The sequence below is a fragment of the Streptomyces sp. NPDC102451 genome (assembly GCF_044765485.1).
In the GTDB taxonomy this organism is placed as follows: Bacteria; Actinomycetota; Actinomycetes; order Streptomycetales; family Streptomycetaceae; genus Streptomyces.
In genome coordinates, this window is record NZ_JBIWKD010000013.1 from 1 (window position 1) to 55,443 (window position 55,443).

Here is a 55,443-nt window from a genome sequence, read left to right on the forward strand (position 1 = left end):
ACCCTCGCCTCCCCGATGCAGGGCACCATCGTCAAGATCGCCGTGGAAGAGGGCCAGGAGGTCAAGGAAGGCGACCTCATCGTCGTCCTCGAAGCCATGAAGATGGAACAGCCCCTCAACGCCCACCGCTCCGGCACCGTCAAGGGCCTGGCCGCGGAGGTCGGCACCTCGGTGTCGTCCGGCGCCGCGATCTGCGAGATCAAGGACTGACGACTGCCCGCCCGAAGACGATCGGGCGGGCATGCTCGCCTCGGAGTCGCGTTTACTTGTTGCCCATATCACGCACATCTCTGGCTGATTCAGCTAGACGTGATAATCGACGCGAGATTTACTTAACCACTGTCCACGGATGTGCTCCCACCCCCGGGCACCACCCCTCATGTGCTGCTGACGCGTCATCCACCCGAGGAGAGTTCCCTCATGCAGACCACCGGCATCTCCGCCGTCGTCACCGGCGGCGCCTCCGGGCTCGGCCTGGCCACCGCCAAGCGTCTGGTCGACGGCGGCGCCGAGGTCGTCCTGCTCGATCTGCCCACCTCCGACGGAGAGGCCGTGGCCAGGGAGATCGGCGCGGCCTTCTGTCCCGGTGATGTCACCGACGAGACCGACGCCGCCGCAGCGGTCACCACCGCCGCCCGGCTCGCCCCGCTGCGCGTCGCCGTCAACTGTGCGGGAATCGCGCCCGCCGCTCGCACGGTCGGCAGGCAAGGCCCGTTCGACCTGGGCCTGTTCGAGCGTGTCGTCCGGATCAATCTGGTCGGCACGTTCAACGTACTGCGCCTGGCCGCGGCCGAGATGGCCGGGAACGACGAGATCGACGGAGAGAGGGGTGTCATCGTCAACACCGCTTCCGTCGCCGCGTTCGACGGGCAGATCGGCCAGGCCGCGTACAGCGCGTCCAAGGCAGGCGTAGCGGGCATGACCCTTCCCGTCGCCCGGGACCTCGCGGGGCTCAAGATCCGCGTGATGGCCATCGCCCCGGGTACGTTCCGTACCCCGATGATCGCCGGTCTGCCCCAGGAGACCCAGGACTCCCTCGGCGCCCAGGTCCCCCACCCGTCCCGCCTCGGCGAGCCCGACGAGTACGCCGCCCTGGCCGAGCACATCGTCCACAACTCCATGCTCAACGGCGAGGTCATCCGCCTGGACGGCGCCATCCGCATGGCTCCGAAGTAGACGTGCCCGCGCCCCGATCCCCGGTGCCGGGGCAGTCCTTGGCAGTTCCGCCCGGCGCCCGTGCACCTCATCCGACCACCGCAGACCTAGGATGTCCGACGTGAGCACGACGAGCAGCGGTCCGACCCGGCGCCCGAGGAACCGCAAGGTACTGATCCTCGCGGCCGCCATGGACTGCTTCCACGAGTCCGGCTACGAGGCGACCGGCATGGAGGACATCGCGTCGGCCGTAGGGATCACGGCCGGCGGGCTCTACCGTCACTTCCGCGGCAAGCAGGAACTGCTCGGCGCCGCACTGCTCGACAGCACCGATCAGCTCCTGGGCGTGATGGCAGAGCCGGGCGATCTCCCTTCCCTGACAGACGCCGTCGCCTCCTTCTCTCTCGACCACCGGTCGTACCCGGTGGTCTGGGACCGTGAGACCCGCCACCTCTCGGAGCTGCACCAGGACGAGGTACGAGAGCGCCACGCGCGGATCGCCGATTCGCTGGGCGTGGCACTCCGCGCGGCCCGGCCCGAACTCGCCCCGCAGGACGTTCCTCTGGTGAGCTGGGCCGCGCTCGCCGTGCTCGCGAGCCCCTCCTACCACCGCACCGAACTCCCCCGCCGACGCTTCGAGGACCTGCTCCAGAAGCTGGCGGAGGGGGCCTGCCGGACGACGCTCCCCCCTGCCCCGCCCCGAGCCACGCCGCCGGCGGCCAGGAAGCAGGGCCTGACGCCGGCCTCCCGGCGGGAGGCCCTGCTCGCCGCAGCCGGACCGCTGTTCGCACAGCACGGCTACCAGTCGGTCAGCATGGAGGACATCGGAGCGGCGATCGGCATCTCACGCCTGGCCGTCTACCACCACTTCCCCGGCAAGGCGGATCTGCTCGCCGCCGTACTCCACCGGGCCTCGGAGGTGAAGTGGGCCACGCTGGTGCACGACCTGGCGCAGAGCTCCACAGCGCGGCAGGCCCTGGAACGGCTGCTGCGCAGTTACGCGCGGTCCACGACGTCCGACCACGGCTCCGGTGTCCTGCTGACGGTCAGCGAACGGGCACACGTTCCCGCTGCCGACCAGGAAACACTGCACCGGTCCCAGGTGGACTACGTGGCCGAATGGGTCGCCCTGCTGCTCGACTGCCGGCCGGACCTCGACCAGATCGAGGCGCGGGTCACCGTCCAGGCCGCGCTGACCGTGCTCAACCTCCTGCCCAGACTCCCCGTGGTCAAGGACCGCGTCGAGGCCGCTTCAGCCTTGGTTCACCTGGGCATCGCGATCCTGGGGATCGACGGCCCGGCCGCCGCCTGATCCCCGAGCGGACGGCCGTCGGCCGAACCCCTGCCCGGCACGCCCGGGCCGCACCGGGATCCCGCGTGCCCGCATACAGCCGGCGCGCCCATGCCCGCCTCGTCCCCTCCCGTCACCAGTCCAGGAGAAACCATGTATTTCCGGACCAGCAACGAATCCGCACAGGAGGGCGCGGAAGCCCTCGCACCTCTCCGTTTCCAGCGATGCGCCTGGTGCGCCAGCGCCTTGTTCGGCGGCCGGTGCATCTGCCCTCACTGCGGCGGCGAGGACCTCACCTGGGAGGACAGCCAGGGCACGGGCCGGATCGACGACTACCAGTACAGGCCTCGCAAGGGTCATGAGCCCCGCCTCGTGTGCCTGGTCGGGCTGGACGACGGATTCAGCATCGAGGCACGTCTCAGCGGATGCACCATGCCCGCACCCACCGTCGGCACCCGCGTACGCTTCCAGCGCTTCGTGGACGGCAGAGTGCCCGTCTTCGCGGTCCAGGCTCCCGCCGACGCGGATCAGCGCCGCTGAAATCCGCCCCCCTCTAGCGCGCTCGCGCGCACTCCAGCAGCGCCCTGACGTACGGGTTCGCTTCGTCCCTGCGGGCGGCGAACCCGATGGTGAGATCGGCGAGGCCCGTCACCGGCCGGTAGGTGATGCCCGGCACCGCGAGGAAGGCCCGCGCTCCCGATCCGGTGACGCCGAAGCCGCGGCCGGTGGCGACGGCCGCCATCCACTCGTGCACGGTGCGGGTCCTGACGGCCGTCTCACCGACGTTCCACCGCTGCAGGAACGACGTGGTGGGGACGTCGTACCAGACCGACGGAAGACCCTTGAGGTCCTCAGCCACCAGTGCCTCCCGCTCCGCCAGGACGTGGCCACGAGGCAGGGCGACGAGGGCGGACACCACGTCGACCGGCACGGTGTCGAGTGTGTTCTGTCCGTGGGGCAGATACAGCACGGCCGCGTGGCACGCCTCCTCCCCGAGACCGGCGTCAGGGTCGTTCCACGAGGTTTCCTCGAGGCGGACCTCGACGTGCGGGTGTTCCGCTTCGAAGGCGGCAAGAACCCGTCTGGTCGCCGGACAGACGCCACCCGGTACGAACCCGAGCCGCAGGACCGCCGACTTGCCGGCGGCGGTCCGCCGTACGCGGTCGACGGTCTCGTCGGCCTGCGCCACGAGCAGCCGGGCATCGGCGAGCAGCGCCTCACCGGCCTGGGTCAACGCGACCCGGCGGGTGGTCCGTTCGAAGAGCTGGACCCCCAGTTCCTCCTCCAGCTGCCGGATCTGACGGCTGAGGGCCTGTTGCGCGACGAAGAGCCGGGCGCCCGCCCGGGTGAAGTTCAACTCCTCGGCGACCACGATGAACTGACGGAGCCGCCTGGCGACGAGATCGACAACCACACGTTGTGAATACCACGAAAATTCGGTTCTTCACACCCCTGACCAGGGTCTCTACAGTCACAGGAAGGCCAGAGAACCGCAGGACCCCTACCCCCCGAGGACGTGACATCCCCATGGCACTTCGACTGATGCAGGGCGGAATCCGGACGCTGGAGAGGACCGCGGCCGACGAGCCGTACAAGCGATTCGCTGTCCGTCCCGTGACCTCGCTCATCGGAGCGGAGATCTCCGACGTGGACCTCACGGCACCGCTGGACGAGGAGTTGCGGGAGGAACTGCGCCGGGCCCTGCTGGAGTGGAAGGTCATCTTCTTCCGTGACCAGTCCCTCAGCCCCGAGCAGCACATACAGCTCGCCTGCGTGTGGGGCGAGCCCGAGGCCAACCCGTTCTTCCCCACGGGCGACGAAGCCCGTATCTCACGGCTCGCCAAGGGCACCGACATGTACGGCAAGGAGAACCTGTGGCACTCGGACCACTCCTTCCTCGCCGAGCCGGCCCGGGGCTCCGTACTGCGCGCCATCGAGGTCCCCGACCACGCAGGCGACACCATGTGGGCGGACATGGCGGCCGCGTACGACAACCTTCCCGAGGAGGTGAAGGAGCGGATCGACGGGCTGGAGGCAGAGCACGACTGGATCGACACATGGGGTCGCGCCATCCCCGAGGAGCAGCGGGACGCGGTGCGGGAGAAGCTGCCCACCGTCGTCCATCCCGTCGTCAAGGTGCACCCCTTGAGCGGCCGCAGGACGCTCTATGTCAACGAGCCGTTCACCATGCGTCTCGTCGGTGTGCCCGAGGACGAGAGCCACACACTCCTTGAATACCTGCGGGCCCAGGCCCGGGTGCCGGAGTACCAGGTGCGTTTCCGCTGGGAGCCCGGCTCGGTGGCGGTCTGGGACAACTGGGCGGTCCAGCACTACGCGATCAACGACTACTACCCGCGGCGCCGCGTGATGGAGCGGATCGCCATCGCGGGCACCGGCTGGAACGGCACGGTCTGACACCCGGCCGGGACCGCGGCGACGGTCCCGGTCACCGTGCGCCCGGCAGGTCCTGCCGGGCAGGGCGTCCCTCCGGTCGGTCCGCCGCACTCGGGAACCAACGCACGGGGTGACCGTCGGCGCTGTGCACCGTGCCACGGTTGCGCAGCAGGACGAGATGGGCGATCGTCTCGGCCAGGGCGAAACGGCGGCTGGTCGTGTCGAAGGTGTCCCAGGGGCGGGACCACACCAGCTGCGAGGACAGCTCCCAGGCGGTGGACCCGGGCTTCTTCCCGACACATGCGTCCAGCTCGGCGAGACGCTCCGTGTGGTGACGCGCCATGTACGCCGTCCGCTCGTCGAGCCCCTTGAAGCGGTACTCGTGCGCCGGGAGCACCTCGTCCACGGCGAACCGGTCCAGCCGCTCCAGCGAGCGGAGGAAGTCCGCGAGCGGGTCGCCCTGGGTCTGCGCGTAGACGGCGATCTGCGGCGTGATCCGGGGAAGTACGTGGTCGCCGGAGAAAAGCAGCCGACGGTCGGGCTCGTAGAAGCAGGAGTGGCCGGGGCTGTGTCCCGGTGTCCAGATCACCCTCAGATCCAGACCGGGCACGCGGATCGCCTCACCGTCCTCCAGCAGCACGTCCGCCGGCGGGGCGTCCAGGGAACGGCCGACGTCCAGGGCGCCGACGGTCCGGCGCGCCTCTCCGGCGGGGACCCCGTGGAGCTCCAGGTGCCCGCGGATGTCTTCGGCCAGGCCTCCGGCGGAACTCGGCGTCGTACGTGCGGCCGCCGCGTCCAGCGCGTGCAGCGCGACCCATGCGCCGGATGCCTCACGGACCCGGCCGGCCAGACCCAGATGGTCGGCGTGGTGGTGGGTCACCAGCACGGCACGGACGTCCTTGATGTCGTGGCCGGTGGCGCGGACACCTTCGGTGAGGGCCAGCCACGAGACGTCGTCGTCCCAGCCTGCGTCGATCAGCACCAGACCGTCACGGCACTCCAGTGCGTAGACCAGGACGTAGCGCAGCGGATTGCGCGGGATGGGTACCGGGATGGACCACAGGCCGTCCGAGACCCTCTCCACGGGCGGCATCACCTTGTCCTGCCAGGCCTGCCACTGCACACTGCCGGTGATCTCCATGGTCATGGGGTTCCTTCGTCCGATTCCGGGCGGACCGCATCGTGGGCACGGCCCTCTCGCACGTCAGCGCGGGTTCAGTCCTGCAGCACCATGATCGTGCAGGTCGCGAAGGCGAGCAGGCGGCCGGCCTGATCGGTCATCCTCGCCTCCAGCAGTACGTTCCGGCGGCCCCGGTTGACGACCTCGGCCGTGCACTCCAGTACGCCGCTGTCCGGGGCCGCCGAGCGCAGGAACTTCACCGACAGATCGGTCGAGACGATGCGCGTCCCGTCCGGGACCGTCGTGTAACAGGCGGCAGCGCAGGCGCTGTCCAACACCGTGGCGTACATGCCGCCATGCAGGATGCCCTGTCCGTTGAGGTGGTCCGCGGTGGGGGCCATCTCGACGACGGCCCGCCCGTGCACGACGCTGCGCACCTCCATGCGCAGCAGCCTCTCCACCGGCTGCCTGGGGCCGCCCCCGGCAGTCAAGTGCTCCTGGAGCACGTCGAGTCCGCTGCGTACCGTCTGCTGACCGGCCGAGCCCTGGGCAAGGCCCCGGGCCGGTGACGTGGGTGCGTCGGGTGAGGGGTGAACGGTCATCAGGCGCTCCTTCTGTCGGCGAGGGGGTTCACCGGAGGGCCGACGGCCGCCTGATGAGTCCCTCCTGTACGACCGAGGCGACCAAGCGGCCGTCCCGGGTGAAGAACTGGCCGCGCGCGAGTCCGCGCGAGGAGGCGAAGTTGGGGCTCTCCATCGCGAAGAGCAGCCACTCATCGGCATGGAACGGCCGGTGGAACCACACGGCGTGGTCGAGCGAGGCGATCATCCGCTCGCGGGTGTCGTCCATGTACGGCAGGTCGGAGGTCTCCACCAGCCGGATGTCGGAGAAGTAGGTCAACGCGCAGGCGTGGAGCAGCGGCGTGTCCGGCAGGGCGTCGCGCGTACGCACCCACAGGTGTCTTCGCGGGCCCTGCCCCGTACTCGGAAGACTCCCCTGGCCGTGGGGATCGCCCACGCCGCGCGACTCCAGCACCGCTTCGAAGATCGGCCACCCGCCGTCGCGCGGCCCGGTCTCCCAGAGCTCGGGCAAGCCCTCCGGGCCCGGCGCGTCAGGCATGGCCGCCTGGTGTTCGGGGCTCTGCTCGGGTCGCTGGAAGGACGCCGACAGACTGAAGATCGTCTTGCCGTCCTGGACGGCCACGACCCGGCGGGTGGCGAAGGAGCGGCCGTCACGTGTCCGGTCCACCTGGTAGACGATCGGCCGGTCCGTACGGCCGGCCCTGATGAAGTACCCGTGCAGGGAGTGCACCCGCAGAGCGTCCGACAGCGTGCTGCCGGCCGCGATCAGCGCCTGCCCGGCGACCTGCCCGCCGAACGCGTGGAGTGGCGCGCCCTGGTGGCAGACGCCCCGGTACAGGTCCTCCTCCAGTCGTTCCAGGGTCAGCAGGTCCGAGAACGGCGTGGCGGGTTCCACGAACGTCCGTGCGGGGCCAGGGGGATGAGGGAGGAGGGCATCGTGCTGCATGGAGATCACCAACCGGGCGACGGTAGGGGGCCAGGAGAGCGGCCTCTTCCCGCACACCGGGCAGGGGCACTCACATACGATCAGTCGATCTTAACTACTCATTCACTTGATAGGCCAGAGACGTTACGAGGACCACATTTTCGGCACCCAGAGGCGTATCCGTGATTTACTCCAGGTGTGACGGAGACAGCCCGTCCGACCGACCGCGCCTCAGTCCCGAATCAGGCCGGGGCGCGGTCCGGCGGGGCCCTCAGTTGACGGAGCGCTCCACGCCGTCCCAGTAGGGCTTACGCAGCTCACGCTTGAGGATCTTGCCGGCCGGGGACAGCGGCAAGGCGTCGACGAACTCGCAGCTCCGGGGCGCCTTGTAACCGGCGATCAGCTTCCGGCAGTGGTCGCGGATCTCCTCCTCGCGAGCGGTGGCACCGGGCTTGAGGATGATGACGGCGTGGACACGCTCGCCCCACTGGCGGTCCGGTACCCCGATGACGGCGCAGGCGGCTACGGAGGGGTGCTTGGCGAGGGCGTTCTCGACCTCGGCGGAGTAGACGTTCTCACCGCCGGAGACGATCATGTCCTTCATCCGGTCGACGAGGAACACGTAGCCGTCCTCGTCCATGTATCCGGCGTCACCGGTGTGCATCCAGCCGCCACGCAGCGCCGCCGCGGTCTCCTCGGGCTTGTTCCAGTACCCCAGCATCACGTTGGGCCCGCTGACCACGATCTCGCCGACACGGCCGCGCGGAACCTCGTGGCCCTCCGGGTCCACCACCTGGACCTCGACGCAGGTGATGGCGCGCCCGGCCGAGCGCAGCAGGCCGCGCTCGTGGTGGTCCTGGGCGGTGAGTACACACGCTCCGGGCGCGAGCTCCGTCATGCCGTAGCCCTGGCTGAAGACGGCGGAGGGGAACACGGCCATGGCGCGGTCGAGCAGCGGCTCGGAGATGGGCGAGGCACCGTACCCGACCCGGTCGACGCTGGAGAGATCGTAGTCAGCGATCTTCTCGCGGTCGACCACCATCTGGATCATGGCCGGAACCAGCAGAAGGGCGTTCAGCCGGTGCTCCTGAATCGCTTCCAGGACCGCGACCGGGTCGAAGACGGGGAGGAACACATGGCAGCCGCCGACCAGATTCTGGTTGTTCCAGGCACCGAGGGCGGCGAGGTGGAAGAGGGGCGCGCAGTGCAGCAGCCGCTGGCCCCGCTTGGTGTCCTGGCCGGCGGCGACGAGGCCGTGACTCGAGGAGAGGATGTTCCGGTGGCTGAGCATCACCCCCTTGGGGAAGCCCGTCGTGCCACCGGTGTAGAACAGCCCCGCCAGCGTGTCGCCGTCGGCCCGCAGGTCCGCGACCGGTTCGGCGCCCGCGATCAGTTCCTCGTAACCGAGCATGCCGTCCGGGACCGGGCCGTCCCCGCAGTACAGCACCACGGCGATGCCGTCCCACAGTTCCCGCAGCCGCGGTACCAGGGGGGCGAAGGCGTCGTCGACGATCAGGACCCGGGTGCCGGACTCCTCCAGGGAGTAGACGATCTCCTGAGGGCTCCAGCGGGTGTTGACCGGGTTGACCACCCCGCCCATCCACCACACGCCGTAGTAGTACTCGTGGAACACGTCGGAGTTGAGCGCGAGCAGCCCCACCCTGTCACCCCGGGACACACCCAGCCCTCCCAGACCGCCGGCCAGACGGGCCACGCGGTCCGCCACCTCCCGGTGGGATCGCACCCGGTCGCCGCATATGGTCGCGGGAAGGTCCGGGGACTGCTGCACCGCTCTGTGCAGGCTCTGCGTCAGATACACCGCGATTACTTCCTTCGTATGGAGGGTGCATTGTTCTTACTCTGCGTTCACGTCGTGATCTCGTTCTTCGCCCACGCGCCGAGCAGCCGGGCGTCACGGTCCTGGTTGATCAGACAGCCGGCGCTCAAGGAACCGATGACCAGCACCGCCCCGATGAGAAGGAACCCGGTGGAATAGCCGTCGAGGGGGGTCGCCGCGGAATCGATGAGATTGCCGAGGACGAGCGGGGCGACCATGCCGCCGACACTGAACGCGGCGACGACGCACGACATCACCAGCCCGCGCTGCCCGGCGGGGGCGACGTCGGAGACCGTGGCGTAGGCCAGGCCCATGCCGCCGGTGGTCAGCGAAGCGCCGCAGACGATCAGGACGATCAGCAGAGGGCCCCGGCCGGCCATGCCCAGGCCCAGGGTGCACAGACCGCCGGCGCCCATCAGGGCACAGGGGATCAGTCCCCGGGTGATCCGGTTGGGGACGCCGCGCTCGGTCAGGGCTCGCGACACGAAGCCGGACAGGATGATGAAGAGCGCAGTCGCCGCGTAGGGCAGTGTCACCAGTTGCCCGGCCGTCCGCGCGTCATAGCCGAGACCTTCGCGCAGGTAGAGCGGCATCCAGCTGATCTTGACCGAAGCGCTGCAGTAGGCCGCGAAGAACAGGATGTGCACACCGATCACCGTGCGCGTACCGAACAGCCTCCGCAGCGGCACCCGGTCGGGCAGCGGGACGGTGGTGGGGTGGGTGGCAGCGGCCCCGGACTCGGGCCCTTCCCTGCCCACGAACAGCCAGACGGCCGTCCAGAGGACGCCGGCCACCGCGAGCACGGCGAACGCCGCGTGCCAGCTGTGCGAAATGATCACTTCCGTCAGCAGCGGGGCGGAGAGAAGCGGACCGACGGAGGCACCCGCGGTGACGAACGAGGTGGGCAGGGCCCGTTTCTCCGGGCGGAACCAGCTGTGGGTGACCGACATGGCCATCGCGGACGCCGGGCCCTCGGCGAAGCCGAGCAGCATCCGGCAGGCGACGATCACGGCGAAACTGGAGCTCCAGACCGCCGGGAGCATGCTCAGCACCCAGAGCCCGGCCGTGCCGGCCAGCAACCAGCGTGCCTTGATCCGGCCTATGAGCAGGCCGCCCGCGAGGGAGCCCACCGCGAAGAACCAGAAGAAGCTGCTCTGGACGACTCCGTACCGGGTCGAGTCGATCCCGAGGTCGCGGATCATGTCCACGCCCGCGATCCCCACGACCACTTTGTCGGCGTAATTGACGACGATGAACAGGACGAGCATCGCCACCACCCACCAGGCGCGTCGAGTGGTATCCGTCGGTGTACGGGGCGCTGTCGCCCGGGCCTGGGCTTCCGACCCCTGGTCCAACGTCATGGGTGACTACCTTCCGCTCGGGCTGAGGGCAGCGTCCTCGCACGCCCGCCACCGCGCGTCGAGGAGACGGGCAGGGCAGCGCGGGACGTACTGCTGCGGTGCGTCGAAGGGGATGGGCGAAGGCCCGGAGGCTTGTGGAGCCGGTCGACTCGGCGACCGTTCTCTGCCTCGACGATGCGGTGGGCTCCGGACCGGGTGGCCGGAAGCCCTCTGCCACACGGCGAGAGGGTGCGGTACGGGCCCGCCGCTTGTGGCGTTTCCCTCATCCGCTAGACTTCTTGGCGTTTACTTTCAGCCCTCCGCCGCTTCAAGTCAACACCCTTCGACAGCCTCATTTGAGACCGAGATGTGGTGTCGCAGCGGTCAGCTCCTTGCGAATGCCCATTCACCTAGGCTGATCGTCACCGCGGCCCGTGCGGCGCCCCGCGCGCCCTGGCACCACTCTCCGGCCGCCCGGCCCGGTCCGGACGGAAGACCCTAGGATGGCCAGGGTGAGCACGAGAACCGGGCGCCCGACCCGCCGACCCGCCGACCGTAAGTCGCAGATTCTCACCGCCGCCGCGGAGTGCTTCCATCAGGCCGGCTATCACGCGACGAGCATGGAGGACATCGCCGCCGCCGTCGGGATCACGGCCGGCGGGCTGTACCGGCACTTCCGCGGCAAGCAGGAACTCCTGAGCCGCGTCCTGCTCGACGGCCTGGAGCTGTTCTCCGGAGCCATGGCCGAATCCGATGACCTGGACACCATGATCAGGTCCATCGCGCGTTTCAGCCTCGACCACCGCATGCTTCCGATGCTGCTGGAGCGCGAGTCGGGCAACCTGTCAGAGCAGGACCTCGCCAAGGTGAACGAACGGCACTCGGCTCACGCGGCCACACTCCAGCGGGCCGTCCTCGTGAGCCGCCCCGACCTCGAACCGTGGGAGGCGTGGCTGCTCGCCTGGGGCGTCATCGCGGTGCTCTCCTCCCCGTCGTACCACCGCAGGAATCTGCCGAGGCCGCACTTCGAAGATCTGCTGTGTGCGCAGGCGACCGCCCTGTGCGGGACCCGTGCGCTGCCCGCGGTGGGCGGGAGGCCCGCCGCACGGTCCGGGACCGGGCTGTCCCACGTCTCGCGCCGGGAGGCCCTGCTCGCGGCGGCGATCCCCCTCTTCAGGGCGCGCGGATTCCAGATGGTCAGCATGGAGAGCATCGGGGCCGCGGCCGGAATCGCCGGACCCAGCATCTACAACCACTTCGCCAGCAAGGCGGAGATCCTGGCGACCGCGCTGCACCGAGAGGCCGAGGTCCTGCACTTCTCCCTCGCGAAGGCGCTGACGGAGAGCAGTACGGCCGATGAGGCGCTCGGACGCGTGCTCCGCTCGTACGCCGTCCTGTGCGGTTCCACGGGCAGCGCCATTCCGCTCCTGGTCGGCCGGCTCGGCGTCCTGTCCCCCGATGAGCAGCAGAGGTCCCACAGCGCGCAGGTCGGTTTCGTCACGGAGTGCTACGCCCTCCTGCGCACCTGCCGCCCCGGACTGAGCGAGGACGAGGCCGGCGTCCTGATGCCCTCGGCGCTCACGGTGATCCTGATCCTGTCCCGGCTCCTCGCCGCCCGGGACACCACGTGTCCGGAGGTCCTGGCGGGTATCGCGATGGACTCCCTCGGCGTCACCGCTCCGCCGCCCCCCGGCTCCTGACCCAGCGCGTCTGCCCGGGCCCTCCTGCCACGTTCGCGGCGGGGGCCCGGGCAGGCAGGTGGCCGGACGGTCAGAGGCCGAGCGACTTGGCGATGACGGTCTTCTGCACCTCGTTGGTGCCTCCGTAGATCCGGGAGACCCGGGTGGAAGCGTAGAGGCGGGCGATCGGGTACTCGAGCATGTACCCGTAACCCCCGTGCAGCTGAAGGCACTTGTCGATGACACGGCCCGCCGCCTCGGTGCCGAACAGCTTGAGCTTGGCGGCGTCGGCAGCGGTCAGCTCGCCGGCGTCGTACAGTTCGACCGCCTTGTCCACCATGGTCTGCAGGGCCTCGGTCTCGGCGGCGCACTCCGCGAGCACGAACTTGGTGTTCTGGAACGAGGCCACCGGCTTGCCGAAGACCTGGCGCTCCTTGGTGTAGTCGATCGCGAATCCGATCGCGGCGGTCGCGGTGGCAGCCGCGCTGATGCCGATGACCAGGCGTTCCTTGACCAGGTTCTCGGAGAGGTACAGGAAGGCCCTGCCCTCCTCGCCGAGCACCTCCTCGACCGGGACCTTGACGTCGGTGAACGACAGTTCGGCCGTGTCGGATGCCTTCATCCCGATCTTCTCGAGCTTGCGGCCGACCGCGAAGCCTTCGGCGTGCGCGTCGACGTTCAGGATGGTCAGGCCCAGTCGGCGGTTCTCCTCCGGGGCCGGGGAGGTGCGGCAGACCACCAGGACCCGGTCGGCCTGGACGCCGCCGGTGATGAAGGTCTTGGCGCCGTTGAGGACGTAGTGGGTGCCGTCCTCCGACAGCTCGGCACGGGTGGACATGCCCGCCAGGTCGGACCCGGTGCCCGGCTCCGTCATGGCGATCGCGTACATGGACTCGCCGCTCATGAAGGGGGGCAGCCAGCGGTGCTTCTGCTCCTCGGTGGCGTAGCGCATCACGTAGCCCAGGCACAGGCCGGTGTGGACGCCGGAGGCACCGAAGGTGACAGCGGCGCGGGCCGTCTCCTCGATGATCACGGTCTCGTACTTGATGCTGGTCTCGCCCGCCCCGCCGTACTCCTGCGGCACCTCGATCCCGAAGACGCCCAGTTCGCCGAGCTTGTTGTAGAACTCGCGCGGGGCGTGCCCGGCCCGCTCCCAGTCCGGGTAGAAGGGGGTGACCTCCTTGGCGATGAAGTCCCGGACGGTCTTCCGGAAGGCCTCGTGATCCTCGTTGAACACACTGCGCTGCATGGTGGGACCTCTCATGGTCGGTCGTCGCCCTGCCGGGCGGATGTGCGCCCCGGGGCCGGTGAGGTGCGGCGGGAATCCGCGCACCGCTGAGGCCTTCCGCCGACGCGGACGACAGCTCGCGCGGCTCAGCACTACGGAGCGGGCCTTAGCCGTAGCGCTTCCCCGTCAGGGACTCGCTCGACCGCGAGCATACCTCCGAGTAAACGACGTGTAACCCTCTTGCCGACCGCGAATTGCTACTGCGGACGAGACCGTGCGAAGTCCTTGATCCCAGCATAGACAGGGCATGCAGGACGTCTGGATCCTCGGTGCGAGGCCGCGTTGCGTAAATCACACGTCTTGAATGATGACCGTGTCGCCCCCTGGATGCCAAGCTCTCGGCGACCACGTTGTAAACGCCCACTAGCCACGCGAGGTTTTCCGTTGAGCAACAATGTGCAGGTGGTCGGGGTCGGGATGATCCCGTTCAAGAAGCCGGGTGCGAGTGACACCTACGACGTGATGGGTGAGCGCGCCGTGCGTGCTGCGCTCACGGACGCGGGGATCGGTTACGAGCTGGTCCAGCAGGCCTACGCGGGCTATGTGTTCGGTGACTCGACGTCGGGTCAGGCCTCGTTGTACGGGGTGGGCCTGTCGGGCATCCCGGTGCTGAACGTGAACAACAACTGCGCGAGTGGTTCGTCGGCGCTGTGGATGGCACGGCAGGCCGTGGCCTCGGGCGCGGCGGAGTGTGTGCTCGCCTTCGGCTTCGAGCAGATGCAGCGTGGTGCGCTGGGCGGCGGCAAGCCCGCGGACCGGCCGCCGGCCATGAAGCGCGGTATCGACGCGACGGTGGCGGCGCAGGGTTGGCAGGAGGGCGCGCCGATGGCGGCCCAGCTGTTCGGCGGGGCCGGCCAGGCCTACATGGACACGTACGGAATCAGCAACGAGGCGTTCGCCCGGGTCGCGGTGAAGTCGCGCAAGCACGCGGCGAACAATCCGTACGCGGTGTTCCGCGACCCGATCACGGTCGAGGACGTACTGGCCTCCCCGCACCAGTACGGTCCGCTGACGCGTCTGATGTGCTGCCCGCCCACCTGCGGCGCCGCCGCGGCGGTCATCTGCAGTGAGGACTTCGCCCGCCGTCACGGACTGCGGACCGATGTGCGGATCGCGGCCCAGGAGATGACCACGGACTTCCCCGGTGCGTTCGACTCCGGCGACATGATCAGGACCGTCGGCTACGACATGGCGAAGAACGCCGCCACCCGTGTGTACGAGACGGCGGGCGTGGGCCCGGAGGACATCCGGGTCGTCGAGCTGCACGACTGCTTCACCAGCAACGAGTTCATCACCTATGAGGCACTCGGCCTGACCCCTGAGGGCACGGCCGAGAAGTTCGTGATGGACGACGACAACACCTACGGCGGCCGGGTGGTCGTCAACCCGTCCGGCGGCCTGATGTCCAAGGGCCACCCGCTGGGCGCGACCGGTCTCGCCCAGTGCACCGAGTTGGTGTGGCAGCTGCGCGGCCAGGCCGACGCCCGCCAGGTCGACGGCGGACTCACCCACGCCCTCCAGCACAACCTCGGGCTCGGCGGCGCCTGCGTCGTCACCCTCTACGAGAAGGCGAACTGACCATGGCCCTGAACAAGGAGCTGATCGGGACCCGTATCCCGACGAACACCGTCGACATCGAGCGCGGCCAGCTGCGCTTCTTCGCCAAGGCGATCGGTGACACGGACCCCGTCCACTCCGACCTGGAGGCCGCGAAGGCTGCCGGGCACCGCGATCTGCTGGTCCCGCCGACCTTTCTGTTCTGTGCGGACAGCGCGCGGTCGGACGACTTCAACTTCGTGGAGTTCGCGGGGATCGACATCCGCCGGGTCCTCCACGGCGAGCAGGGCTTCACGTACCACCAGCCGGTCTACGCGGGCGACACGTTGACCTTCGAGACCACCGTCTCGGACATCTACAGCAAGAAGGGTGGCGCGCTGGAGTTCCTCGTCCAGGCCACCACGGTCACCCGCGACGGCGAGCTCGTCGCGGAGATCCACAAGTCCCTCGTCGTGCGCAACCCGGAGGCGGGCAAGTGAAGCTCGAACTGCCGAAGATCACCCGTACCACCCTGGCCCTCTACGCGGGTGCGTCGGGCGACCACAACCCGATGCACATCGACATCGACGTGGCGAAGTCCGCGGGCATGGACGACGTGTTCTCCCACGGCATGCTCAACATGGCTTACCTGGGGCGGCTGTTGACCGAGAACTTCGCCCAGGAGCGGATCAGGTCGTACAGCGTGCGGTTCACCTCCATCACCCCGCTGTACGCCGAGCCCACCGCCACGGCCACCGTGGCGAAGGTCGAGGACGGCCTGACCCACCTCGACCTGACCATGACCCTGAGGGACGGCACCGTCACCCTCGCGGGCACCGCAGTCATCGAAGGAGAAATCGCAGCATGAACAGCACCAAGCTCGCGGGCAAGACCGCCATCGTCTCCGGCTCCGGCCGTGGCATCGGCCGTGAGATCGCCCTGAAGTTCGCCGCCGAGGGCGCGAACGTCGTCGTCAACGACCTCGACCCGGCCCCCGCCGAGGAGACCGTCGCCGACATCAAGGCCGCCGGCGGCAACGCCGTCGCGTGCGTCGGCTCCGTCACCGAGGCTGGATTCGCCGAGCGGTTCGTGAACACCGCCATCGAGACCTTCGGCGGGCTCGACATCATCGTCAACAACGCCGGCTACACCTGGGACTCGGTCATCCAGAAGCACACCGACGAGCAGTGGGACGCCATGCTCGACGTGCACCTGAAGGCCCCGTTCCAGATCCTGCGTGCCGCCCAGCCGCACATCTCCCGCCTCGCCAAGGCGGAGGCCGCCCGCGGCGAGCGCGTCCACCGCAAGGTCGTCAACATCTCCTCCGGCGCCGGAGTCCACGGCAACGTCGGCCAGGCCTCCTACTCCTCCGCCAAGGCGGGCGTCATCGGTCTGACCAAGACCCTGTCCAAGGAGTGGGGCCGCTACAACGTCAACGTCAACGCGGTCGCCTACGGCCTGATCCGTACCCGCCTGACCGACGCCCCGGCCGGCGGCGGCTCCACCATCGACGTCGCGGGCCGCGAACTGCCCGTCGGTGTCAACCCGGAGCTTCTCGCCCGTCTGGAGAAGACCATTCCGCTGGGCCGCGGCGGCACCCCGCAGGAGGCGGCGGGCGCCGTCTACACCCTGTGCATCCCCGAGGCCGACTACATCAGCGGCCAGGTCATCTACTGCGCGGGCGGCAACTGACCCGCACGACGACATGTGGTCAGGGCCGGCGGAATCCGCCGGCCCTGACCGCACTGCCACTCGGGTCGGTCCGCCGACCCGCTCACAGGGAGAGAGACCCGTGTATCTGACGCAGAGTCTGCACCGAGCGCTGCAACAGAAACCCGACGAGGCCGCCACGATCTTCGGCGACCGGATACGGACCTGGCGCCAGAGCGGGGACCGTGTCGCGCGGCTGTCCGGAGCGCTGCGGGGGATGGGTGTGGCCGAAGGCGACCGGGTGGGCATCCTGTCGCTCAACTCCGACATCTTCCACGAGTACATGTACGCGGTGTGGTGGTCCGGCGCCGTGCTCAATCCGGTGAACACCCGGTGGAGCCCGCGGGAGATGGTGTACTCCCTGAAGGAGTCCGACACCAGGATCCTCTTCGTCGACGACACCTTCGCCCCCGTCGTGCCGGAGCTGCGCGCGTTGTGGGAGCACCTCGACATCGTCATCCACTGCGGTGACGGCCCGACCCCCGAGGGAATGCTGGCGTACGAGGACCTCCTCGCCTGCCATGAGCCGGTGGAGGACCTGCGCCTGGGCGGTGACCGGCTGGCCGGCCTCTTCTACACCGGCGGCACCACGGGCTTCCCCAAGGGCGTGATGCTCAGCCACGACAACCTCGTCGCCTCGGCGTGCAATTCGTCGGTCAGCGTCCAGGGCGCGGTCCGCGGCGGCCGGACGATGTACGGCGCGCCACTGTTCCATCTCGCCGCGCTGGCGAACTGGACGGGCCAGAACCTGGTGGGAGGCTCCCACCTGATCCTTTCGCGGTTCGAGGCCGGGGAGGTGCTGGAGACGATCGTCAAGCACCGCCCCACGTCGACGCTGCTGGTCCCGACGATGATCCAGATGCTGGTGAACCACCCGGACATCGGCGCGTACGACCTTTCCAGCATCCAGCGGTTCAGCTACGGCGCCTCGCCGATCTCCGAGACCCTGCTCAAGCAGACGCTCGACGCCTTCCCCCGGGCGGGCTTCGCGCAGGGTTACGGCATGACGGAGATGGCCCCCGGCATCGCCACCCTGCCGCCGGAGGACCACGCCGATCCGAGGCTGCTGCGCGCCGCCGGCCGTGCCATGGCCAACGTCGACGTACGGATCGTCGACCCGCTGGACGACGAGGTCCCGCGCGGCACCGTCGGCGAGATCGTCGCCAGGGGCGACAACATGATGCTGGGCTACTGGAACAGGCCGGAGGAGACCGCGGCGGCCCTGCGCGGTGGCTGGATGCACACCGGCGACGCCGGTTACATGGACGAGAACGGCTACATCTTCCTCGTCGACCGGATCAAGGACATGATCGTCTCCGGCGGTGAGAACGTCTACTCCGCCGAGGTCGAGAACGCCCTCGCCAAGCACCCGGCCGTCGAGTCCTGTGCTGTCATCGGCGTGCCGGACGAGGACTGGGGTGAGCGTGTGCACGCCGTCATCGTCCTCAGGCCGGGTGCCTCCGCCACCGCCGACGAGATGCGCGTCCACTGCAAGACCCTCATCGCCGGCTACAAGTCGCCGCGGAGCTGCGAGTTCGTCGAGAACCTGCCGCTCTCCCCCGCCGGCAAGATCCTCAAGCGCGATCTGCGCAAGCCCTACTGGGACGGCGCGGACCGATCCGTGGGATGAGCGGGCTTGCGGAACAGCCCTTCCTGCACGACCGACGCGACCAGACTGCCGTCCCTGCTGAAGAACTGACCACGCGTCAGACCGCGGGCCGACGCGTGGCTGGGACTCTCCATGGCGAACAGGAGCCACTCGTCGGCGCGGAAGGGGCGGTGGAACCACAGCGCGTGGTCGAGGGAGACCACCGGAGGGAACTCGGGGCCGTCCAGGTGCGGCAGGGTCGCGGTGAGGGCGAGCCGGATGTCGGAGATGTAGGTCAGCACGCAGGCGTGCAGCAACGGGCTGTCGGCGAGGGTGCCCCGGGCCCGCACCCACAGCTCCTGCCTCGGCCCCTGGCCGATATCGGGAAGGCCTGTGTACGCGCTGGTGGCGCAGCGGCTCTCCAGCACCGTCCCGAAGACGGCCGGGGCCTCCCTGCCCCCGTCCGCCTCCCAGGTCTCCGGCAGCCCTTCGGGGCCTGGCGTCCGAGGCATGGCCGCCTGGTGCTCAGGGCTCTCCTCCGGGCGGTGGAAGGACGCCGAGAGGCTGAAGATGGCGACGCCGTCCTGGATCGCGACCACCCGCCGCGTGGTGAACGAGCCGCCGTCACGGGTGCGGTCCACCTCGTAGACGATCGGCCGATCGGTCCGGCCTGCCCTGATGAAGTAGCCGTGCAGGGAGTGCACGAGCCGGTCCGGGGCGACCGTGGTCCCCGCCGCGACGAGGGCCTGCGCCGCGACCTGGCCGCCGAAAGCGCGAAGGGGCGCACCCGGGTGGCAGGCGCCCCGGTAGAGGTTCTCCTCCACCCTCTCCAGGTGGATCAGGTCAGTGATGGACGCAGCCGCGTCGTCGGTTCGCATCGGGGCTTCTTCCTCAGGTTCCGGAGCAGGGGCAGAGTGGAGACTTCCACTATTGATGATTTACCAGACGAAGATGTTTCCTTGCTAACGCATCCATTCGCTGGACATCAATGCTAATCGACATTAACTTGAACGCGGCTGGGGAGTGCGGCGGGGTCCGGATGCGGCCCCGTACGCACAGGACCGGCCCAGACCTCCGAGGCCCGCCGTCAGGGCCCGGGCCGCCGCCCCGGCAGGGCCTGGCGAAGCCCTCGACACGCGGACCGATCCGCCCCGGCCACCCCCGGACCTTCCAGAAGCACAGGAGTGCCGCAGCATGACCATCGAATCGCCGACCCTGAACACCGAGGCACCCCGAGGCCCGCTGGCGGGCATCAGGGTGATCGAGCTCGGAGGCATCGGCCCCGCCCCGTTCTGCGCGATGGTGCTGGGTGATCTCGGCGCCGAGATCATCCGCATCGACCGCCCCGCGGAGGCCGGCAGGGGCCCGGCCCGCCCGATCCTGCACCGTAACCGGCGCTCCATGACGGTCGACCTCAAGCAGCCCGCGGGCACCGAGATCATCAAGCACCTCGTCCGGGGCGCCGACGTGATCCTCGAGGGATACCGCCCCGGCGTCACCGAGCGCCTCGGTCTCGGCCCCGACGACCTGCTCGCCGTCAACCCCCGGCTCGTCTACGGGCGGATGACCGGCTGGGGCCAGGACGGCCCGATGGCCCAGGAGCCCGGCCACGACATCAACTACATCTCGCTCACCGGTGCCCTGCACGCCATCGGGCCCGCGGACGGTGACCCCGTCGTCCCGCTCAACCTGATCGGCGACTTCGGCGGCGGCGGCATGCTGCTGGCCGTCGGCGTCCTCAGCGCCGCGCTCAGCGCGCGCGCCACCGGCCGCGGCCAGGTCGTCGACGCCGCGATGACCGACGGTTCCGCCCTGCTGCTCAGCATGATGTACGGCTTCCTCGCGGGCGGCACCTGGCAGGACCAGCGCGAGTCCAACATGCTCGACGGCGCCGCCCCGTACTACCGCGCGTACCGCTGCTCCGACGGCCGGCACCTCTCCGTGGGCCCGGTGGAACCGCAGTTCTACGCCTCACTGCTGCGGGTGCTCGGCCTCACCGACGACCCGGACTTCGCGGGACAGAACGACCGGTCCAGGTGGCCGGCCATGAAGGAGAAGCTGGCCGCGGTCTTCGCCACCCGCACCCGCGACGCGTGGGCGAAGGAATTCGAGGGCCAGGAGGCCTGCGTCGCCCCGGTCCTCTCCCTCCTGGAGGCCGCACAGCACCCGCACAACGCGGTCCGCAACACCTATCTGACCCATGACGACGGCCTGGTCGAACCCGCGCCCGCGCCTCGGTTCTCCGACACCCCGACCGCCGTCCCCTCGCCCTCGCCGGTCGTCGGGCAGCACACCGACGAGATCCTCGCCGAGTCCGGTTTCGACAGCGAGCGCATCGCCGCCCTGCGCGCGGGCAGCACCGTCGCCTGACCCGCAGACACGTTCCGTCCCTTTCCTCGTCACCAGGAGAACTTGTGACCGGCATACAGACCAAGGACACGCTGTTCATCGGCGGCGCGTTCGTCGCCCCGGCGACCGACCACACCATCGAGGTCGTCGCCCCCGCCACCGAGCAGGTCATCGGCCGTACGCCGGAGGCTCGCCCCCAGGACATCGACCGGGCCGTCGCCGCCGCACGCAGCGCGTTCGACGAGGGGGCATGGCCCCGGATGGCCCTCGCTGAGCGCATCGAGGTGCTGCGCCGCTTCCTGGGCCTGTACGCCGCCCGGCTGCAGGAGACCGGGACGCTGATCGCGACCGAGGTGGGCTCGCCGATCCAGTGGTCGCTGCGTGCCCAGGCCGGCGCCCCCGCCGCGATCCTGGACTACTACCTCACCATGGCGCCGGACTTCACCTGGGAGCGCGAGGTGCCCGGTGCGGGCCGTCCCGTGGTCGTCCGGCAGGAGCCGGTGGGTGTGGTCGCGGCGATCGTCGCCTGGAACGCACCACACTTCATCAGCTTCAGCAAGCTGGCCCCGGCGCTCGTCGCGGGCTGCACGGTCGTGCTCAAGGTCTCGCCGGAGAACGCGCTCTCCTCGTACGTCATCGCCGAGGCAGCCGCCGAGGCCGGGCTGCCCGAGGGCGTGCTGTCGGTGCTGCCCGCCGACCGTGAGCCCTCCGCCTACCTTTCACGCCACCCCGGCGTCGACAAGGTGGCCTTCACCGGCTCGGTGGCCGCGGGCAAGGCCGTCATGGCATCCGCCGCGGCCAACCTCGCCCGCGTCACGCTGGAGCTCGGCGGCAAGTCCGCCGCGATCATCCTCGACGACGCGGATCTCGACCGGGCCGTCCCCGCGCTGATGCCGCACCTGATCCCGAACAACGGCCAGGTCTGCGTCTCGATGACCAGAGTGCTCGCACCCCGGTCCCGTTACCAGGAGATCGTGGACCGCCTCGCCGAGCAGTTCCGCGCGATGGTCGTGGGCGACCCGCTGGACGCGTCCACCACCGTCGGCCCGCTCGTCTCCGAGCGTCAGCGCGAGCGCGTGGAGGGCTACATCGCCCAGGGCATCGCCGAGGGTGCCCGCCTGGTCGTCGGCGGCGGCCGTCCGGCCCACCTCGCCAAGGGCTGGTACGTCGAGCCGACGCTCTTCGCCGACGTCGACAACACCATGACCATCGCACGGGAGGAGATCTTCGGACCGGTCGTCGTGGTCATCCCCTTCGAGGACGACGACGACGCCGTACGGATCTCCAACGACTCCGACTACGGCCTCCACGGCAGCGTCTTCTCCGCCGACGAACAGCGCGCCCTGGCGATCGCCGGCCGGCTGCGCACGGGCAACGTCGGCGTCAACGGCGGCGGGATCTCCTTCTCCGCCCCGTTCGGCGGCTACAAGAAGTCCGGGATGGGGCGGGAGTTCGGCCCCGAGGGGCTCCAGGCGTACCTGGAGAGCAAGAGCATCTACGCCGCCGCCCGGCCCTGAACCGCCGTAGTACCCACCCGATCCGTCCATTCCAGCCCAGCCCAGCCCAGCCCAGCCCAGGAGCATTGACCCATGCGTGCTGCAGTCCTGCGGGAGTACAACTCCGCACTCGAAGTCGTCGACACCATGGAGACCGTCGCGACCGGTCCCGGCCAGGTGCGGGTCCGTATCCGTGCCACCGGCGCCTGCCACTCGGACCTCTCCGGAATGACCGGGAAGCTCAGCACCCCGGCCCCGTTCGTGCCCGGACACGAGGGCGCGGGAGAGATCCTCGAGATCGGCGAGGGTGTCACCTCCGTGTCCCCCGGTGACCACGTCATCGTCAACTTCATGCCGCCCTGCGGTTCCTGCGCCCACTGCGCGCGGGACGAGGGACATCTGTGCATGGCGCTGATGGCGACCGCCTCCCGGACGCCGAGCTTCCGGCTGGACGGCAAGCCGGTCTTCGGTCTCGTCGGCTGCGGCACCTTCGCCGAGGAGGTCGTGCTCCCCCACCAGAGCGTCGTCCCGGTCGGCGAGGACGTGCCCTTCGACATCGCGGCCCTGATCGGCTGCGGTGTCACCACCGGCACCGGGGCGGTGTTCAACACCGCGCAGGTGGAGAAGGGTTCGACCGTGGCCATCGTGGGCTGCGGCGGCGTCGGCATCGCGGCGATGATGGCCGCCCGGCTGTCCGGTGCCTCGCAGATCCTCGCGGTGGACCCGAGCGCGGCCAAGCGCGAGCTGGTCACCGGCTTCGGCGCGACCGCCACCGCGTCCCCCGAGGAGGCCGCTGCGGTGGCCGACGAGCTCACCGGCGGCCAGGGCTTCGACCACACCTTCGAGTTCGTGGGCCGCTCCAGCACCGTCGAGGCCGCCTACAAGCTGGCCCGCCGCGGCGGCACCGTCACGGTCGTCGGTGTCGGTGCCCTCTCCGACACCTTCCAGGTCTCCATGGGCGCCCTGGCCATGCAGAGCAAGAACGTGAAGGGCTCCGTCTACGGCGGCGCCGACGTGCCCCGCCAGATGGACCATCTGGTCTCCCTCTGGCGCGACGGCAGTCTGGACCTCGCCTCCCTGATCACCAACCGCATCGGGCTGGACGACATCAACCAGGCGTTCGACCTCATGAAGACCGGCGACGGCATCCGTACCGTCATCGAGCTCTGATCCGGCATCCCTCCGGCCCAACGGCAGGGCCGGCCCGCCGCCTCGGGTGACGGGGCGGCCCTGCTCCTGTCCCACCGGCGAAAGTGACAGCTCATGGCAACTCATGGATTCTGGAGGGCGGCCGCCGCCCGGCCCGAGCACCCCGCGGTCATCGAGGCGTCCGGGACGGTCACCACCTACGGGGCACTGCGCGAGCGGGTCGACCGCCTCTCGCACGTCCTGCGCGACCGGGGCACCGGCACGAACAGCACGGTCTCCGTCCTCCTGCCCAACGGTGTGGAGCTGCTGGCGCTCCAGCTCGCCGCTCTTCAGATCGGCGCGAACTTCACACCGGTCAACCGGCATCTGACCGCCGGCGAGACCGCCTACATCCTCCAGGACAGCAACGCCACGGTCTTCGTCTCGCACGAGCGCTACGCCAAGGTCGCACGGCACTCCGCCGACGAGGCGGGGATTCCCGAGCGGGGCCGGCTGAGTGTGGGCACGGTCGACGGCTTCGCCGGTCTCTCCGGCCTCGGGAAGCAGTTCTCCGGTCCGGTGACCGACCGGACCGCGGGCGCCCTCCTGTACTACAGCTCGGGCACCACCGGCCGCCCGAAGGGCATCCGCCGGCAGCTGACGGGACTGTCCCCGGAGGAGGACGCCCGCAACCAACTGGACGCGATGTTCGGCGTCTTCGGTCTGGGGCCGGACGACGTGAACCTGTCCCTCGCCCCGCTCTACCACGCGGCGCCCAACTCGATGGCGCTCCTGTCACTGCACGCGGGCAACACCGTCGTCCTCGCCGAGCGGTTCGACCCCGAGCAGTCCTTGGCACTCGCCGAGAAGCACCGGGTGACCTGGGGCTTCCTGGTGCCGACGATGTTCCATCGCTGGCTCGCCCTGCCGGAGTCCGTACGGCGGTCGTACGACCTGTCCGCCTTCCGGACGATGCTGCACTCCGGGGCTCCCTGCCCGGTGGAGACCAAGCGGGCGCTCATCGACTGGCTGGGCCCGGTACCGATCGAGTTCTACGGCTCCACCGAGAGCGGCATGGTGGCCATGATCCGTGCCGAGGAGTGGGCCGAGCACCCGCGCAGCGTCGGGCAGGCGCTGCCCGGCAAGGAGTTCAAGATCTTCGACGAGGAGGGCAACGAGCTCCCCGCGGGGGAGCCGGGGCTCATCCACGTCCGGGGCAGCCGTCCGTTCGACTACCTCGGCGACGCCGCCAGGACCGCCTCGTGCCGACGGGGCGACTTCTACGCACCCGGCGACATCGGCTATCTGGACGCGGACGGCCGGCTGTTCATGTGCGACCGGCGCACCGACCTGATCATTTCCGGCGGTGTGAACATCTACCCGGCCGAGATCGAGGGTGAGCTGCTCCAGCACCCCGCCGTCAGCGACGCCGTCGTCATCGGCGTCCCCCACCCGGAGTGGGGCCACACGGTCACGGCGCTCGTCTCCCTGTACCCCGGGCACTCCGTCACACCGGAGGAGCTGGAGGCACACAGCCGGGACCGGCTCGCGGGCTTCAAGGTCCCCCGCCGGATCGAGTTCCGCGAGGAGATCCCCCGTACCGCCGCGGGCAAGATCAACCGTGGCCGGGTGCGCGAGGAGTACCTGGCTCGGGCCGTCTGAGCACAGCCGGACGCACGCGGAGGCCGGGCCCAACCGGGCCCGGCCTCCGCGTGCGGTGCAGATCGTCCGCCTCAGCGGTCGCCGCGGACGCTCCTGCGCATGGCCGCCATCGCGCCGTGCGCTTCGTCGGTGGACATCACCACAGCCATGTGGGAGGAGATGAGGTCCAGGCTCGCCCGCATGTCGCTCCGCTCACTCATCCGCACCGTCCGCTTGATCATTCCCATGGGCAGCACGGGGTTGGCGGCGAGCTTCGCGGCGAAGGCGTAGGTCTCCTTCATCAGCTCCTCGTCGTCGTACACGCGGTTGACCATGCCGATGCGCAGGGCCTCCTCCGCGTCGACGAAGTCGCCGCTGAGCAGGAGCTCCAGAGCCTTCGCCTGACCCACCAGGCGGGGCAGGAACCAGCATCCTCCGTCGCCGGGTACGAGGCCGAGGCGGATGTAGCCCTCGCTGAGCCGGGCCGAGCGGGCGACGAACCGCATGTCGCACATCAGGGCCATGTCCAGGCCGGCGCCGACGGCATCACCGTTCATCGCGGCGATCACCGGCTTGTCCAGATCCTCCAGGGCGCGCGCCACCTGGTGGATACGGTCGTGCAGCATGCTCTTGTGCTCCAGCGCGGTGTCCTCCACGTCGAGGAGCGTGTCCAGGTCGACGCCCGCGCAGAAGCCCTTGCCGCTGCCGGTGAGCACCACGACGCGTACGTCGGGGTCGGCCGCCGCTTCGCGCAGTGCGTCGGCCCAGTCCGCGATCATCTCGAACGTGAAGGCGTTCTTGCGGGCGGGGCGGTTGAGCGTGAGGGTCGCGATGCCGTTCTCGGCCGCGTACTGAAGATCCACGAGGGTCAGCTCCTTGCTGGGGACGTGCCGGTGATCAGGTGCCAGGGGTCCTCGGCCGCAGCCGCGAGGAGGCCGACGGCCGATGCCCACAGGGACTCGTTGCCGAATTCCTCCCGCCACGACCACAGCCGCATCGTGGAACGGCGCAGATCGTGCTCGTGCGTGGTGCCGATCGCGCCGTGCACCTGGTGCGCCAGCTCGGTGACGACTCCGGCGGCACGACAGGCGTTGGTACGGGCCGAGGCGATCGCCATGGTGCTGTCCGCCCCCCCGTCGTCGAGGGCGGCCACCGCGCTGCGGGCACCCAGTTCCAGAATCGCCACTTCTCCGGCGATCCGGGCCAGATACTGCTGCATGGCCTGGAACTTGGCGAGCGGGCGGCCGAACTGCCGCCGCTCGGAGGCGTAGCGCAAGCTGTGTTCCATCGCCCGCTGCGCGGCGCCCCCCAGTTGGACGGTCCGGGCCAGTGCGCCGCGCAGCCGCAGCGACAGGCCGTCGGGGAGCTCGGCGACCTGGTCGGCGGTGAGAGCGACGGAGGTGAAGGACACGTCGTCGCGGGGCTCGCCCGCCAGGTTGCTGTGTTCGGTGAGGGTGGCACCGGCGGGGTCGACGACACAGACCCGGCCGTCGACGACGACCACGATGCGCGCCGCGCCGCGGGCCCAGGGGACCCGTTCGAGGGTGCCGTCCAGGCGCCAGCCGCTGCCGTCGGGCTTGAGGGTGACCCCGGCGGGTCCGGCCTCCGCCGCGGTCAGCTGTCCGTCCGGGAGGGGCAGGCCGGCGGCGGCCAGCAGCGGGCCGGCGAGCCAGAGGGTCTCGGCGATCGGGATCTCCGCGGCGTGGTAGGCAGCGGCCCGCAGCACCACGGCGGCCATCTCGGCGTCGCCCCCGCTGCCACCGGCCTCCTCCGGGATGCCGATACGGGTGAGGCCGGCTTCCTCCAGCTCCTCCCACAGACCGGGGCGGTCCTGGTAGGCGGCGAGGATGTCGTCGGCAGTCGCTTCGAGCAGTTTCAGGTCGGCGTTCATCGGACTCCCATGGAGCGCGCGATCACACCGCGCAGGATTTCGTTGGTGCCACCGCGCAGTGTGTTGGTGGGCGCCTGCACGACGGCCTCGGCCAGGATGCGGGTGAACAGGTCGGTCGAGGCCAGGTCCGGCTCCACTCCGGTGGCGCGGCCCGCCTCGATGACCTCACGCTCGAAGTACGTGCCGAGATCCTTCACCATGGCGGCCGCGGTATCGGGTGCGGATCCCCTGCTGAGCTGGACCGCGATCCCGATGGAGGCCTGGCGCAGCGTCCACAGCCGGGCGGTGAGCCGGCCGATCGTACGGGGGTCGGTGTCGTCGCGGGCGGCGAGCAGGCGCAGCAGCAGGGTGGTGCTGAGCAGTCGCTCGGGTCCGCTGCGTTCGTAGGCGAGTTCGCCGTTGACCTGCGCCCAGCCGTTGCCGATCTCGCCGAGCACCATGCTGTCGGGGACGAAGACGTTGGTGAGGACGACCTCGTTGAAGTGGTGGGCGCCGTTGATCGAAAGGATCGGGCGGATCTCCACGCCGTCGGCGGGCAGAGTGACGATCATCTGACTGAGGCCCTCATGGCGGCTGTCGCCCGCCGGGCCGGTGCGGACCAGGGCCACCATGGCGTGCGCGATGTGGGCGCCGCTGGTCCAGATCTTGGTGCCGTCGATCAGCCAGCCACCGTCGGTACGGGTGGCCCTGGTGCGGACGGATGCCAGGTCGGAGCCCGAGTCGGGCTCGGACAGGCCGACCGCGAACAGGCACTCACCTGTGGCGATGCCCGGCAGGAAGCGGTGTTTCTGCTCCTGGGTGCCGTGGTTCAGCAGGCCCGGGGCGATCTGCCGGTCCGCGATCCAGTGCGCACTGACCGGCGCGCCCGCGGCAAGGAGCTCCTCGATGACGACGAAGCGCTCCAGCGGGGTGCGGTCGGCTCCTCCGTACTCCTTGGGGATGGCCATGCCGAGCCAGCCGCGGGCGCCGAGCTTGCGGCTGAACGCCGGGTCGCAGCCGATGATCCAGCTGTCGCTCACCGGGCGGTAGCCGCCCGAGGCCAGCTCGACGGCAAGGAAGTCACGTACTTCCTGCCGTAGTTGACGGGTCTCCTCGGGGAGTGCGCCGGGTTCCAGTCCGAACAGCGAGGTCATCGCTCTCCTCCCTCGGCGGCGGCGACGACCGACCGCGCCCACGTGTAGTCGGCCTTGCCCGCCGGGGAACGGCGGATCTCCGGTACCCGGACGAAGGCCTTGGGGAGCTTGTACCGGGCGATCTGCCCCGCGGCGCCGGTCCGCAGCCGCTCGTCGTCGGCTTCGGCGGCGAGCCGCACCAGCGCGACCACTTCCTGGCCCCAGCGCTCGCTGGCCCTGCCGAGCACCAGGACGTCCGCGACGGCGGTGTCGGCGAGCAGCGCGCGCTCCACCTCCTCGGCGAAGATCTTCTCTCCGCCGGAGTTGATGGTCATGGCCTCGCGTCCGTGCAGCACCAGTCGTCCGTCACCCCGCAGTTGGACCACGTCCCCCGGGATGACGACCCGTCGGCCGGCTACCGTCGGGAAGGTGGCCGCGGACTTCACCGGGTCGCCGAGGTAGCCGAAGGGCAAGGGCTCGCGGGCGGCGAGAAGACCGGGTTCCGGGTCGGCGGGCGTCAGGAACCGGGTGCGTGTGAAGTCGACGACGCAGGCCCTGGGCAGGAGTTCGAAGACCCCTGGCTCAGCCTCGCCGCCGACCGTCAGATTCGCCTGGATCACCCGTCCGGCCTCCGTGGATCCGGCTCCGTCGGAAAGCACGGCGTCGCCGCCGATCGCGGCAAGGAGACGGCGCTTCGTCCCGGGGGTGGTGGCGCCCCCGCCGAGGGTGAGCGCCCGCAGACAGGACAGGTCGTAGGAGCCGCGTTCCAGCTCGTCGGCCATCGGGCGGCCGAACGCCTCGGCGATGAGTGCGGCGGAGTCCAGCCGCTCACGCTCGATCAGGGAGCAGACGTCCGCGGGGTCGAAGCGGTGCACGACGTCCGGGATCGCGACCATGCCGCCGCTCGTCAGCGCGGCGAGCAGCTTCCACCAGCCCGCCGCGTGCATGAAGGGTGCCACCCCCAGGGTGCGCTCCCCCGGGCCGGCAGCCGCCCCGGCGGCGACCTGGGCCGCGGTCACGTCGTCCGGGTGGGCGGCGCCGCCCAGCGTGGCGCGCCACATGCCGTGCTGGCTCCACAACGTGCCCTTGGGCATCCCGGTGGTGCCGCCGGTGTAGATCATGTACAGGTCGTCGGGGGACGACGCGGGCGCCGGCCGGTCACGGCGCGCGGTCGTGACGGCCTGCTCGTAGTCGAGGGCGCCGGGCAGCAGCGGGGTGCCGGAGCCGTCCGCCACCTGGAGCAGCAGCGGCGTCCTGGGCAGGTCGTCCAGGACCTGCGCGAGCGTGGGGGCGAAGGACGCGTGGTACACGATGACCGCGGGGGCGGCGTCGGTGTACAGCTGCCGTAGTTCCGCTGCGGTGTAGCGGTAGTTGACGTTGAACGGGGCGACGCGGGCGGCGAAGGCGGCCAGGCACGCCTCGGCGAACTCCGGCCCGTTGTACAGGTGGAGCGCGAGGTGGTCCTGCCCGGACTCGTGGCCCTTCAGCGCGGATCGCTCGCGGTGCGCGCCCAGTCCGTGAGAGGTCAGCAGCCCGGCCAGCCGTTCGACCCGGTCGAGGAGGTCGCCGTAGCTGATCCGCAGCGAGCGGTGCACGATCGCCTCCCGTGCCGGGACCTCCAGGGCCACGGCGCGGAAGAGGTCGATGATGCTGGGGGCGGTCACCGGCTCGTTCCCAGGCCGAGGGACTTGGCGATGGCGGTCTTCATGATCTCGCTGGAGCCGGCGGCGATCCGGGCGAGCCTGATGTCCGCGTACAGCCGGGCGATGGGGTATTCCAGCATGTATCCGTAACCACCGTGCAGCTGGAGGCACTTGTCGACGATGCGACCGGCCGTCTCGGAGGTGAAGAGCTTGACCTTGGCGACCTCGGGCACGGTCAGCCGGCCGGCGTTGAACTCCTCGACCGCCTTGTCGGCCAGGGTCTGGGCGGCTTCCAGCTCGGTGGCGCACTCGGCCAGCACGAACTTGGTGTTCTGGAAGGACGCGACCGCCTTGCCGAAGACCTTCCGCTGCTGTGTGTACTCCACGGCGAGCTCGACGGCGGCACGGGCGGCGGCGACGCTCTGCACCGACTGGGTCAGCCGTTCGGGCACCAGGTTGAAGGTGAGGTAGCCGAAGGCCTTGCCCTCCTCGCCCAGCATGTTGGCGGCGGGTACCCGGACGTTGTCGAAGAACAGCTCGGCCGTGTCGACCGAGCGGGTGCCGAGCTTGTCGAGCTTGCGGCCCTTGGTGAAGCCGGGCATGCCGTCCTCGACGACCAGCAGGCTCAGGCCGTCACGGCGGTCCTCCCCCCGGGAGGTTCGGCAGGCCACGACGACCAGGTCGGCGTTGATGCCGCCGGTGATGAAGGTCTTGGCGCCGTTGAGGATCCAGTCGTCGCCGTCGCGGACGGCGTTGCTGACCATGCCGGACAGGTCGGATCCGGTGCCCGGCTCGGTCATGGCGATGGAGCACATGGAGCGGCCCGCGGCGATGTCCGGAAGCCAGCGCCGCTTCTGCTCCTCGTCGGCGAAGTTCAGGAAGTACGGGGTGACGATGTTGGAGTGCAGCGAGAGGGAGCCGAGTCCGACACGGGCCCGGAAGGTCTCCTCGATGACCACGGCGTTGAACCGGAAGTCGTCGATGCCACCGCCCCCGTACTCCTCGGGGACGGACAGGCCGGCCAGGCCGATGCTTCCGGCCTTGGCGTACACGTCCTTGGGAACGATGCCGGCCGCCTCCCACTCCTCGAAGTGGGGAGCGATCTCGTTCTCCAGGAACTTCCGGACGACCTTGCGGAAGTCCTCGTGATCCTGGTCGTACTGGGAACGACGCATAGGGGTGCTTCTCCTGTGAAGGTGGGGGCGGCCGACGGCGCCGGGTCAGGCAGAGGGCTCGGAGCCGACGACGGACACGAAGCTCACGCAGTCGCCCGGGTGCCCGCCGAGGTTGTGGGTGAGGCCGAGCTTGCGCTCACCGTTGACGATGCTGGCGATCTGGCGCTCGGCCGGGGCTTCCTGGCGCAGCTGGAGCCAGCACTCGAAGAGCATCCGCAGGCCGGTGGCGCCGATCGGGTGGCCGAAGCTCTTGAGTCCGCCGTCGGGGTTGACGGCCAGGTCCCCCTCCAGGTCGAAGACGCCGTCGAGGACGTCCTTCCAGCCCTGGCCCCGCTTGCTGAAGCCCAGGTCCTCCATGAGGACGAGCTCGGTGGGGGTGAAGCAGTCGTGCACCTCGGCCAGCGCGATCTCCGTGCGCGGGTCGGTGATGCCGGCCTGCTGGTACGCACCCGCGGCGCAGGCGACGACCTCGCGGAAGGAGGTGTAGTCGTAGGTCGGGTCCATCGGGCCCGCGCCCGGGCCGGCCACCATCGACAGGGCCTTCACGTACACCGGCTTGTCGGTGTAGAGATGGGCGTCCTCGGCCCGGACGATGATCGCCGCGGCGGAGCCGTCGGAGACACCGGAGCAGTCGTGGATGCCGAGCATTCCGGCGATCTTCGGGCTGTTGCGGATGGTGTCGAGAGACAGCTCGGCCTGGAACTGCGCGCGTGCGTTGCGGGCGCCGTTGTAGTGGTTCTTCCAGGAGATCCGGGTGAGTACGTCCTTGAGTGTCTCGTCGTCCAGTCCGTACGCGTTGGCGTAGGCGGGGGCGAGCAGTCCGAAGGAGGCCGGTGCCGTGATACCGGTCTTGGTGCCGTCGCTGGGCGGCTCCGGCCGGACCAGGCCCGAGTAGCCGGAGTCCTTGAGCTTCTCCACACCGATGGCCATCGCCATGTCGACGGCGCCGGAGGCGACCGCGTAGCAGGCGTTGCGGAAGGCCTCGGAGCCGGTGGCGCAGAGGTTCTCCAGACGGGTGACCGGCTTGTAGTCGATCTTCAGGGCGCGCGAGAGCATCTGCCCGGACCAGCCGGAGTTCATGGTGCCGAACCAGAAGGCGTCCACGTCGTCCAGCTTGACGCCGGCCGATGTCAGCGCCTCCTGGCTGGAGTCGACCAGGAGGTCTTCGGCGCTCTTGTCCCAGTGTTCGGCGAAGGGGGTGCATCCCATGCCGATGATGGCGACCTTGTCGCGGATTCCGTTGGAGGCCATGGTCAGTTCTCCTCGCCGGCCGGGGCGGCGGCCTGCACGGGCCGCGCCTTCCAGAAGTAGTTGTGTACGCCGTCAGCGGTGGTGTAGAGGCGTCGGAAGGTCATCTCGACCTGGTCGCCGATCTTCAGCGCCGTGGCGTCGGCGTCGGTGACCTCGGCGATGAACCGGCCGCCGCCCTCGAAGTTGATCGCCGCAGCGATCAGCGGCGGGTTCATCGAGTAGGCCAGCAGGTCGGCCTGGAAGGTGGCGATGACGGCCGGCACGTCCGCGACCCGGTCGCCGACCATTCGGTCCACGGCCCTGCACTCGATGCAGACCCGCGCAGCGGGCAGGTGCCGGGTGTCGCACGCGGTGCAGCGGGAGCCGGTCAGACCGAACTTCCAGTTCGTGTTGCGATGGGCCGGCGGCCCCGCGGGGCGGTCGGGGTCCGGACGGCGCGGGGCCTCGCGCTGGAGGATTCCGCGCCAGGTGAGGAACTTCTGGTAGCCGACCTCGAAGCCGCCTGCGGCCTGCTGGGCGACGGACGGACCGGTGCGGCGCTCACGCAACGCCACCAGGGCGTCGGTCGTACGGAAGAGCAGGGCGTCGGCGCCGTCGCCGACGACGACCAGCAGGACGGTCTCGCCCGCGGCTGCCTCGTCGAGGGCGGAGGCCAGCAGCACACCCGGCTGGGCGGTGCCGGCGACGCCGATCACGGCGGACAGGTCGTCGACCACGGTCGCGTTACGGCCCAGGGTCTTGGTGAGACCGCGGACGGCACGGCGGTGCAGACCGGCGACGGCGACCTTGTCGACCTCGGCGAGGGTGAGACCGGCGTCCTTGAGGGCGTTCTCCACAGCCTCGGCCGCGAGTTCCCTGTACGGGGCCTCGGCGAAGCGCTCCTCCCATACGCGGCTCGAGGAGTCGCCGACGATCCGCCAGCGTTCGAGGAACTCCGCGGATGCCGAACCGCGGCCCAGCAGCGTGGCCACCACACCGTCGCCGGTGCCGAACTCCACCGCGGCGGCGGCGTCACCACCGTCGCGCTCCTCCGCCGAACCGGGCCTGCCGGTACGGATGTCGGAGAGCACCGCCAGGGCCGGGCGGCCCGCGGCGGCCGAGTCGGCAGCGGCGAGGAGCGCGCCGACGCCCGAGCGGGCGGCGCCCGCGAAGTCGTACGCCGGGACGGACCGGCCCAGGCCGAGCGCGGCGTGCACCGTGGTGGCGTTGGTCTTGTCCGCGTAAGCCGGGCTGGCGGTCGCGAACACCACACCGCGCGGCTCAGCGGCCGTGAGGGCCAAGGCGCGACGGGCTGCCTCCACGCCCATCGAGGTGGTGTCCTCGTCGAAGGAGGCGACGGCACGCGTGCCCTTGCCTCCCCCGGAGCCGAGGGCCCGGCCGATCTCCTTGCGGTCCAGCCGCCAGGCCGGCAGGTGGACCCCGTAGCTGATGACACCGACATCCGGTATCGCGGTCATGGCACTCCTCGGGAAGAAGGACTCATCCGCGCTCCTGCGCCACCTCCTCCGCAGCGGGGCGGCCTGCGCCGGGAGGCGCCGCGTCCGCGGCCATGGCGACGAAGGCCAGGGCGGCGGGCGACAGAGGACCGGTGCGGTGGTAGAGGAAGCAGGGGCGGGGAAAGGTGAGGGCGAGAGCGCGGACCTGGGCGCCGAGGCGCTTGGCGGCTCTCGCGGCCGGGGCGGGGAGCACTGCGGCTCCCGCTCCGGCGAGAACGAGCGGAACGATGGCGTCGCGGTGCGCGGTTTCCACGACGACGTCGGGCGGGGGCAGCCGCTCGGCTGCCAGCACCGAAGTGAACCATACGCTCATTTCCGAGTGACTTGGCAAGCCCTGCAGCATGTTGTGTTTCCGCAACTCGGCGACCCGTACCGGCCCCTCGGGGAGACCTTCGGTCTGCGGGGGGAAGACCGCCAGCATCTCCTCCACGGCGAGCACCACGGCCTCGTGCTTGGGGTAGGGCGCGGGGTGGTCGCCCACCAGGAGTTCCGCCTCGGCCCTGCGCAGCACCTCGAAGCCGTCCGGGCCCGAGGGCGCCTCATGGACGCCGATGCGCAGCCCTGGGTAGCGCGCCCGGAAACGCGTGACCAGCGGCACGACCGGATCGATCGCGAATCCCTGCACAACGGCCAGGTCAAGGCGCCCGGTGGCGAGGTGGTCCACCTCCTCCACGGCGGCGCGGGCGCTCTCGAACGAGCGCAGGGTCCGGCGGGCCGGCCCGACGAGGGCACGTCCGGCCGCCGTGAGCGTGAGCTTCGGGCCGCGGTGGAACAGCGGGGTCCGGAGCTCACGCTCCAGTTCCTTGACGCTCTGGGAGATGGCGGGCTGGCTGATGTGCAGCTGCCGGGCCGCCTCGGAGATGCTGCCCGCTTCCACGACAGCGAGGAAATAGGTGAAGTGGCGCTTGTCCATAACTTCTTCTTATCACCTAGTTAAGTAAATGGCGGATTTACTTCGGACGGCTTGCGGCTTAGCGTGCTCAGCGGGCGGACCTGCGCGGGTCACCAACAGAAGTGCCGCACATCGCGGTGCTTCCACAGCGAGGAGATCATCGATGGGAACTCTCGAAGGCCGAGTGGCGATCGTCACCGGCGGCGGCCGCGGGGTCGGCCGTGAGCACGCGCTTCTTTTCGCCCGTGAGGGGGCCAAGGTCGTCGTGAACGATCTCGGTGCCGCCCCGGACGGCGCCGGTTCCGATGTGAGCGCCGCGCAGGCCGTCGCCGACGAGATCAAGGCGCTGGGCGGCGAGGCAGTGGCCAACACCGACAGCGTCAGCGACTGGGCCGGCGCCGAGCGCCTTGTGCAGACCGCCCTCGACACGTTCGGCGACCTGCACATCCTGGTCAACAACGCCGGCATCCTGCGGGACCGCGTACTGGTCAACATGAGCGAGGAGGAGTTCGACCTCGTGGTCGACGTCCACCTGAAGGGCTCCTTCGCGGTCACGAGCCATGCGGCCCGGTACTGGCGCACCCAGGCCAAGGCGGGCGTGCAGGTCGACCGTGCGCTCATCAACACCTCGTCCGGCTCCGGCCTGCACGGCAACCCCGGCCAGGTGAACTACGCGGCGGCGAAGGCCGGCATCGCGGCGATGACGATCGTCGCCGCCAAGGAGCTGGAGCGCTACCACGTCCGCGCCAACTGCATCGCACCGGTGGCCCGCACCCGCCTCACCGAGGCCACCCCCGGCCTGGGCGAGGTCATGCAGTCCACCAGGAACGACGCCTTCGACGTGTGGGACCCGGCGAACATCTCCCCGCTGGTCGCGATGCTGGCCACCGAGAACTGCGTGTTCTCCGGTCACGTGTTCCGCGTCATGGGCGGCGAGGTAGGCCTGTACAAGGGCTGGAACGTCGTCGAGCAGTTCGAGAGCGACAAGCGCTGGACCGTCGAGGAGCTCGCCGCCGCCACCTCACGGGTGCCGGCCAGGCCCGACGCGGAGATCCCGGGCTCGCACGTCAAGAGCCTGCGGAACAACTGATGCCGAACAGTCCCGAGCCCGCTCCGGTCGCCTTCGAGGTGGGCGTGGAGCGCGGCAAGATCCGCGAGTTCGCGCGGGCAGCCATGTCGGAGAACGCGGCGTACCTCAGCGCCGAGCCCGTCGTCCCGCCGACCTTCCTCACCACCGCCGGCTTCTTCTGGCAGCCCGCGGAGTCGAAGGCACAGGCTGCCCACGGCCTCGACCCGCAGCGGACTCTGCACGCCGAACAGGAGTACGTGTTCCACGGTGTCCCGCCTCGCGGTGGCCAGACCCTGACCGCCACCGCCCGGGTCACCGAGCGGTACGAGAAGCAGGGCCGCCGCGGTGGCAGACTCACCTTCGTCACCATGGTGACCGAATTCCGCGACGAACACGGCGCCCTGGTCGCCGAGCAGCGCTCCACCGCCGTGGAGACTTCCCAGGCACCCAAGGAGGAGGGCTCATGAACACCATCGTCGCCCCCACTGTCGGGGACACCGCGCAACGCACCTTCGGCCCGCTGACGCTGACCGACATCGTGCGCTACGCGGGCGCCTCGGGCGACTTCAACCCGCTGCACCACGACGAAGAGGCCGCGAAGGCCGCAGGGTTCGCCGGGATCTTCTCGATCGGCATGTTCACCGCCGCGCTTGTGGGCACCTTCGCCACCGACTGGCTGGGGGCGGAGTCGATCCGACGGATCACCACCCGCTTCAAGGAGCAGGTGTGGCCCGGTGACACCCTCACCGTGTCCGGAACGGTCACCGCGGTGCGCCCGGCCGACGGCGGGAGCACCGTGGAGGTGGAGCTCGCCTGTACCCGCGACAGGGGTGGCGCCGCCGTGGCCGGCTCTGCGGAGTTCTTCATCCGTACGGTCTGATCACCGCATGGCCGTCGGGCCGTACACCCACGGAAGGCGGCCCTTCTCCAGGGGCCGCCTTCCGTGCGTGTCCGGCGGAGTCGACGTGTACACACACGCGGACCGGCTCGAACACGCCGATCCTGTGTTCACTCTGCGTAAATACGTGCGCCGGATCGTGGGATCCGGTTCTTCAAACAGGTGCGTTTGGCCAGGTCAGCTACGTCGTGTAGAAGTTCCGGGACATTTGATACGCGGACGCCGCCGCACCCCGTCTGACCTGCGGCTTAGCCGGTCAGGGAGGGGTGCGGCGGCATCTCTGGGACTTTGGGCCCGCGGCGCGCTCCGGACCTCGGTCAAAACCGACTTCGCCGGAACCCCTGCGGCGGCCGGCGGTCACCCGCCGCTGCCGCGCCGGGGCACGGTGCGCGCCACCCTGCTGGCCCGGGGCATCGGACCTGCTGACGACCTCGTGCTGTACACCCGGCGGATCGAGGAGTTGTCATCGGCCACCCGGGCGTGGTCCGTCCTCACCTGGGCGGGTTTTCGTTCGGCGCGAGTTCTGGACGGAGGTCTGCCGGCCTGGGTCCGCGCAGGCGGTCCGACGGCCCGTCTCCGGGCAGCGCCGACAGCTGTCGAGGTCGACGACCGGTTCGGACCCGCATGGCCCCCCGACGGCGGCCGCCGTGTCCTCGGGATCGCGGATGTCCTTGAGATCTCGCGCTACGGCACACTGCTCGACGCACGACCGGCCGGCTCGTACAACGGCGTGCTGGATGACCGGAGGACCGGACACATTCCGCACGCGATCCACGCTCACCCGGCCGAGCTCGTCGCTCCCGACGGACTGCTCCGATCGCCGACAGAACTGCGCAAGTGGTTCCTGTCCCGTCGGGCCATCGGCGGCCAGGACGTCGGTGCCTACTGTGGTGGCGGGGTGTCCAGTTCCCTGTTGGTCTTCGTCGGCGCCATGCTGGGCCAGCAGGTGGGCCTGTTCGTCGACTCCTGGTCCCCCTGGGAGCGCGATTCCTCTCTGCCCGTCGAACAGGGCACCGCGCTGAGCCGGTCAGCCGCAGTCGACACCGACTGTGTCTGACGCGCGACAGCGGCGTGCAGTACGCAGGTGGTCTTCCGGAAGTACGGACGAATCCGGGTGCGCCCGTGGCCGGCGGCTGGTCCGGACGGCTGCTCGGATCACGTGGTCCGGCCGCGCGCCCGGGTCAGCTGCTTCAGTTCGATGATGGTCGCGACGGCGCGCAGCCAGGTTGCCGCGGTGTCGTCGGCGGCGATGCCACCCACGAGTCCGGCGCCGGCCCGCAGCCACTCCCGTACGAGGACGGCCGCCTCCCGCCGGGGCAGGGGCTCGGGCAGCTCCGCGGCGCGGGCCAGTCCGCCGGCGCGCACGGTGTCGGCGAGGAAGGCGACCGAGCGCGGCTCGGTGCCGAGGCGGTCGAGGATGACGGCCGCGGCTGCGGCACCGTCGCCGATCAGGGCGGTGCGCCGAGGCCCGGACTCGGCGGTGAGGCCGTAACGCAGCAGGACGGTGATGTCGAGCCGGGCCAGCTCGTCGTCCGTGCGGTCCGGCGGGTACGGGGCGTCGTTCATGACGGGGCCTCGGATATCTCGTCTCGGCTGACTGGTCCGCCGCGGTTCAGTTGACGGTGACGGTGTAGGTGATGCGCTCGGGAGCCTGGGAGGGGGAGGCCGACCCCGCGGTCGGGGTGGCGGAGGGACCGGTCGTCTCGGGGGGCAGCGTGGAGGTGTTCCCCTGGCACCTGGTGAAGGTGCAGTGCAGCAGCGTGAACCGGGTGGTCCCCTTGCCCTTGGCCTCGAAGGTGAAGGTGAGCCGGCTGCCGGCACCGGCCACCGGGTCGTCGCCGGAGTCCGACGCGTGGTCCCGGCCGCGGCTGACCAGCACCGAGCTGTCGGGCTCGGGGTCGACCAGGTACCAGTACTCGCGGGTGGAGGCGTTCTGGTCGACGGTGAGCGTGAAGCGCTCCCCCGGCTCAGCGGTGATGCTGGTGTCCTTCACCGGGCGGCTCGTCGTGCTCGCGGAACCTCCGCCCGGATCGTCGGTGCCCGAGTCGCAGCCCGTGGTGAGAGCGAGGAGCGCGGCCGCCGCGATCGCGGCACCGCTCCTGCTACCGGGGAAGATAGACGCTGTACGCATTGGGGAGATCACTGCTGGATGCCTTGCCCATGTGGCCGTTGATGAAGTCGTCCTCGCTGACCCAAGTGGTCGAGCCCCAAGGGTTGTACACCTGAAGCATGTCACCCTCCTGGGCGATGATGGTCATCGCGTGGGCGCCGTCCTTGCCCGAGACGTCGACCGGCACCGGACGCCCTTCCGCCACCGACTTCTCGACTTCGGTGAGGACCGCCCTGCGGTCGGTGGCGTTGTCCAGGTCCTGGCGCTCGTAGTCACTGCCGGTGGCGCTGCCGACGGTGGAGTCATTGATCCGTTCCTGCCCCTCGGGCCCCATGCCGCCCCACTTCTCGCCGCCGTCACCTTCGGTGTGCAGCCGGTGCTGTTCGGCCACCAGCCGCTGCTTGAAGGCGTCGGGGTCGTCCTCCTGCCCGTCGGGGCCACCGGTGAGGTCGAGCGCGTACATGGGGTCGACCATGGCGCGGGACGTGACGGTGGACGAGGCAACGCAGGTGCCCTCGGAGCCGTCGCCCCCCTGGATCCACCGCTGGCCGTCGAACGTGACGTAGTCCGTGTTGTTGTTCGAGCCGTTCGAAGCCAGGCCCTCGTCGTCCATGCTGTCCGCTTCGGTGACCACCGGAGTGAGGTGCCTGCGCAGCCAGTCGGGGTCCTTGCCGTGGATCTTGCCCTGGAACTCCTCGATCTCGGCGACGCTGTGGCCGGCGGCGAGGGCCTTCATCAGATAGGCCCGCTCCTGCGGGCTCTCCGACTGCGCCAGCATCCGCTCCATGGCCATCTCGTCGTCGAGGTTCAGCTGGTCCATACGCTCCGAAGCGCGCTCCAGCTCGGCGGCCTTGAGGATCTCGTTCAGCTCGGTGTCGGCGCCCGCGACACCGGTGTCGGCGAGCATCAGCTTGTCGACGGCGGTGAGTTCGCTGGTCTCCATCTTCCCGGCCCGTGCCTCGGCGGCCCACTTGTTCAGGTCCCGGGCCGCAACGCGGGTGGCCTCCTGCGCGTCGGACACGGCCTCGTGCATCAGGTCGACCGCGTAGGAGCCGAAGTGGGCGGCGTTCTTGCGGTCCCACTCCTCCTCGTCGTTCTCGTGCAGGTCGTCGAAGAACCCGTCCTTGCCGCCGAGCATCCTCTTCTGCTCCAGCAGCTGTCCGCGACCCTGCTCGTCCTTGCGCTGCGCGGCGCCGATCGCGTCGGCCAGCGTCAGCAGCACCGTCGCGCCTTCGTGGAACGCCTCGCTCATCTGGGTCACGGCCCGCCCGGCGGCTTTCACCACGTCGGAGGCGAGGACACCCGTGTCACCGGCCCATACTTCCGGCAGTCCCTTACGGCCCACCCGGTCGACCTGGTCGAAGACGTCGCCGACGTTGCCGACCTGGCCCCGGTAGAGGGTCGACAGGCCCTCGATGACGCCTTGGTCCCCGCCCGGTGCGGGCACCGAGAGGGCGTCGTCCAGCAGGTCCAGAACCTCGTTCTTGCTCCCCGCACCGAGCAGCTTCCTGGACAGGCCGGCGAGCCACGCGAGGCGGACGGAAGGGGAATCGAAAGGAAAGAGGAAGAGTGACACCGGCCCGACCTCAGTAGCTCGACAGGGCCGAGCTGCGCTCGCCCCGCGTCGGTGTGCCGGCGGGACTGCTCATGCCGTCGATGTCGACGGAGACACTGTCCACGCCTGTCCGCACGAGACCGTCGCTGCCGCGGTAGGCCGTCTTGGCCAACTGCACCTTGCCACCGAGCTCGTGCAACGCCGACGCCAGCGTCTTGGCCTCCGCCTCCCACGCCTTGACGAACGCGTTGATCGCCGAAGCGGCGTCACTGCCGCCGGCATCGGCGTACGAGTAACTCGTACGGGACTTGACGGCCGAGCTGACGCCGTCCATATCCGTACCGGCGTCGTCGAGTTGCTGGGCCTGGCCGGTCATGCCCGCCTTGACCTGGTAGCCGTCGAAGCCCACAGCCCCCGCCTCCCCCGTAGGTGTTCGATTACCGCAGGCAGGCTAGCACTCACTGCATATAGGAAGATCACATCTCATTCGCCGCACACATTTCCTCGACAAAGTCCACGCCACTGCACACCTGAGCGCTCGTCCAGGCGCGGCGATCTGCCGCAACTCGCCCCGGGCCGCTCGCCGGGCGAGGGCTGTCGGGCTCCTGGCACTCGAACGGTTCGCGAACTGTTGCAGGAGCGAAATCCGAGTGACACCGTCGAAATTGTCGGCAGGACCCTGTCGTCGCCCTGTGCGTTCTGGGGCTGTTGCCCAGCACACCTTGGGGCTGTTGCCCTGCCTTGCCGGCAAACCGAAAGATCGGATGCTGACGTGCGAAGCGAAGACCTGCCGGCCCCCGAGTCCGGGATCCTGCTGACGCACTTCCTCACGGTGTCGGACGTAGCCCGCTCCAGGGCCTTCTACACCGATGTGCTCGGTGGCGAGGTCGTGCTCGCCGAGAATCCGTGCATCGTCAAGCTCGCCAACGCGTGGATCCTGATGAACCCGGGCGGTGGTCCCACGCCCGACAAACCCGATGTCACTCTGCACCCGCCCCAGGATCCGGGAACGGCCACCAGCTTCCTCAATATCCGCGTGGCCGACGTCCAGGCCTGCTACCTGGAGTGGAGTGCCAAGGGCGCCGAGTTCCTCACTCCACCGATCGACCGCAAGGCCGAGATCCGGTGCTACATGCGCGACCCCGACGGCTACCTCATCGAGGTCGGCCAGTCCACCGGCCTGCTCCGGGGCGTCCTGGCGGACCCGCCCGCCGCAACGAATTGAGCACGCCCCGCGGACACCGGGCCGTGCTCCGCAGCCCTGGCCTCAGTCCTGACCGGTCCTGATGCCCGGCCATGTCCCGTCGCCGAGATCCGGATCCGGAAGCACGGTGTCGGGGTCGATGACGGCCACGTCGTAGCCATCGAGTTTCAGCCGGCGCAGTCCTTCGAGGATCATGCGGCGGCCGACGTCGCTGAACCGATCGACCCGCCCCAGGTCGAGGACCACGGCGGGGGTCTCGATCGTGTCGGACGAAAGCCGGTCGAGGACCCTCTCCGCGCCCGAGAACTGCACCACTCCCTGCATGACATAGGTCGTCGTGTCACCCTCCCGCCTCGATCCCCGGAGGACGGTCGAGCCGTAGGGCTCGGCCTCCATCAGATGCATGCCCATGTCTCGGGAAAGCCGTTCGAACATGGCCACACCGCGCACGCTGTTGCCGTGCGCGTCGAGTCGTGGTGACACCGTCCCGAGCCCGAGCTGGCCGGGCAACGCGCCCAGCATCCCGCCGGACACTCCGCTCTTGGCCGGGATGCCCACACGGACCAGCCAGTCACCCGCGGCGTCGTACATACCGCAGCCGGCCATGACCGAGAGTGTCCGGCGGGCCACCTCGGCCGGGACCACCCGACGGCCGCTGACGGGATGGACACCGGCATTGGCCAGCGTCGCACCCATCACAGCGAGGTCACGGACGGTCACATTCACGGCGCATTGCCGCGTGTAGCCGTCCACCACTTCGTGCGCGGGGGCGGCAAGCACACGGTAGTTGCGCAGCATGTGCGCGATTGCGAGGTTTCGTTCCGCTGTCTGCAGCTCCGAGCGGTAGACCGATTCGTCGACGGTGAGGCGTCGGCCGGCAAGTTCGGAGAAGAACTCGACGACGCGAGCGACGCGCTCTTCGGAGGTCGCGGTGCCGCTGACCAGCAGGTGGTGGACGGCGAGCGCCCCGGCATTGATCATCGGGTTCTTCGGGCGATGGGTCTCGCCCTCCAGCGACAGTTCGTCGAAAGCCTCGCCGGACGGCTCGACACCGACTGTGGCAGCGACCGTGGCGGGCCCTCGGTCCGTCAGTGCGGCAGCGTACGCGAAGGGCTTGGAGATCGACTGGATGGAGAACTCGACGTCGTCGTCGCCGGTGGAGTAGGTGCGGCCGTCCACGGTCGTCAGGGCGACGCCGAGCACGTCCGGGGCGGCGTCCGCGAGCTGCGGGATGTAGTCGGCGACGGCACCGGCGCGGTCTGCCGCCAGCTCGGCCAGGACCTCGTCCAGGTAGTCGGGAACAGGAGTCCGCATGCCTACATCCTCCTCGCGTTCGCGTCGCCGGCCCGGTTGTGGACATCGCCACCGTGCCGTGTGACCAGGCGCAACGTTAGCGCTCACCGCACGGCAGGGCTCGCTGGAGCAGCCTCCGGCGCCGGGCCGTCACCCGCGAGGGCACGGCCCTTTCCTCTCATTCGGATCATGCAGGGCTCGCGGGGGTCCGGCCTGATCCAGACGAAAGGCCCTGGCGGGCGGCCTCGATGCCCGTCAGGAAGAAGTCGACGCCGGCGAGGAACTGCTCGCGGTCGTCGTGCTCGGGCAGCTGCGCCGCCACCCGGTGGACGAACGGGAACCGCTCGGGGTCGAGCTGCGCCCATTGTTCGGCGACCGTGCCGAGGAAGGCCACGCGATCCGGCTCGTGCACGAAGAGCCGGCCGTTCGCGGCGTTCTGCCCGGCGACGCCGAGTACGTGGTTCACGAGCGCGGACGTGGATTCGAACAGCAGCTGTTCGGGAACGCCGAGCGCCTCCAGCTGGCTGCCGAAGCCCTCGAAGATCTGCGGCATCGCCGCCAGCCACGGTGCCCGGGAGAGCTGGGCTCCCACCCACGGGTGCGCGTCGATCGCGTCGAACACCCCCAGGGCGATGCTCCGGATCGCCTCCCTCGGCCCCGCGTCACCGGCCACGTCCGTCACGACCCGGGCGATGACGTCGTCGGTGGCCGCCGCGAGCAGCTCGTCCTTGTTGGCGACGTGCCAGTAGATCGCCCCGCTCCCGGTGGACAGCCGTGCCGTGAGGGCACGGAAGGTCAGCGCCTTCTCGCCGCCGGCGTCAAGCATCTCGATCGCGGCCTCGACGATGCGCTCCTTGGAGAGCGCGTCGGTACGCCGAGGGGCCTGGTGCGGTCTGGTCGCCATGAGGACCAGTTTGACATGCCTGGAACGTTGTTCCAACCTAGAGGAGTGGAACAACGTTCCAGACGTCCCGGAAGCGCCTCGAAAGGAACCCCCATGAGCACCTCCACGACACCCGTCACGATCATCGGTGCGGGCCTCGGCGGCCTGACCCTCGCCCGCGTCCTCCACGTCCACGGCATCGCCGCGACGGTCTACGAATCCGACCCCTCGGCCGCCGCCCGCACCCAGGGCGGCCAGCTCGACATCCACGAGGAGGACGGGCAGCGGGCCCTCGCGGACGCCGGCCTCACCGACGAGTTCCTCGCGATCATCCACGAGGGCGCCGACGCGGCCCGCGTTCTCGGGCAGGACGGCAAGCTGCTCCTCGACGTCCCGGGCGACGACTCGATGGCGCGCCCCGAGGTCCTGCGCGGCAATCTGCGCCGGATCCTGCTCGACTCGCTGCCCGAGGGGACCGTCCGGTGGGGCAGCAAGGTCTCCGGCGCCCGCTCCCTCGGTGACGGCCGCCACGAAGTGACCTTCACCGACGGCACCACCGTCGTCACCGGCCTCCTCGTCGGCGCCGACGGCGCCTGGTCCAGGGTCCGGCCACTGCTCTCGGACGCCCGGCCCGTCTACGTCGGCACGACCTTCGTCGAGACCTACCTCCACGACGTGGACCGCAACCACTCCGCCACGGCCGCCGCCGTCGGCAAGGGCGCCATGTACGCGCTCGCCCCCGGCAAGGGCATCGTGGCCCACCGTGAGGCGGGGAACGTCCTGCACACCTACGTCGAGCTGAACCGCTCCGCCGAGTGGATCGCCGGCACCGACTTCACCGACCCGGCCGCCGCGGGCAGCCGGATCGCCGCCGAGTTCGAGGGCTGGGCCCCCGAGCTCACGGCCCTGATCACCGACGGCGAGACCGCCCCCGTCGCCCGCATGATCCACACCCTCCCCGACGGACACCGCTGGGACCGCGTCCCCGGAGTGACACTCATCGGCGACGCCGCGCACCTCATGCCGCCCTCCGGCGACGGCGCCAACCTCGCCATGTACGACGGCGCCGAACTCGGCAAGGCCATCGCCGCCCACCCCGAGGACACCGAGGCAGCCCTCACCGCGTACGAACAGGCCATGTTCCCGCGCAGCGCCCGCTTCTACGAGGACGCCCGCGAAATCCTCGCCATCTGCCTCGGCGACGACGCCCCCACCAGCTTCATCGGCTTCTTCACCGGCGGCTCCGAGGGCGAGCGGGACGCCTGAACCAGTCCTGAGACCCTCGCGGCGGCCGGTGGGGTCCGGGGCGGTCGTCAGGCCCAGGGGGCGAACGGTGGCCTGGCGGGAGCGGGGCCGAGGGTGGTGGTACCCGGTTCGGCGCGGTGGCCGAGCCCGGTTCGGTAGGCGTTCAGGGCCGCTTCCGTCCGGCCCTCGCTGCGCATCAGGTCTCCGAACAGCCGGCAGATGTCGGCGATGTCCCCGGCGGCTCCCGTCTGTTCGAGCAGGGAGAGCGCGGTGGCGTAGTGCCGCTCGGCGGCCTCGACGTCTCCGGCGTCTTCCGCGATCAGCCCGAGAAGCCGGTGCGCCCCGCCTGCGTGCAGTGCGCCACGGCCGGGCTGCAGTCCGACCAGCAGGCTGTCCAGGAGCTCCGCGGCCTCCGCGGGCTTCCCTCTCCTGCGCAGGACGTCGGCGAGCTCGACCTCCACCTGGGACACGTACAACGCCGCCCGCTTGGACACCAGCATCGAGTGCGCGGTGCGCAGTTCCGTCTCCGCCTGCGCGAGGTCGTCGTGCTGGGCACAGACGTAGCCCCTCATCCAGTGGCAATGGGCGAGTTCGGTACGGATCTGCAGCTGCTGGTAGAGCTCGGTGGCCCGGGCCAGCGATGCCTGGGCCGCTTCGGCCCTGCCCTCGGCGATCAGAGTGCGGGCCACCGTGCGGTGCATGGTGGCGACCAGGGCGGGGTCGGACACCTGGGGCACCAGGGCGAGTGCGAGTTCAGCGGCCTGCGCGGCGCGGGCATGGGCGCCCATGTCCATGTACGGGGCGATCGAAGCTGTGTAGAGCTGGAGCAGCGCGACGGGATCGTGCAGCCCTGACGTGTTGAGCGCGTCGATGGCGCTCTCCAGCAGGTAGCACGCGTACCGCAGTTCACCGGCGAGGTAGTGGGCGACGGATCTGCCCCGGACCGCCCGTGCGCGGGCGGGGAGCGGCTCGCCGGCCAGCGCGTGCTCGGCGGCCTCGAACCGGGCCAGGGCATCGGCCAGTTCGCCCGCCTCCAGGGCGCATTCCCCCAGACCCACGAGTGCGGCCGCCCGTTCCTGCGGGAGCCCGTACTCCTCGGCCCGTCCGAGGATCTGCTCGTAGGCCGCCCGCGCGTCGGCAGCCTCCTCGGTCGCCAGCACCCGCTGGGCTTCGGCCAGCTCCATCCGCAGGGCCGTGGCGATGTGGGTCGGCTTTCCGGTGGCGAGTTCCTCGTAGTCGACAGCGAGCCGCTCGGCGATGTGCCGGAGGGCGGCTTCGGAGGGCCGTGCCCTGCCTGCTTCCAGGGTGGAGACGTAGGCAGCGGTGTACAGGGGTTCGGCGAGCTGGCGCTGGGTCAGTTCACGTTCCTTACGGAGCCGCTTGAGCCTGCGGCCGATCGCGACGGGCGAGTCCCGCTCCTCCCCCGCTTCCCCGATCGGGCGACGTGCCCCGCCCCCCGCGATCGTCACCTTGCCGGTTCCCGTCATGGCAGCCCCTCGTCCTGTGTGCGCCGGTGGTCACCGGCCGCTTCGTTCGCGAGAACCCCGGTTACTCGGCGGCAACACCTCCCGCCCTCGCACCTGTTGTGCGTCCCCCTCGGCGCACCCTAAGTTAAACAGCAACTCAAACGCATTCAACTGAGGCCTTAACACGGCCCGGATGGTGGAGGCCATCACTCGGCCGACCACCGGCGGGCCCGGATACGGACGAGTTCGAGCACGTCGCGCCCACGACAGGCCTGCCTGCCGGCAGGTCCGACCACGTCAGCACTCCACTTCACTTCCGAGCTGGACACCAGAGTGAGGATTGACATGCACAAGCACAGAATTGCCGCCATATCCGCGAGCGTCGCGCTCACGGCGGTCATCGGGGCAGCCCTCGCCGTTCCCGCGGCCGCCGTGGACCCGGAACCCGTCCAGGAGCCGCACCTCACCGTCGAATACTTTCCCGAGCCCGGCGGCGAGGGCCGGCGGACCGAGGTCCCGGTCAGCACGGAGGCGGCGACCGGCCGTGCCACGGCCCGGAGCGCGGCACCCACCGCGGGCACGACGGACGGCGAGGTCGGCGAGCTGTCCGTGACCGGCCCTTCGGCCGACCGCCTCGACGTGGTGATCATCGGTGACGGCTACACGGCAGACCAGCAGGACGCCTTCCACGCCGCGGCAGCGACGAAGTGGGGGGACATCACCGCCATCGAGCCCTACTCCAGCTACCAGGGTCTGATGAACGTGTGGACCGTCGACGCGGTGTCCGCCGAGTCCGGGATCACCGGTGACCCCACCGCCGATGTCACCAAGGACACCGCGCTCGGCAGCTACTTCTGGTGCTCGGACACCGAGCGACTGGTCTGCGCCGACATCGACAAGGTCGCCTCGTACGCCGCCAGGGCCCCCGAGGCCGACCTGGTCGTGGTCGTGTCCAACTCCACCAAGTACGGCGGTGCGGGGTACTCGGGCCTGGAGGCGGAGGGCTATCCGTTCGACGGAGTCTCGACCCTCTCGTCGGACAACGAGCAGTCGAGCATGATCGCCGCCCACGAGATCGGTCACTCGGTGGGGCTGCTGGCGGACGAGTACACGTACGACGGTTACGGCACCTGGCCGTCCGGCGAGCCCGACACGATCAACTCCAGCATCTACACCACGGAGCAGATGGCGGCCGGCCGGACCAAGTGGTACCGCTGGCTCGGTGAGGCCGACCCGACCGGAGGCACCGTCGGCACGTACGAGGGCAGCAGCTACTACCCCTACGGGATCTACCGCCCGACCTCCAACTCCCTGATGCGGGCCCTGAACGTCAGCGACTTCAACCTCCCCGGCCGTGAGGCCATGATCGCCGGCTTCTACCGGGAGGCCAACGCGCTGAGCAGTGGGACAAGGACGAGCAGCGCGGTCCTGAGGACCGGCCCCCTCAAGGTCTCCCAGGCCGGTCTCACCGGCCTGGCGGCCCCGGAGCTCCGCTGGTACGTCGACGGCGCCCAGGTGAGGCGGGCGCAGGGCCTCACCACCGTCACGCCCGCCTCACTGGGCGTCGCCGCGGACGGCAGGACCCACACCGTGACGGTCAGGTCCTGGGACCGGAGCACGTCGATCCGCGACCCCCGGGTCCTCGCCGAGGCCACCGAGAGCCTGACCTGGACGGTCAAGGCGTCCGGTCGCAGGGCCCACGGGAAGCACTGACGCCAGGCGGTACGACGACATCCGGCACCGGACACCGCACCGGACCGGAATCCGCCGGGCCGGGGAGGCATGTCCCTGACCCGGCGGTTCCCCTTTCTGCACTCCTTCGACTCCCGGCAAGCTCGGATGCCGGGCGAGATCACCGGCATCGGGAGCCTCCTGTCCGAGACGGAGACCGGCCCCCCGGAGGCCGCGGTCCCCAGCCGCGGACGGGACGGGACGGGACGGAGAGCGTACGGGGCGATGGCGTACGGGGCGATGCGCCCCGGTGGCAGCAGACAGCCCGTTGTCGAGGGGTACCTGCGTCATGTGTCCCACGACGAGGATCCTGCCCGCCGGGACATCGTGCTCCAACGGCCGGTGCTGTGGACCGGGCCGGGCGACATCCCCCGTACGCTTTCGCCCGCCAGGACGGTCGTCGTCCCGGGCTCACTGATCCGGGTGATCCACCTCTCGTACCCGGACACCGCCCCGCCTCCGTCCTCCGCCTGAGTCCCCGAACTCGCGCGGGGCCGGTGCCGGGCCGCCGGCTCCCCCGCGAGCCGGGCACCGGCGCCGCTACAGAAGTCCCACGAGGTCCGCCAGCCAGTGGCCGTAGACGTCGCTGTCGGCCACGGGCGGCACGATCAGGCCCGCGAGCAGAGCGAGGGGGGATCCGACCAGCAGCAGCGTCGCCGGCAGATCCGAACGGGCGGGCATCTGTGCCTTGGTGGGGACCGTCGAGACCATCCCCACCGCGAAGGCGAGCACAACGATGAGCAGACCGAGCACGCCGAAGACGACCATCCTGACGACGGACGGTCCGGGATCGGCCTGCAGCGCCGCCATGTACCCCGCCGCGACAACGGCGATCAGCAGAGCTACGACGAGGGCGACCGCCTGGTCACGGAGGTACACCCTCCGCCTGGTCACGGGCGTGGAGGTGGCCTCCGGCGCGGGTTCGGCCTCCGCCGGGGACTCGGCCTCCGGTACGGGCCCGGCCTCCGGCCTGGACGTGATCTCCGGTGTGGGTGGCAGGGCCTCGAGGTTGCGGAGGTAGTGGTACGCCTCCCCGAAGGCGGCCGTCTCCTCCGGACTTGCCCCCAGCGCCCGGACGAGGTTCTCCAGATTGGCCCAGTGGGTGGGAAGGGAGCGTCCGGACAGCCACCACTCGACGGTGGGCTCCCACTGGTTCCTGTCCGTTTCGCTGATGACCTCGTTCTCGAATGCCGCGGCGAACATCGCGGCCGGTGGCCAGTCGGTGTCGCCGGCCCGCGCTCTCAGGGCCTTCAGCTGTTTCCCCAGATCGGCGCGGGAGGTGACTTTCTCCAGCCGGCTGAGGATCAGGGACGGCTCCGGCGCTGCTACGCCCGGTCCAGGTGCCAGGGTCGCCACGTCGCCGGGCGGAACATCGTCCGCGGCTTGCTCTCCGGCCTCCTCCGGCTGATCGGGGTCGGGTTCGGCCGGCGGCGGCAGCGGTGTCCCGGACGGAGCCGCGGCTGCAACCGTCTCCCTCCTGGCCGCCTTCGCGATGGTCACCCGGTATTCGAGTTCGGCCCACATCTGTGGCCGCTGCCTCACCCCGGCTGCGAGGATCCGTTCATAGACGTAGTCGTACAGCTCGTGAACACTGACCGCTCCGTCCCTGTCGAGATCGGCCTCACCGGTGCGGAGACCTTCGATCACGGCTCCGGTGAACCTGGACCGGCCCGGCTCCAACTCGCTGACCCGGTCGCCCTCCCAGGCGTATTCGGTGCGGTTGGTGGCCGTGATGACCGCCCGCCCGTGCCCGGCCAGTTCATCGCGCACATGGACCGTGGTGTCGCCCTTGGTGCCGTGCAGGAAGGCCCCGCTGTAGCAGCAGTCCAGCAGCAGGACGATGGACCGGGCCCGGCACCGTCGCATCTGGATCTGCAGGAAGGATCCGGAGACGGCGGTGGAGGCGAGGAGCTTCTGGTCGGTGTCCCGGGCCGCGAAGTACAGCTCTCCGTTGTCGTTCTTGATCCCATGGCACGACAGGTGCAGCAGCAGGAGGTCGTCCCGGCTCCGGTCGAGGAAGAACTCCTCCATCGCGCGGCTCACCTCGCCGTGGCGGCCGTCGATGACCGTCTGCACGGCGAAGTCACCGACCTGAGGGTCGCTGAGCACCTCGGCCAGACCTTCGGCGTCCGGCGCCGGCGAGCGCAAGCGGCTCAGACCGGCGGTGTCGTAGCGACCGGTCGCGATCAGCAGGGCAAACCGGCCCCCGGGCATCGTGTGTCCCCCTTCAGACTTGCCCGGCCGTCCCGGATTCCGGCACCGGCGTGTCCGGGCCCGGGCGTGGCGCGGGTTCCACCGCAGTACGCGGCGGAGTGTGCCGGGAGATGAACTCCTCGATCAGTCGGCGCTGGTCGGCCGATGACAGGGCTTCCACCTCCAGGCTGTCCTCACCCACGGCGATACTGATCCTCCGAACCGGCCGGTTCTCGATCCACGCCTGCAGCAGGTGCACCAGACTACGTACCACGAACGGCGCCGCTGTCACCACCAGGGCGCCCAGAGCGATCGTCCCGCCCGGCTTGGCTCCCTCCGGTGCCTCTTCCGCCCGTTCCAGCACGACGCTTTCGATCTCCTGCTCCAGCAGGCGTTCACGCAACGCGAGCGTGCACGACTCCAGTTCCTCCGGATCGCTGTCCGGGCCGCCCTCTAGCACCACCCGGATCCGACTCGCCGAACTGCTCACTGTGCCCCCACGTACTTGCCGAGCGATCAGCGTAGCCAAAACTCTTCCGGCCCACCCCGGCCAGCGGCGATTTGCGTGCACACAGCAGGTCGAAGTCACACGCCGGGGTGGGGCCCGCGCCGTCGGCCGCCTGCTCCACCGCCCCTTCTCCGGGGCGTCGGGCGCGCTTGTCATCGTCCCCCACCTGGCATTACTGTCACCACGCCTTGGTGAACGGGAAATCGGTGTGATGCCGGTGCGGCCCTCGCCACTGTGATCGGGAAGTCCGGCTCCGGCCCTCGCGGGCAGCCACTGGGTCCTTGTGACCCGGGAAGGCGGAGTTCGGGCGGTGGTACCCGTAAGCCAGGAGACCGGCCAAGGCACTTCAACCATCCACGAGGTGCTGGAGAGGGTCTGCTGAGCCATGCACATAGCCGAGGGTTTTCTGCCTCCGGCGCACGCGATCGCCTGGGGTGTCGCGTCCGCGCCGTTCGTCGTCCACGGAGTCCGGTCACTTACGCGTGAGGTCAGGGAGAACCCTGAGAGCACGCTGCTCCTGGGGGCCTCCGGGGCCTTCACGTTCGTTCTTTCCGCGCTCAAGATCCCGTCCGTCACCGGGAGTTGTTCGCATCCCACGGGTACGGGGCTGGGGGCCATCCTGTTCCGCCCGCCGATCATGGCGGTCCTGGGCACCATCACCCTGCTGTTCCAGGCGCTCCTGCTGGCCCACGGCGGTCTGACCACGCTGGGCGCCAACGTCTTCTCGATGGCGATCGTCGGGCCCTGGGCGGGGTACGCGGTCTACAAGCTGCTGCGCCGGTACGAGGTGCCGCTGATGGTGGCGGTGTTCTTCGGCGCGTTCGTCGCCGACCTGTCGACCTACTGCGTCACCAGCGTGCAGCTGGCGCTCGCCTTCCCGGACCCGGGCAGCGGGTTCCTGGGCGCGCTCGGCAAGTTCGGCTCCATCTTCGCGGTCACCCAGATCCCGCTCGCGGTGAGCGAAGGTCTCCTGACGGTGCTGGTCATGCGTCTCCTGGTGCAGTCCAGCAAGGGGGATCTGACCCGGCTGGGCGTGTTCCTCACCGGCAAGCAGAACCGGACCAGGACGACCGAGACCGAGGCGGTGGCCCGATGAACAGGAACACGAAGATCAACGCCCTTCTGCTGATCGTCGTGGCGGCCCTGGCCGTCCTGCCGCTGGCCCTCGGCCTCGGCGACGGCGAGGAGGAGCCGTTCGCGGGGGCCGACGCCCAGGCCGAGACGGCGATCACCGAGATCGATCCCGACTACGAGCCGTGGTTCTCCCCGCTCTACGAACCGCCGTCGGGCGAGATCGAGTCGGCGCTGTTCGCCCTCCAGGCCGCGCTCGGCGCGGGTGTCCTCGCCTACTACTTCGGCCTCCGGCGCGGGCGCCGTCAGGGCGAGCTGCGGGCGGTCGCGCCGCAGCACGGCGACGTCGCCGGGGAGTCCGCGGCCCGGGGGAACTGAGCGCGTGCTGCCGATCGACGCGGCGGCGCACAGCTCCCGCTGGCGCCGCCGCCATCCCGTGGACAAGGCCGTGCTGGGCCTGGGCCTCACCGTTCTGGCGATCTCGCTGCCGCCCTGGCCCGGTGCGGCCCTGATCCTCCTGACCGCCGTCGCCGTGCTGCTGGGGCCGGCGGGGGTGCCCGCCCGTCAACTGTGGCGGGCGTACCGGGTTCCCCTGGGTTTCTGTGTCACCGGGGCCGTCACACTCCTCGTACAGGTGGGCGGACCGGAGGGGTTCGTGGCCCTGGCCGGCGGGGGGCCGCTCCGCGCCGGGGAGCTGCTGCTGCGCACCTCGGCGGCGTCCCTCGGTGTCCTGCTGTTCGCGTTCACCACCCCGATGTCCGATCTGCTGCCCCGCCTGGTCAAGGCGGGGGTGCCGGCGCCGGTGGTGGATGTCGCGCTGGTGACCTACCGCATGAGTTTCCTCCTCCTCGACTCGGTACGCCGGATCCGTGAGGCCCAGGCGGCACGGCTCGGGCACACCACCCGGGCCGCCGCCTGGCGTTCGCTGGCAGGGCTGGGCGCCACCGCCTTCATCAGGGCCTTCGACCGCGCGGCCCGGCTCCAGGCCGGACTCGCCGGGCGCGGTTACGACGGGACCCTGCGCGTCCTGGTGCCCGAGGCCCGCGTCTCCGTCCGGTTCGTGGCCGTGAGCGTCACCCTGCTCGCGGCCCTCACCGTCCTGACCTTCGCCCTGGAAAGGCCCTTGTCATGAGCGAACCGGTACTGCTCGCCCTGCGGGGCGCGTCCTTCGCGTACGAGGACGGCCCCACCGTGCTCAGCGGCCTCGACTTCGAGGCGCACGCCGGGCGCGCGCTCGCCCTGCTCGGCCGGAACGGCAGCGGTAAGACCACGCTGATGCGGCTCCTCAGCGGCGGGTTGCGCCCGCGCGAGGGGCAGTTGACGGTCGAGGGGCGCCCGGTGACGTACGACCGCAAGGGGCTGACCCGGCTGCGCACCACGGTCCAGCTGGTGGTGCAGGACCCGGACGACCAGCTGTTCGCCGCGTCCGTCTTCCAGGACGTGTCGTTCGGACCGCTGAACCTCGGTCTGCCCGACGCCGAGGTGCGGGCGCGGGTGGACGAGGCTCTCGCCGCCCTCGACATCACGGCCCTGGCGGACCGGCCCACCCATCTGCTCTCGTACGGACAGCGCAAACGGGCCGCCATCGCGGGCGCGGTCGCGATGAGGCCGCGTGTGCTGATCCTCGACGAGCCGACGGCCGGGCTCGATCCGGACGGCCAGGAGAGGCTGCTGGCCACCCTCGGCACGCTCCGCGACAGCGGCACCACGGTCATGATGGCCACTCACGACGTCGACCTCGCCCTGCGCTGGGCCGACGACGCCGCGCTCCTCACCCCCTCCGGTGCCGTCGCCGGGCCCGCTCCCGCGATGCTGGCCCGTACGGACCTCCTGCGGGAGGCGGGGCTGCGGCTGCCGTGGGGCATCGCCACCGCCGGACTGCTTCGCGCGCACGGGCTGCTGGACGCCACGGCGCCCGGCCCCCGTACCCCCGAGCAGCTCACGGACTTCGTCCCCGGCACGGTCGGACGACCCGGAAGAGGTCCGGCGGTCAGATGACCCGGAAGAGGTCTCCGGCGGCGTGGACGTCGGTCAGGTCCTCGATGCTGCGGAGGTTGTCGCACAGGGCGTCCAGGACCGTGCCGGGTTCGGCGGCCTGCGGGGCGCCGACGGCCACGCCGAAGGAGCGGAAGCCGAGCGTGTGCTTGGCCTCGTTCCAGCCGCGCATCCACCCCTCGGTGACGTCGCACTCCCCGTCGGTGATCATCACGATGTCGCCGCGCCTGCGGCCGTCCGCGTCGTACTCCTTCTCCAGCAGCCCGACGGCCGCCGACAGGGGCGCCCGGTAGTCGGTGCCGCCCCCGAAGAAATGCTCGGCGAAGTCGATCACGTCCTCGGTCCCGGCGGGCCCGGAGGCCGGGAATCGGCACACCTTCAGGGACTCGGCGGAGGAGAACAGGATGCCGACGAAGTCGCGCTTCGCCCTGCGGGCCTGGTCCAGCAGCGCCAGGGCGCACGCCTTGGACCACGCCTCGCCGGTGATCCCGCCGGGGCCGGGGCGGCTCATGGAGTTGGAGCAGTCGACGCACGCGATGATCGCGCCCTTCCCGGTGGTCTGCTCCCCTCGGCTGTCGTAGAGCATCAGACGTGCCTCGGCGTACCTCGCGGCGAACACGCTCCTCATGGCCGGTACACCGAGGTTGGCCAGCTCGGAGGGGATGACCCGGGAGAGGTCGTCTCCCAGGGTGATGCCGACCAGCTCGCCCCGGGCCTGCTCGACCTTGCGGGCGCTCTCGCCGGCGGCCATCTGCCGGAACCGGCCGATGAGGTCCGCGAACCGCCCCAGCCGGCCGGAGCGCAGCCGCTCGGCGAGCTCGGCCCGTCGGCCGAAGGGCATCCGCTCCAGCTCGCCCGGACCGACACCCCATGCGCGCATCAGCTCGGCCTCGTCGCGGGACTGCTCGGCCGCCGTGGCCGTGGCACTCCGTGCGGCGGCACGGATGCCGGGGGCCGCCGCGGCGAGTGCCTGCCCTGCTTCCTGGGAGGCCTGGCGCGCGGCGGTGTCGGCGGCCTCGGCCCTCTCGATCGCCCGCGCCAGGGCGTCGGTCGGCCCGTCCGGCACCGTGCCGTCCTCGTCCGCCTCCCCGGCAGCCTGCTGGAGCGCCCCGGCGACATCGGAGGCCGTCCGCTCGGCCTCCTCACGGGCGGCCTCCGCGCGCCGGATTCGCTCGGCGGCGTCCTCGGCCCGCTCCAGCATCCCGCGCAGGGCGTCGGACCGGGCGAGTACGGCCATGGCCGCGGCGTAGGGGTCGCCGGAGGTCTCGCGGTGCAGCTCGGTGAACTCCGGGCTGTCCGTCAGGGCCGTGACGACCTGGTGGTTGACCAGACGGGAGGGGTCCATGCCGGCCCGGTCGCGTACCTGCGGGCTGACCTTGTAGGCGGCCAGGAACACATCGGTGAGCAGGTCCTCGGTGTGGTCGTGGCGCTGGTTCAGGTCATGCGCCAGGTGCCGCAGCCCGGCGGTTCCGGCGTAGGCGTCGCGCCAGGCCATCGTGTCGAACCGGTCGGCGGCCACTGTGGCGGTCGCCTTCGGCTGTTCCGTGCCGGAGGTCAGGCCGAGCCACTTCCCTGCCCGGTCCCTCAGCTCCGTGATGTCTCTCAGGGCCTCACCCATGGTCGTGTCCCCGCCGCTCAGAGCTGGGCCTGCACGAGGCTCGCGTCCACCCCGAGCGCCTCGGTCAGGACGCGGGCGTGGACGGC

The 55,443-nt window shown here is 70.3% G+C and carries 54 protein-coding genes and 1 riboswitch (1 of these 55 only partly in view); of the genes, 27 read left to right on the forward strand and 27 right to left on the reverse strand.

Features of this window, described 5'->3' with window-relative positions:
* The 4 genes from ACIRD8_RS25635 to ACIRD8_RS25650 all read left to right on the forward strand — a co-directional run.
* Window positions 1-210: acetyl-CoA carboxylase biotin carboxyl carrier protein subunit (locus ACIRD8_RS25635; protein WP_403995964.1), on the forward strand; the 210-nt coding region annotated here is incomplete at its 5' end.
* Between the two features lie 210 nt (window positions 211-420).
* Window positions 421-1,176: an SDR family NAD(P)-dependent oxidoreductase gene (locus ACIRD8_RS25640; RefSeq protein ID WP_403995967.1), complete on the forward strand. Its 756-nt coding sequence runs from the start codon at window positions 421-423 to the stop codon at window positions 1,174-1,176.
* 100 nt (window positions 1,177-1,276) lie between these two features.
* On the forward strand, window positions 1,277-2,467 hold the full coding sequence (locus tag ACIRD8_RS25645; protein WP_403995969.1) for a TetR/AcrR family transcriptional regulator: 1,191 nt from the start codon (window positions 1,277-1,279) through the stop codon (window positions 2,465-2,467).
* Window positions 2,468-2,599: 132 nt separating this feature from the next.
* A complete protein-coding gene (locus tag ACIRD8_RS25650; protein ID WP_403995971.1) occupies window positions 2,600-2,986 on the forward strand; it encodes a Zn-ribbon domain-containing OB-fold protein in 387 nt (128 codons plus the stop codon).
* 13 nt (window positions 2,987-2,999) lie between these two features.
* Here the strand turns inward: ACIRD8_RS25650 and ACIRD8_RS25655 are convergent, their stop codons facing one another.
* Window positions 3,000-3,860 (reverse strand): LysR family transcriptional regulator, encoded by an 861-nt coding sequence (locus ACIRD8_RS25655; RefSeq protein ID WP_403995973.1) that lies wholly within the window; start codon window positions 3,858-3,860, stop codon window positions 3,000-3,002.
* A gap of 113 nt (window positions 3,861-3,973) precedes the next feature.
* On the opposite strand from ACIRD8_RS25655, the gene ACIRD8_RS25660 reads away from it, so the two are divergent.
* The gene (locus ACIRD8_RS25660) at window positions 3,974-4,861 is read left to right on the forward strand and encodes a TauD/TfdA dioxygenase family protein (RefSeq protein ID WP_403995975.1); all 888 of its coding nucleotides are present in this window, start codon (window positions 3,974-3,976) and stop codon (window positions 4,859-4,861) included.
* Window positions 4,862-4,892: 31 nt separating this feature from the next.
* Here the strand turns inward: ACIRD8_RS25660 and ACIRD8_RS25665 are convergent, their stop codons facing one another.
* From ACIRD8_RS25665 to ACIRD8_RS25685, 5 genes are all read right to left on the reverse strand, one after another.
* Window positions 4,893-5,987 carry an MBL fold metallo-hydrolase gene (locus ACIRD8_RS25665; RefSeq protein WP_403995978.1) on the reverse strand — a complete coding sequence of 365 codons (1,095 nt, stop codon included), beginning with the start codon at window positions 5,985-5,987 and terminating at the stop codon, window positions 4,893-4,895.
* A gap of 68 nt (window positions 5,988-6,055) precedes the next feature.
* Window positions 6,056-6,562 (reverse strand): PaaI family thioesterase, encoded by a 507-nt coding sequence (locus ACIRD8_RS25670; protein WP_403995981.1) that lies wholly within the window; start codon window positions 6,560-6,562, stop codon window positions 6,056-6,058.
* 28 nt (window positions 6,563-6,590) lie between these two features.
* The gene (locus tag ACIRD8_RS25675) at window positions 6,591-7,436 is read right to left on the reverse strand and encodes an acyl-CoA thioesterase (protein ID WP_403995984.1); all 846 of its coding nucleotides are present in this window, start codon (window positions 7,434-7,436) and stop codon (window positions 6,591-6,593) included.
* A gap of 301 nt (window positions 7,437-7,737) precedes the next feature.
* A complete protein-coding gene (locus ACIRD8_RS25680) occupies window positions 7,738-9,285 on the reverse strand; it encodes a long-chain fatty acid--CoA ligase (protein WP_403995987.1) in 1,548 nt (515 codons plus the stop codon).
* 47 nt (window positions 9,286-9,332) lie between these two features.
* Window positions 9,333-10,664: an MFS transporter gene (locus tag ACIRD8_RS25685; RefSeq protein ID WP_403995990.1), complete on the reverse strand. Its 1,332-nt coding sequence runs from the start codon at window positions 10,662-10,664 to the stop codon at window positions 9,333-9,335.
* Between the two features lie 491 nt (window positions 10,665-11,155).
* On the opposite strand from ACIRD8_RS25685, the gene ACIRD8_RS25690 reads away from it, so the two are divergent.
* Window positions 11,156-12,343, forward strand: coding sequence for a TetR/AcrR family transcriptional regulator (locus ACIRD8_RS25690; RefSeq protein WP_403995993.1), 1,188 nt, complete (start codon window positions 11,156-11,158; stop codon window positions 12,341-12,343).
* Between the two features lie 70 nt (window positions 12,344-12,413).
* Here ACIRD8_RS25690 and ACIRD8_RS25695 read toward each other — a convergent pair whose 3' ends face one another.
* The gene (locus ACIRD8_RS25695) at window positions 12,414-13,571 is read right to left on the reverse strand and encodes an acyl-CoA dehydrogenase family protein (protein ID WP_403995996.1); all 1,158 of its coding nucleotides are present in this window, start codon (window positions 13,569-13,571) and stop codon (window positions 12,414-12,416) included.
* Between the two features lie 423 nt (window positions 13,572-13,994).
* On the opposite strand from ACIRD8_RS25695, the gene ACIRD8_RS25700 reads away from it, so the two are divergent.
* From ACIRD8_RS25700 to ACIRD8_RS25720, 5 genes are all read left to right on the forward strand, one after another.
* Window positions 13,995-15,188 (forward strand): lipid-transfer protein, encoded by a 1,194-nt coding sequence (locus ACIRD8_RS25700; RefSeq protein ID WP_403995999.1) that lies wholly within the window; start codon window positions 13,995-13,997, stop codon window positions 15,186-15,188.
* Window positions 15,189-15,190: 2 nt separating this feature from the next.
* On the forward strand, window positions 15,191-15,646 hold the full coding sequence (locus ACIRD8_RS25705) for a MaoC family dehydratase N-terminal domain-containing protein (protein WP_403996002.1): 456 nt from the start codon (window positions 15,191-15,193) through the stop codon (window positions 15,644-15,646).
* Window positions 15,643-16,014 (forward strand): MaoC/PaaZ C-terminal domain-containing protein, encoded by a 372-nt coding sequence (locus tag ACIRD8_RS25710; protein ID WP_403996005.1) that lies wholly within the window; start codon window positions 15,643-15,645, stop codon window positions 16,012-16,014. The genes ACIRD8_RS25705 and ACIRD8_RS25710 overlap by 4 nt, the downstream gene beginning before the upstream one ends.
* On the forward strand, window positions 16,011-16,838 hold the full coding sequence (locus ACIRD8_RS25715) for an SDR family NAD(P)-dependent oxidoreductase (protein ID WP_403996007.1): 828 nt from the start codon (window positions 16,011-16,013) through the stop codon (window positions 16,836-16,838). The genes ACIRD8_RS25710 and ACIRD8_RS25715 overlap by 4 nt, the downstream gene beginning before the upstream one ends.
* A gap of 100 nt (window positions 16,839-16,938) precedes the next feature.
* On the forward strand, window positions 16,939-18,486 hold the full coding sequence (locus ACIRD8_RS25720) for a long-chain fatty acid--CoA ligase (protein ID WP_403996010.1): 1,548 nt from the start codon (window positions 16,939-16,941) through the stop codon (window positions 18,484-18,486).
* Here ACIRD8_RS25720 and ACIRD8_RS25725 read toward each other — a convergent pair.
* Window positions 18,453-19,322: an acyl-CoA thioesterase gene (locus ACIRD8_RS25725; protein ID WP_403996013.1), complete on the reverse strand. Its 870-nt coding sequence runs from the start codon at window positions 19,320-19,322 to the stop codon at window positions 18,453-18,455. The genes ACIRD8_RS25720 and ACIRD8_RS25725 overlap by 34 nt on opposite strands.
* 316 nt (window positions 19,323-19,638) lie before the next feature.
* Here ACIRD8_RS25725 and ACIRD8_RS25730 point away from each other — a divergent pair, with 316 nt between their 5' ends.
* The 4 genes from ACIRD8_RS25730 to ACIRD8_RS25745 all read left to right on the forward strand — a co-directional run bounded on the left by ACIRD8_RS25730 (window position 19,639) and on the right by ACIRD8_RS25745 (window position 25,079).
* The gene (locus ACIRD8_RS25730) at window positions 19,639-20,814 is read left to right on the forward strand and encodes a CaiB/BaiF CoA transferase family protein (RefSeq protein ID WP_403996016.1); all 1,176 of its coding nucleotides are present in this window, start codon (window positions 19,639-19,641) and stop codon (window positions 20,812-20,814) included.
* A gap of 44 nt (window positions 20,815-20,858) precedes the next feature.
* Entirely contained in the window at window positions 20,859-22,310 is a 1,452-nt protein-coding gene (locus tag ACIRD8_RS25735) for an aldehyde dehydrogenase (protein ID WP_403996019.1), read from the forward strand.
* Between the two features lie 72 nt (window positions 22,311-22,382).
* The gene (locus ACIRD8_RS25740) at window positions 22,383-23,459 is read left to right on the forward strand and encodes a Zn-dependent alcohol dehydrogenase (RefSeq protein WP_403996022.1); all 1,077 of its coding nucleotides are present in this window, start codon (window positions 22,383-22,385) and stop codon (window positions 23,457-23,459) included.
* A 93-nt stretch (window positions 23,460-23,552) separates the two neighbouring features.
* Window positions 23,553-25,079 (forward strand): AMP-binding protein, encoded by a 1,527-nt coding sequence (locus tag ACIRD8_RS25745; protein ID WP_403996025.1) that lies wholly within the window; start codon window positions 23,553-23,555, stop codon window positions 25,077-25,079.
* A 71-nt stretch (window positions 25,080-25,150) separates the two neighbouring features.
* Here ACIRD8_RS25745 and ACIRD8_RS25750 read toward each other — a convergent pair whose 3' ends face one another.
* Genes ACIRD8_RS25750 through ACIRD8_RS25785 form a run of 8 tightly spaced genes read right to left on the reverse strand, consistent with a single transcriptional unit; the run spans window position 25,151 to window position 34,539 of the window.
* On the reverse strand, window positions 25,151-25,921 hold the full coding sequence (locus tag ACIRD8_RS25750) for an enoyl-CoA hydratase/isomerase family protein (protein WP_403996028.1): 771 nt from the start codon (window positions 25,919-25,921) through the stop codon (window positions 25,151-25,153).
* Between the two features lie 5 nt (window positions 25,922-25,926).
* On the reverse strand, window positions 25,927-26,949 hold the full coding sequence (locus ACIRD8_RS25755; protein ID WP_403996031.1) for an acyl-CoA dehydrogenase family protein: 1,023 nt from the start codon (window positions 26,947-26,949) through the stop codon (window positions 25,927-25,929).
* Window positions 26,946-28,082, reverse strand: coding sequence for an acyl-CoA dehydrogenase family protein (locus tag ACIRD8_RS25760; RefSeq protein ID WP_403996034.1), 1,137 nt, complete (start codon window positions 28,080-28,082; stop codon window positions 26,946-26,948). The genes ACIRD8_RS25755 and ACIRD8_RS25760 overlap by 4 nt, the downstream gene beginning before the upstream one ends.
* Window positions 28,079-29,725, reverse strand: coding sequence for an AMP-binding protein (locus ACIRD8_RS25765; RefSeq protein WP_403996037.1), 1,647 nt, complete (start codon window positions 29,723-29,725; stop codon window positions 28,079-28,081). The genes ACIRD8_RS25760 and ACIRD8_RS25765 overlap by 4 nt, the downstream gene beginning before the upstream one ends.
* Entirely contained in the window at window positions 29,722-30,879 is a 1,158-nt protein-coding gene (locus ACIRD8_RS25770) for an acyl-CoA dehydrogenase family protein (RefSeq protein ID WP_403996040.1), read from the reverse strand. The genes ACIRD8_RS25765 and ACIRD8_RS25770 overlap by 4 nt, the downstream gene beginning before the upstream one ends.
* Window positions 30,880-30,924: 45 nt before the next feature.
* Window positions 30,925-32,130, reverse strand: a complete 1,206-nt coding sequence (locus ACIRD8_RS25775) for an acetyl-CoA acetyltransferase (RefSeq protein ID WP_403996043.1) — start codon at window positions 32,128-32,130, stop codon at window positions 30,925-30,927.
* 2 nt (window positions 32,131-32,132) lie between these two features.
* Window positions 32,133-33,587, reverse strand: a complete 1,455-nt coding sequence (locus tag ACIRD8_RS25780; protein WP_403996046.1) for a hydroxymethylglutaryl-CoA synthase — start codon at window positions 33,585-33,587, stop codon at window positions 32,133-32,135.
* Between the two features lie 22 nt (window positions 33,588-33,609).
* A complete protein-coding gene (locus tag ACIRD8_RS25785; RefSeq protein WP_403996049.1) occupies window positions 33,610-34,539 on the reverse strand; it encodes a LysR family transcriptional regulator in 930 nt (309 codons plus the stop codon).
* A 142-nt stretch (window positions 34,540-34,681) separates the two neighbouring features.
* Here ACIRD8_RS25785 and ACIRD8_RS25790 point away from each other — a divergent pair, with 142 nt between their 5' ends.
* The 4 genes from ACIRD8_RS25790 (at window position 34,682) to ACIRD8_RS25805 (ending at window position 37,542) form a co-directional block, all read left to right on the forward strand.
* Window positions 34,682-35,608: an SDR family oxidoreductase gene (locus ACIRD8_RS25790; RefSeq protein ID WP_403996052.1), complete on the forward strand. Its 927-nt coding sequence runs from the start codon at window positions 34,682-34,684 to the stop codon at window positions 35,606-35,608.
* On the forward strand, window positions 35,608-36,054 hold the full coding sequence (locus tag ACIRD8_RS25795; RefSeq protein ID WP_403996054.1) for a MaoC family dehydratase N-terminal domain-containing protein: 447 nt from the start codon (window positions 35,608-35,610) through the stop codon (window positions 36,052-36,054). The genes ACIRD8_RS25790 and ACIRD8_RS25795 overlap by 1 nt, the downstream gene beginning before the upstream one ends.
* The gene (locus ACIRD8_RS25800; RefSeq protein ID WP_403996057.1) at window positions 36,051-36,467 is read left to right on the forward strand and encodes a MaoC/PaaZ C-terminal domain-containing protein; all 417 of its coding nucleotides are present in this window, start codon (window positions 36,051-36,053) and stop codon (window positions 36,465-36,467) included. Before ACIRD8_RS25795 ends, ACIRD8_RS25800 begins: the two co-directional genes overlap by 4 nt.
* Before the next feature lie 403 nt (window positions 36,468-36,870).
* Entirely contained in the window at window positions 36,871-37,542 is a 672-nt protein-coding gene (locus ACIRD8_RS25805) for a sulfurtransferase (RefSeq protein ID WP_403996060.1), read from the forward strand.
* A gap of 98 nt (window positions 37,543-37,640) precedes the next feature.
* Here the strand turns inward: ACIRD8_RS25805 and ACIRD8_RS25810 are convergent, their stop codons facing one another.
* Genes ACIRD8_RS25810 through ACIRD8_RS25825 form a run of 4 tightly spaced genes read right to left on the reverse strand, consistent with a single transcriptional unit; the run spans window position 37,641 to window position 40,559 of the window.
* Window positions 37,641-38,051 (reverse strand): hypothetical protein, encoded by a 411-nt coding sequence (locus tag ACIRD8_RS25810; protein WP_403996063.1) that lies wholly within the window; start codon window positions 38,049-38,051, stop codon window positions 37,641-37,643.
* 46 nt (window positions 38,052-38,097) lie between these two features.
* The gene (locus tag ACIRD8_RS25815; RefSeq protein WP_403996065.1) at window positions 38,098-38,616 is read right to left on the reverse strand and encodes a protease inhibitor I42 family protein; all 519 of its coding nucleotides are present in this window, start codon (window positions 38,614-38,616) and stop codon (window positions 38,098-38,100) included.
* Entirely contained in the window at window positions 38,588-40,171 is a 1,584-nt protein-coding gene (locus ACIRD8_RS25820) for a peptidoglycan-binding protein (protein ID WP_403996068.1), read from the reverse strand. The genes ACIRD8_RS25815 and ACIRD8_RS25820 overlap by 29 nt, the downstream gene beginning before the upstream one ends.
* 10 nt (window positions 40,172-40,181) lie before the next feature.
* A complete protein-coding gene (locus tag ACIRD8_RS25825; RefSeq protein ID WP_403996071.1) occupies window positions 40,182-40,559 on the reverse strand; it encodes a hypothetical protein in 378 nt (125 codons plus the stop codon).
* Window positions 40,560-40,922: 363 nt separating this feature from the next.
* Between ACIRD8_RS25825 and ACIRD8_RS25830 the strand changes: the two genes are divergently transcribed.
* Window positions 40,923-41,375 (forward strand): VOC family protein, encoded by a 453-nt coding sequence (locus ACIRD8_RS25830; protein WP_403996074.1) that lies wholly within the window; start codon window positions 40,923-40,925, stop codon window positions 41,373-41,375.
* A gap of 42 nt (window positions 41,376-41,417) precedes the next feature.
* Here ACIRD8_RS25830 and ACIRD8_RS25835 read toward each other — a convergent pair whose 3' ends face one another.
* Entirely contained in the window at window positions 41,418-42,668 is a 1,251-nt protein-coding gene (locus tag ACIRD8_RS25835) for a glutaminase (RefSeq protein WP_403996077.1), read from the reverse strand.
* A gap of 166 nt (window positions 42,669-42,834) precedes the next feature.
* Window positions 42,835-43,551, reverse strand: coding sequence for a TetR/AcrR family transcriptional regulator (locus tag ACIRD8_RS25840; protein WP_403996080.1), 717 nt, complete (start codon window positions 43,549-43,551; stop codon window positions 42,835-42,837).
* Between the two features lie 93 nt (window positions 43,552-43,644).
* Here ACIRD8_RS25840 and ACIRD8_RS25845 point away from each other — a divergent pair, with 93 nt between their 5' ends.
* Window positions 43,645-44,796, forward strand: a complete 1,152-nt coding sequence (locus ACIRD8_RS25845) for an FAD-dependent oxidoreductase (protein ID WP_403996083.1) — start codon at window positions 43,645-43,647, stop codon at window positions 44,794-44,796.
* 47 nt (window positions 44,797-44,843) lie between these two features.
* Here ACIRD8_RS25845 and ACIRD8_RS25850 read toward each other — a convergent pair whose 3' ends face one another.
* Complete coding sequence (locus ACIRD8_RS25850) at window positions 44,844-46,262, reverse strand: helix-turn-helix domain-containing protein (protein WP_403996086.1); 1,419 nt, start codon at window positions 46,260-46,262, stop codon at window positions 44,844-44,846.
* Between the two features lie 324 nt (window positions 46,263-46,586).
* Here ACIRD8_RS25850 and ACIRD8_RS25855 point away from each other — a divergent pair, with 324 nt between their 5' ends.
* Window positions 46,587-47,954, forward strand: coding sequence for a M64 family metallopeptidase (locus tag ACIRD8_RS25855; protein WP_403996089.1), 1,368 nt, complete (start codon window positions 46,587-46,589; stop codon window positions 47,952-47,954).
* A 69-nt stretch (window positions 47,955-48,023) separates the two neighbouring features.
* Window positions 48,024-48,446 (forward strand): DUF6338 family protein, encoded by a 423-nt coding sequence (locus ACIRD8_RS25860; protein WP_403996092.1) that lies wholly within the window; start codon window positions 48,024-48,026, stop codon window positions 48,444-48,446.
* Between the two features lie 66 nt (window positions 48,447-48,512).
* Here ACIRD8_RS25860 and ACIRD8_RS25865 read toward each other — a convergent pair whose 3' ends face one another.
* Both ACIRD8_RS25865 and ACIRD8_RS25870 read right to left on the reverse strand, forming a co-directional pair.
* Window positions 48,513-50,186, reverse strand: coding sequence for a caspase domain-containing protein (locus ACIRD8_RS25865; RefSeq protein ID WP_403996095.1), 1,674 nt, complete (start codon window positions 50,184-50,186; stop codon window positions 48,513-48,515).
* A gap of 13 nt (window positions 50,187-50,199) precedes the next feature.
* A complete protein-coding gene (locus ACIRD8_RS25870) occupies window positions 50,200-50,655 on the reverse strand; it encodes a hypothetical protein (RefSeq protein ID WP_403996098.1) in 456 nt (151 codons plus the stop codon).
* Window positions 50,656-50,823: 168 nt separating this feature from the next.
* Window positions 50,824-51,029, forward strand: a riboswitch (cobalamin riboswitch).
* Between the two features lie 29 nt (window positions 51,030-51,058).
* On the opposite strand from ACIRD8_RS25870, the gene ACIRD8_RS25875 reads away from it, so the two are divergent.
* Genes ACIRD8_RS25875 through ACIRD8_RS25890 form a run of 4 tightly spaced genes read left to right on the forward strand, consistent with a single transcriptional unit; the run spans window position 51,059 to window position 53,742 of the window.
* Window positions 51,059-51,769 carry an energy-coupling factor ABC transporter permease gene (locus tag ACIRD8_RS25875; RefSeq protein WP_403996101.1) on the forward strand — a complete coding sequence of 237 codons (711 nt, stop codon included), beginning with the start codon at window positions 51,059-51,061 and terminating at the stop codon, window positions 51,767-51,769.
* Complete coding sequence (locus ACIRD8_RS25880; protein ID WP_403996104.1) at window positions 51,766-52,122, forward strand: energy-coupling factor ABC transporter substrate-binding protein; 357 nt, start codon at window positions 51,766-51,768, stop codon at window positions 52,120-52,122. The genes ACIRD8_RS25875 and ACIRD8_RS25880 overlap by 4 nt, the downstream gene beginning before the upstream one ends.
* Before the next feature lie 4 nt (window positions 52,123-52,126).
* The gene (gene cbiQ / locus ACIRD8_RS25885; protein ID WP_403996107.1) at window positions 52,127-52,876 is read left to right on the forward strand and encodes a cobalt ECF transporter T component CbiQ; all 750 of its coding nucleotides are present in this window, start codon (window positions 52,127-52,129) and stop codon (window positions 52,874-52,876) included.
* Window positions 52,873-53,742 (forward strand): energy-coupling factor ABC transporter ATP-binding protein, encoded by an 870-nt coding sequence (locus ACIRD8_RS25890; RefSeq protein ID WP_403996110.1) that lies wholly within the window; start codon window positions 52,873-52,875, stop codon window positions 53,740-53,742. Before cbiQ ends, ACIRD8_RS25890 begins: the two co-directional genes overlap by 4 nt.
* Here ACIRD8_RS25890 and ACIRD8_RS25895 read toward each other — a convergent pair.
* Window positions 53,735-55,357: a VWA domain-containing protein gene (locus tag ACIRD8_RS25895; RefSeq protein WP_403996111.1), complete on the reverse strand. Its 1,623-nt coding sequence runs from the start codon at window positions 55,355-55,357 to the stop codon at window positions 53,735-53,737. The two genes, ACIRD8_RS25890 and ACIRD8_RS25895, sit on opposite strands and share 8 nt — an antisense overlap.
* A 17-nt stretch (window positions 55,358-55,374) precedes the next feature.
* On the reverse strand, window positions 55,375-55,443 hold the final stretch of the coding sequence (locus tag ACIRD8_RS25900; protein ID WP_403996114.1) for an AAA family ATPase. 1,128 nt of this gene lie beyond the right edge of the window; only the last 69 of its 1,197 coding nucleotides appear in the window; the start codon falls outside the window, past its right edge; its stop codon occupies window positions 55,375-55,377.

What these genes read in the sequence shown, in the direction of transcription:
- ACIRD8_RS25640 (WP_403995967.1), top strand. Translation starts at nt 421, where the DNA reads ATGCAGACCACCGGCATCTCCGCCGTCGTCACCGGCGGCGCCTCCGGG.
- ACIRD8_RS25650 (WP_403995971.1), top strand. Translation starts at nt 2,600, where the DNA reads ATGTATTTCCGGACCAGCAACGAATCCGCACAGGAGGGCGCGGAAGCC.
- ACIRD8_RS25660 (WP_403995975.1), top strand. Translation starts at nt 3,974, where the DNA reads ATGGCACTTCGACTGATGCAGGGCGGAATCCGGACGCTGGAGAGGACC.
- ACIRD8_RS25665 (WP_403995978.1), bottom strand. Translation starts at nt 5,987, where the DNA reads ATGACCATGGAGATCACCGGCAGTGTGCAGTGGCAGGCCTGGCAGGAC.
- ACIRD8_RS25670 (WP_403995981.1), bottom strand. Translation starts at nt 6,562, where the DNA reads ATGACCGTTCACCCCTCACCCGACGCACCCACGTCACCGGCCCGGGGC.
- ACIRD8_RS25685 (WP_403995990.1), bottom strand. Translation starts at nt 10,664, where the DNA reads ATGACGTTGGACCAGGGGTCGGAAGCCCAGGCCCGGGCGACAGCGCCC.
- ACIRD8_RS25695 (WP_403995996.1), bottom strand. Translation starts at nt 13,571, where the DNA reads ATGCAGCGCAGTGTGTTCAACGAGGATCACGAGGCCTTCCGGAAGACC.
- ACIRD8_RS25705 (WP_403996002.1), top strand. Translation starts at nt 15,191, where the DNA reads ATGGCCCTGAACAAGGAGCTGATCGGGACCCGTATCCCGACGAACACC.
- ACIRD8_RS25715 (WP_403996007.1), top strand. Translation starts at nt 16,011, where the DNA reads ATGAACAGCACCAAGCTCGCGGGCAAGACCGCCATCGTCTCCGGCTCC.
- ACIRD8_RS25725 (WP_403996013.1), bottom strand. Translation starts at nt 19,322, where the DNA reads ATGCGAACCGACGACGCGGCTGCGTCCATCACTGACCTGATCCACCTG.
- ACIRD8_RS25730 (WP_403996016.1), top strand. Translation starts at nt 19,639, where the DNA reads ATGACCATCGAATCGCCGACCCTGAACACCGAGGCACCCCGAGGCCCG.
- ACIRD8_RS25740 (WP_403996022.1), top strand. Translation starts at nt 22,383, where the DNA reads ATGCGTGCTGCAGTCCTGCGGGAGTACAACTCCGCACTCGAAGTCGTC.
- ACIRD8_RS25745 (WP_403996025.1), top strand. Translation starts at nt 23,553, where the DNA reads ATGGCAACTCATGGATTCTGGAGGGCGGCCGCCGCCCGGCCCGAGCAC.
- ACIRD8_RS25755 (WP_403996031.1), bottom strand. Translation starts at nt 26,949, where the DNA reads ATGAACGCCGACCTGAAACTGCTCGAAGCGACTGCCGACGACATCCTC.
- ACIRD8_RS25760 (WP_403996034.1), bottom strand. Translation starts at nt 28,082, where the DNA reads ATGACCTCGCTGTTCGGACTGGAACCCGGCGCACTCCCCGAGGAGACC.
- ACIRD8_RS25770 (WP_403996040.1), bottom strand. Translation starts at nt 30,879, where the DNA reads ATGCGTCGTTCCCAGTACGACCAGGATCACGAGGACTTCCGCAAGGTC.
- ACIRD8_RS25775 (WP_403996043.1), bottom strand. Translation starts at nt 32,130, where the DNA reads ATGGCCTCCAACGGAATCCGCGACAAGGTCGCCATCATCGGCATGGGA.
- ACIRD8_RS25780 (WP_403996046.1), bottom strand. Translation starts at nt 33,587, where the DNA reads ATGACCGCGATACCGGATGTCGGTGTCATCAGCTACGGGGTCCACCTG.
- ACIRD8_RS25785 (WP_403996049.1), bottom strand. Translation starts at nt 34,539, where the DNA reads ATGGACAAGCGCCACTTCACCTATTTCCTCGCTGTCGTGGAAGCGGGC.
- ACIRD8_RS25790 (WP_403996052.1), top strand. Translation starts at nt 34,682, where the DNA reads ATGGGAACTCTCGAAGGCCGAGTGGCGATCGTCACCGGCGGCGGCCGC.
- ACIRD8_RS25795 (WP_403996054.1), top strand. Translation starts at nt 35,608, where the DNA reads ATGCCGAACAGTCCCGAGCCCGCTCCGGTCGCCTTCGAGGTGGGCGTG.
- ACIRD8_RS25800 (WP_403996057.1), top strand. Translation starts at nt 36,051, where the DNA reads ATGAACACCATCGTCGCCCCCACTGTCGGGGACACCGCGCAACGCACC.
- ACIRD8_RS25810 (WP_403996063.1), bottom strand. Translation starts at nt 38,051, where the DNA reads ATGAACGACGCCCCGTACCCGCCGGACCGCACGGACGACGAGCTGGCC.
- ACIRD8_RS25815 (WP_403996065.1), bottom strand. Translation starts at nt 38,616, where the DNA reads ATGCGTACAGCGTCTATCTTCCCCGGTAGCAGGAGCGGTGCCGCGATC.
- ACIRD8_RS25835 (WP_403996077.1), bottom strand. Translation starts at nt 42,668, where the DNA reads ATGCGGACTCCTGTTCCCGACTACCTGGACGAGGTCCTGGCCGAGCTG.
- ACIRD8_RS25840 (WP_403996080.1), bottom strand. Translation starts at nt 43,551, where the DNA reads ATGGCGACCAGACCGCACCAGGCCCCTCGGCGTACCGACGCGCTCTCC.
- ACIRD8_RS25845 (WP_403996083.1), top strand. Translation starts at nt 43,645, where the DNA reads ATGAGCACCTCCACGACACCCGTCACGATCATCGGTGCGGGCCTCGGC.
- ACIRD8_RS25850 (WP_403996086.1), bottom strand. Translation starts at nt 46,262, where the DNA reads ATGACGGGAACCGGCAAGGTGACGATCGCGGGGGGCGGGGCACGTCGC.
- ACIRD8_RS25855 (WP_403996089.1), top strand. Translation starts at nt 46,587, where the DNA reads ATGCACAAGCACAGAATTGCCGCCATATCCGCGAGCGTCGCGCTCACG.
- ACIRD8_RS25860 (WP_403996092.1), top strand. Translation starts at nt 48,024, where the DNA reads ATGTCCCTGACCCGGCGGTTCCCCTTTCTGCACTCCTTCGACTCCCGG.
- ACIRD8_RS25865 (WP_403996095.1), bottom strand. Translation starts at nt 50,186, where the DNA reads ATGCCCGGGGGCCGGTTTGCCCTGCTGATCGCGACCGGTCGCTACGAC.
- ACIRD8_RS25875 (WP_403996101.1), top strand. Translation starts at nt 51,059, where the DNA reads ATGCACATAGCCGAGGGTTTTCTGCCTCCGGCGCACGCGATCGCCTGG.
- ACIRD8_RS25880 (WP_403996104.1), top strand. Translation starts at nt 51,766, where the DNA reads ATGAACAGGAACACGAAGATCAACGCCCTTCTGCTGATCGTCGTGGCG.
- ACIRD8_RS25890 (WP_403996110.1), top strand. Translation starts at nt 52,873, where the DNA reads ATGAGCGAACCGGTACTGCTCGCCCTGCGGGGCGCGTCCTTCGCGTAC.
- ACIRD8_RS25895 (WP_403996111.1), bottom strand. Translation starts at nt 55,357, where the DNA reads ATGGGTGAGGCCCTGAGAGACATCACGGAGCTGAGGGACCGGGCAGGG.